Here is a 57,671-nt window from a genome sequence, read left to right on the forward strand (position 1 = left end):
TTTTAATAGACCCAAACAGCAAACATTCTGTGGAGCATTGGGCCAATATTGGGGCAGTCTCATCTCGGACGTTAAGACGATTGATTCGAAGTGAGTTAAACATGAGTTTTAGTGAATGGCGGCAACAAGTACTGCTAATACATTCATTAGAAATGATAGCTCGAGGGGAATCGGTGGGAGATATTGCACATGCTTTAGGTTATTCGACGCCCAGTAACTTTATTGCGATGTTTCGTCGGGTCTATGGCGATTCACCCACGCGTTACTTTTCTAATCGCGGAATATAATTTCCGTGCTCGCATGCTCATGATGTTCCCCTAATTATCTTTAATCAAAAAAGGTAAATATTGAAAAGATTAATTGTTATGTTATAACATTTCCTTGTTTGGGGCTCTACAATTTGTTGTTTAAAGAATTGATCTCACAACCAGTAGTCTCCTATTGAGAGAGAGTAAACGTTGATTTCTTCACAAGCGCTGTCTGACTTGACTCTACATGGGGTGGGACTGTGTCAATATGTCCGTGAACTAGAGCGAAATCGTAACGATTACTAGGTCTCATAGCCCTAGAAAATCAACGTTATTAAAACCTTTACCTGACCTTTTTAACGCTTGGGAGGAAGATATATGAGCATTGATGTAGTTGAGAACCCGCTTCGTGTCCAAACAACATCATCGTTGGCGATATCGACATCAGCGAACATACTTAGCGACATCTACAAACCAGAGCACAATATTGCCATATGGCAGCGAACGCTCTCGAAAGAGTTGACGAAGGACATTAATCTGATGCTGGCTCAGGAGCCTAGATTGGCACTGGTACAAAGTGTCACGCCAGATGATGCTGCACAATGGGTACGAAGCAAGTTAGAGGGCTATGCGTGTGCTGATGCGCTGAGTGAAGATGTTGCTTTAATCGTCGATATGTTCTGCTGTTTGTTTGAGGTTAAAGAAGCAGGTTTGAGACTAACTCGCCTAGACAGCCCGATGTGCCCGAAATTTCACTTTGATCGTGTGCCTTGCAGACTTGTCATAACTTATACCGGCCGAGCGACCGAATGGTTAACCAACGATACCATTGATCGCACTAAACTCGGTGCCGGTAGTCTTGGTCAACCTGATCACCTATCGGGCTTATACGACTCTGAAAGTGCCATACGACGAATGCAGCCTGGCGATGTTGCCCTGCTCAAAGGAAGTGGTTGGGAAGGCAATGAAGCCACTGGACTTATACATCGCTCTCCACATGTTGCAGACAATGAACGTCGCTTACTACTCACATTGGATTTCATCTAGAGATATGAGAAAGCTCAAAACGGTAGATGACGTCATGAAGCAGGTAGAGAAAATCTGCCTGCTGCGAGGTAAACAACTCACTACTAAACGGAAATTGATACTGACTTCGCTGCTATATGCGGAGAAGCCGCTTTCTGCCTACGAACTAGTTGACTACTGCAATCACAACTTTTCTCAAAACATTCAAGCGATGTCGGTTTATCGAATACTCGATTTCCTTGAAGCAGAGCACTTTGTCCATAAGCTCAATACATCTAGTAAATACGTCGTTTGTTCTCAAATCGCGTGCGATCAGGAGCATGGCGTTCCACAGTTTTTGATTTGCTCTCAGTGTGGAAAGGTTAGTGAAATAGCGGTTGAAGCCAATGTTATTTCTAGCGTATGTGCGAAAGCCATACAAGAAGGCTTCACCGTTCTTAGCCCACAATTTGAGATTTCCTGTGTTTGCGATGAATGCGCAAAGCGCCCCCTATGAGGCGGACACACGATCTCCCCTTATAGCTTCACAAGGTGACCGAGTATTGGCCACCTTTTCAAATTATCTAAAAGAATGAATTATATGTCAGCAACATTGATTAAAAACGCTCGGGTGGTCAACGAAAGAGCCATTACCGAAACAGATTTACGTATTGTTGATCAAAGAATTGACAAGATTGCTACTAATATATCCGTACAACACGGAGATATTGTAATTGATGCTAAAGGGGCTTATTTACTGCCAGGCATGATTGACGATCAAGTGCATTTCCGAGAGCCAGGGCTGACACATAAAGGCACAATTGCAAGCGAGTCGCGGGCAGCGGTAGCCGGCGGTATTACAAGCTACATGGAAATGCCCAATGTTAGTCCGGCTACAACGACTATTGACTCGTTAGAGCGCAAGTTCGCTCTCGCTAAAGAAAGCTCGTTTGCGAATTATTCTTTCTACCTCAGTGCAACCGAAGACAATCTTGAACAGATTAAACAACTTAACCCCAAACAACATTGTGGTGTGAAAGTATTTATGGGGGCATCAACGGGAAATTTGTTAGTCGAAGATCCGCAAGCGTTAGAGGCAATTTTTCGTGATTCTCCAGTACTTATTGTTACTCACTGTGAAAGTGGGGCTGTCATTAAACAAAATCAGCAAAAGCAACGACTTAAGAAGTCAGAGTTCACCATCGAAGACCATCCCATTTTGCGTGACGAAGAGGCGTGTTACGCCTCATCTGCTTATGCGGTAGAACTTGCCAAAAAATATCACAGCCAACTGCACGTGCTGCACATCACAACGGCGAAGGAGCTAACGCTGTTTGACGCGAGTGATATTCGAGATAAATCAATCACCGCGGAGGCTTGTGTTCATCACCTTTGGTTCAGTAGCAATGATTATGCAGAGCTCGGTAACCTGATCAAATGCAATCCTTCAATCAAATCCCCTAATGACCGTGACGCACTATTGGCAGCGTTAAATACAGGTCAAATAGATATCATTGCAACAGATCATGCTCCTCATACCTGGCAAGAAAAACAAGTGTCTTACGAGCAGGCGCCAGCGGGGTTGCCGTTAGTTCAGCATGCGTTACTTACACTCTTAGATCATGTCCGTTTGGGCCATATGAGCTTGACTCAAGTAGTCGAAAAAACAGCGCACAATCCAGCCATTCGCTATGGCATTCAAGGCAGAGGCTTTATTCGTGAAGGTTACTACGCTGATTTGGTATTAGTTGATGCTCATACCCCAACACGAGTTAGCCACGAAAACAGTTTATATCACTGTGGTTGGTCGCCTTTTGCTGGACATGAATTTTCAGCTCAAATTCAAAAGACTTGGGTCAATGGCGCGCTAGTTTATGCCAATAACAAAGTCATCGATAAACCAGCTGGAGCGATGCGTTTATCCTTCAATCGTTAAGTCGCTGACCGTAAAAAAAGAGCCATAAACAAACTGGAAGCATTATGTTAAGAAGAAACCCAACGGGCCATATGCCACAGGTGTCCTCAACAGCCTTTATCGATCCAACCGCTATTATCTGTGGCAAAGTCATTATTGAGGATAACGTTTTTATTGGACCCTATGCTGTTATTCGAGCTGACGAAGTTAATAACCATGGAGACATGGAAGCTATCGTCATCAAACGTGACACCAATATCCAAGATGGTGTCGTAATTCACTCTAAGGCAGGGGCTGCGGTGACCATTGGTGAGCGCTCATCCATTGCTCATCGTTCGATTATTCATGGTCTTTGCCAGGTTTGTGATGATGTTTTCATTGGCTTCAACTCCGTCGTGTTCAATAGCGTCATCGGTGAGAGGTGTGTTATTCGTCATAACTGTGTCGTCGATGGCCTCGATTTACCCGCTTATTTCCATGTACCACCGATGACCAATATTGGTGTCGGTTTTGATTTAGAGAGTATCTCTAAAGTGCCGCCAGAATATTCAGCTTTTTCCGAATCCGTCGTTTCTGCCAACCATGAACTAGTCCAAGGCTACCGGAGAATTGCCAATGAACTTTAATAAGCCACTGATTTCGCGAGTGCCGACTAACATCATCACTGGCTTTCTCGGGGTGGGGAAAACATCGGCAATAATGCACTTATTGACCCATAAACCTAGCCATGAACGTTGGGCTGTATTGGTCAATGAATTTGGCGAAGTTGGTATTGATGGCAGCTTGTTACAAGGCCAAAAAAAACAACAAGACCAAGTGTTTATTCGAGAGGTCCCCGGGGGATGTATGTGCTGTGCAGCAGGTCTTCCGATGCAAATCGCTTTAAATCAATTATTGTCTGAAGCAAGGCCAGATCGATTGTTGATTGAGCCTACAGGTCTTGGTCATCCTAAAGAAGTACTGCAAGTGCTATCGACCGAGTATTATCGTCAAATTCTCGCTTTGCAAAAAAACATTACTTTAGTCGATGCACGTAAACTATCGGATCCTAAGTACACTGAGCATGAAACGTTTAACCAGCAAATCACTATCGCAGATACAGTGGTAGGTAATAAGCGCGATCTCTATCAAGATGAAGATGAGCAAAAGCTGACGGCTTATATAGCAAAGCTCGGTCTGCGGGAAACAAAAGTGATTTTCGCTGAACATGGCGCTATCCCTTTTCATGAATGTGAGGGAACGACTCGTATTGACGTGCAAAAAACGCCCTCTGTTCTTTATCGTGAAAGAGAGAAAAAGTCACTTGTTCCTGAGTTGCCTATGCCTGAGAGCGGCATTCTAAAAGCAACCAATCAGGGGGAAGGTTTCTACAGTATCGGTTGGCGTATCTCCGCTGAAAACGTGTTCGATCATCAAAAGCTGAGATTATTGCTGCTCGACCTCAAGGTCGAACGAATGAAAGCGGTTTTTATCACGGGAAGCGGTATTTTTGGTTACAATCTAACATCAGATGGACTCACAGAGTTTGAACTAGACGAGTGTTCAGAAAGCCGCCTAGAACTGATCTCTTCCGGTCTAGATGACCAATTTGAAGATAGATTATTTCGATGTTTGGAGAAGGCATCATGATAGAAAAGAGAAAACTCTCCTTTTAACCATAATGTCTTACCTCCTTAAAATTCTAGTGGGGTTTCTTTTAAAGCTGCGCTTAAGGCACTTATGCTGCCGTATTAGGGTGGAGTTAGTACCCGTATTTTCTGCCTATGCGGCTCAGGCACAGTTTTATTCATGGGGTGAGGTATCCACGTTACACGTGGCCTAATTACTTGCTTTAAGTTACACGGAAGAAACACGTCTTTTTTTAGCGAGGGCCATTGCTATATTTGCGGTACTGTAGGCGCTCTCATTGATAAAGTGCGGGTAAATTTCCCCTTTGCCATTCCAATGGATATCATAACCAGCGAAAGTCGCTAATAAAGGTGCTCCTGGTTTGACCGCCTCAAAATCTCTGCCACAAATAGTAGGGTGTACTAGTGCTTGCCGCATACCCTCTTGATCAAGTGGAACCCTGATTTCTTCGGTGTAAAAAAACGCCTCATAATCGCTCAGTAAGCCTATTTGGTTGAGGTTGTGCTTTTCAACATAGTCCAATACTGCGGTAAGCATCTGTTTCATCAACTCCAACGTACTGTACTCTAGGGCACCATGTGCTTGCGCCCCGACCTCAATCATTATTCCATATTGCCCAGCAGTACAAAGGTAAGGTTGCTCTTGCCATTCTTTTCGCTCTTCGAAAAGGATATGTGCTGATGGCATTCGTTATTTGACGTACGCGCCCAGTTTCCGATAAAAAACATCGTTAGAAAGCAAAATCAACGTCGCTCCCATATTGCTTGTTGTATTGTGCAGGTCAACAATCAACAGTTTTTCTTGGTTTGCATATTTCTCGATAAATTGATGTGTAATCTTGCTTTCATGCAAATCAGGACAATGATTGCTATTCATTGCTGAGAACTCGCGATTTAAGTCTGTATCGATGTATCGGACGTTGTGTTTTACTGCTTCGGAGTTTGCGATGATCGAGCAGGCTGAAAAGGTTGATCTATTGACAGAGTAACGTTTTTCTTTGATTAGTTTATGTAAATAAATACCAGAAAGTTCGTTTCCGTGTGTTCCTGCAACGATAAGTGCTGAATTGAATGTGTTCATTATTGAGCCTTCTCAAAGAGAATGGGTTGAATGACTGGTCTTCTCTTAGCCAATCCAGTGAACTGAATAAACGTTTACTAAACTGAGTAAAAATAATCCTAGATATGTTATAACATAACAATCGTTATTATTGATACTTAGTTTCTCATGAGTCAGTTTAAATTTATTGCTTTAATCGTTGCTGTGTTTTGTTTTTCGGTCGCTTTGCTTCTACCTACAGAGGATGAGCCAAATCAAGATAGTCACAGCGTTCAACTGAATCAAAGCAGTGATTCGTCACCACCTCCATCATCAAAGATAGTGGTTCCCTCAGATGTCAGTTTGACTCCGTTGCCTAAACCTAAACAAATACACTATATAGTTAAAGTGGGAGATACGCTCAGTGGTATCTTCGCTCAATTGGGTCTCCCTTACGGTATTTTGCAGCAAATTCTCTCAGTTGATCTTGATCACCTGCAGCTAGATATGATTAAGCCCGGAGAAGAGCTTGAATTAGTGATGGATGACATGGGGCAATTGAGTCGACTAATTTATCATATGAGCCTTGTAGAGAAGGCTATCTACACTAGAGAAAACGATGGCTCCTTCTCTTACGAATTTCAGGAAATTTCAGGGGAATGGCGTGAAACCTTATTTTCGGGAGAAATCAAAGGGAGTTTTTCAGTCTCGGCACATCGAGTAGGATTGGCATCAGGCCACGTCGCAAATATTACGCAGGTGATGAAAGATAAGATTGATTTTGCGCGATCTCTTAGAGCCGGTGACCGTTTCGATATATTAGTGAAACAGCAATATTTAGGTGAACACAAAACTGGCAATAGTGAGATTAAGGCTATTTCTTTTAACTTAGCGAGGGGCGAAGTCGCTGCATTTCTAGCCGAGGATGGACGGTTCTATGATAGAGCTGGTAACAGTTTGGAGCGAGCGTTTAACCGTTATCCTGTCGATAGGGCATACCGCCGAATCACCTCTGGGTTTAACCCCAAGCGTAAACACCCAGTGACGGGAAGAGTCACCCCGCATAACGGAACGGACTTCGCGACACCAATCGGTGCGCCAGTTTATTCTACTGGGGATGGAAAAGTAATTGCGGTCCGCAAGCACCCTTATGCCGGTAATTATTTAGTGATTGAACATAACAGTGTGTACAAAACTCGTTACCTACACTTGAATAAAATCTTGGTTAAAAAAGGTCAAGTTATAAAGCGTGGGCAAAAAATAGCCCTCTCTGGGAATACTGGTCGTTCAACCGGACCACATTTACATTTTGAAGTTTTAGTTCGTAATCGTCCGGTTGATGCAATGAAAGCCGACTTACCTATCGCGAAGTCGCTTCCTAACATCCAGAAACCTTCATTTTTGGCGCGAGTATCAGAGTTTGATTATCTAGTAGAAACGAAAAACTGAGTCCCGACAATTTGTTAGGGCTCAGTTATGCTATTTTGTGTTGTGAGGTTGGAGCAATAGGTGAGTGTCAATATGTGTTCCTAGAAGAATAATGACTGCGATTTTTTCTTTTACGTGTGCCCACATCCGCAACATCGGACGCTTTGCAACAACCTCCGCCTTTGATCGGCCTACGTGAAAACATCACACCAATTGCGAGCATCGCAATACAACTTAGGAAAATAAGAACGGTAAGAACTAAAGTCATAACACCACCTCCTATAAATCGCTGTATTGTCATCTTTCTCCAATTTTATAAACAAAGCAATGGTCGTTTTGTAACCACTTATTATTTTTATCAATAGTCAGACCTTTGCTTGTGATGAAACGTGATGAGAAACGAAGGAGAGTTCTGAGAAATCAGCCCCTGTGATCTTTACCGATTCTTAAGTTTTGCGTCTAAGACAGCAATTGGATTCCTTCTATAACTCACTAAGTTGTTATGTTATAACATGCGTTCATCCAGAGTTTGTAGGTCAAAAGTATGCCATCAATTCCAGTCACCATTTTGCATGGGTTTCTCGGGTCCGGGAAAACCACGTTTTTACGCAACATTCTTCAACAAGCCGATTCTTCTGGTATTGATCTGTCCGTTATTGTTAATGACATGAGTGAGTTAGACGTCGATGGCGTGCTTATCTTAAATACCGATGCGGTGAGTGAAGAGCAGGGCAACTTTGTTACGATCAGTGGAGACAGCATCAGCAGCCTGAGTGGTGTAAAGCAGCTCGATAAAGCCCTTAAAAAGCTCTGCGCAGAAAAATCGCCAGAATGGGTTGTGATTGAAACGTCGGGCAGTAGTCATCCTTTACCTTTGGTCGAGTACTTCAAAAGTAACGCACAATTCGCACTCAAAGACGTAATTACGTTGGTGGATGCGACTTGGTTGCGAGATGACTATCGACAAGGTTCTGCCTTAATCCCTAAGTGGCAGGAGAACGTGCAGCAGGGTGTTCGCGGCGTTGAAAACTTGTTGGTAGAGCAAATCATGTTCTCAAACCGTATCATGCTCACCAAGACGGACAAAGTGGACGACAATACCGTTCGCAACATCGCACAGGCGATTCACCCGCTTAATGTTTACACCGAGATAATCAAAACGTCATGGGGAAACTTGGATATCCGCATGTCGAAAGGTGAGCAAGACTACAATTTCTTCCTTGTTGAGCAGCTAATCGCAGAACTTCGTGAGACGGTGAATGAGCCGTTGAATCTCTCTGATAAAGACGAACAAAGCCTTGTCGCCAAAGTGATCAAAGACGATCGGCCTTTTCATCCTGCGCGTTTGTGGAATACCTGCCATCAGTATTTAACTAAAGGTGTGTTCCGTAGTAAAGGGTTCTTTTGGTTCCCAACTCGAGACGATGTTTCACTGCTTTGGAGTCAAGCAAACGGCAACGTGGGGCTTGAAATTACAGGCTTTTGGCGTGCTTCGATAATCAATGACGAATCGCAAAACTTCACTGAAGAGCATCGTCAAATCCTGCAAGATAAGATAGACAGTGTTGAAAGCCGCTTTGGTGATCGTCGTTGTCGCTTAACGGTGATTGGGCAAGAAAACGAAATCGATGTGTTTATTGATGCGCTGGAAAACTGCTTTTTAACGGATGCGGAACTGGAGCAATGGCAACAAGGGGCAACATTTGAAGATCCTTGGCCAAAGAAAATAGCTAAGTTGAGTCAGAAGAAGACGCTTTGAATGCACTGGTGAGGATTCCCTCGCTGCATGTTTGCTCGGGTTGTTTCGAGAACGGACTTACTGAATTGGCTCGGTATACCAAAATTGGCTCTGTGTAACGAGAAAGCCTCCCGAATGGTGGGAGGCTTTTTGTATCTCAGTCGTTTACTGTTCCCATTCAGGGAAAGGGTCTTCCAGAGATAACCAATAGTCGAGCCCTTGCTCCATCTCAACTTCTGTTAACAAGCATTCGTTGAGACGAGCAATCAACTTCTCTTGCTCTAATCCCTGACCAATAAACACCAATTCTTGTCGCATATCGCCGTATGGTTCTTGCCAAATGTCGTTTATAGCATCGAGGTAATCTTGATCCGTCGGCCATTCCTCCTTCGGAATCGCTTTCCAAAACATACCCGCAACACCATAACGTGCGATGCCTCCCGCTTGGCTCCATTGACCGACAAACTCTGGTCTGGTTGCTAGCCAAAAATAACCCTTGGAACGAATTAGTTTGCCGTAATCTTTCGCATTGTGGAGGAAGTCGTAAAACTTCTCTGGATGGAAAGGGCGTCTCGCATGATAGGCAAAGCTAGAAATGCCGTATTCTTCGGTTTCCGGTATGTGCTCGCCTCGCATTTCCTTCAACCAACCTGGGGCTTGTTGTGCCTTTTCAAAACTGAAGCTTTGTGTGTCGAGTACCGCATCAAGTTCTACTTCACCATTCGAGATAGGAAGAATAGTGGCCGATGTATTAAGAGTTTTAAGAATCGCAAGAAGCCTTTCGATTTCTGATTTCTCAGCAAGGTCGGTTTTACTTATCAAGATAACGTCAGCGAACTCTACTTGATCAACGAGTAAGTCAGCAACGCTGCGTTCATCGTCTTCACCTAATGATTCGGCTGTCTCTGTTAAGAACTTAGCTTCATCGTAATCACGCAGAAAGTTAATCGCATCAACTACTGTAACCATGGTGTCTAAACGTGCAACGTCTGAAAGTGAGAGCCCGTTTTCATCGGCAAAAGTAAAAGTCTCTGCAACGGGGAGTGGCTCGGCGATGCCAGTGGACTCGATAACTAAGTAATCGAATCTGCCTTCTTGCGCGAGTTTAGTAACTTCTTCAAGTAGATCCTCACGCAGGGTACAACAGATGCAGCCGTTACTCATTTCAACCAACTTTTCTTCACTGTGGTTGAGAGAAACTTCATTCTGAACGGTCGCTGCGTCGATGTTGACTTCGCTCATGTCGTTGACGATGACCGCCACTTTTCTGCCTTGTCTATTGTTAAGAATATGACTTAAAACGGTTGTTTTTCCTGCGCCTAGAAAGCCGGACAAAACCGTAACAGGGAGTTTCTGGGTGTTCATGCTCATGCTCTTTATAGTGTAATGTTATAATATAACAATTAATATAGTCGGTGATCTTAACTCTGGCATCAAGCAGTTTGTGACTGTGTCGAGTACTGCACCTTATTGGCGCATTCATTCGTCGTTAAGTTATACAGATTCAGATGTACGGAATTTAGAGAGCGAACTCTTATCTCGGTGTGGAGGTTCTATGAACGAAGAGAAAAAGCATGTCATGACAGAAGAAGAAATTCTTGCAGCGCCCGAGGCGGATTATATGAATGAAGCTCAGCTCGCATTTTTTGAAAACCGATTATTTGAGCTTTATGAATCGACGTTAGCGCATATTGAACGCGCGAAAGAAGAGATGATTGCGCCAATGGAATTCAGTGACGAAAGCGATAGGGCGTCCAGTGAGGAGCAATCTGCAATCGCATTAAGAATCATAGATAGAGAGCAAAAGCTGTTACCTAAGATTCAACGATCGTTGGCTCGCTTGCGCGCAGGGGAGTATGGCTATTGTTTAGAGTCCGGAGAACCTATCGGCATTCCAAGGTTATTGGCACGACCTACTGCTGAATATAGTGCAGAAGTAAAAGCTCAAATGGAGTCAAAAGAGCACTGGTATAAACACTAAAGCCTCACTATCTTATGACGTCGATATTCTTCTCGTTCACTTGTTTTTTTTGATGTTCTCTGAGAAGTCTAAAGCGATGGCGACTACCGTTAGGTATGGTAGTCATTACCTTTGAGATATTAATAGTTATCGATAGGATAGAAGTAAGTTCTGTATTGTAAATAACGCACCATTTTTGTTTTTCTGAATGAGCTCTCGCTATGTTAGCGTCAAACATTTTCTCTGCTACTTCAAGCTGATCTTCTATCCTTAAAGCTAAATTGGTACTGGAGAAAGTAGCATGATTGACTTTGTGGCAACTTTTATCTTTTTCTTTGCTGTCATCGATCCCATAGGTACTGTGCCCGTTTTTATCGCAGCCACAAAAAGCTATGAAGAAGTGGCAAAGCGTAAGGTCGCTCTGTTTGCGACTCTATTCTCCGCTGCTATCCTACTGTTTTTTGTTGTTGCTGGTGAAATCATACTTACAGCAATGCGTATTCCCTTGTCTGCGTTTCAAATCTCGGGCGGTATCGTATTGTTCTTGTTTGCTTTGACTATGATATTTGGTGAGAGTAAACCAGCAGAAGAAATCAGAACGCTCAATAGTCATCATGATACAGCAGTTTTTCCTCTAGCCATTCCATCAATTGCTAGCCCTGGCGCAATATTAGCCGCCGTTTTACTCACAGAGAACGTGCGGTTTAATATTTGGGAGCAAGTCCAGACCGTGGCTGTGATGCTACTGGTACTATTGGTTGTTTATATCTTGCTATTAATGGCCAGCGGCATACACAGGATTATTGGGAATACAGGAGCTAGCGCTGTAAGTCGGATCATGGGGTTGATATTAGCCGCTGTGGCCACGACCAACACTCTGAATGGGATTGAAAGTTACTTTGACCTTTAAGGCTGTTTCGCAAACTGAGCTGAAGGTATACGTTAAGAGCTAATTTTACGGCGAGATGACCGACCACCTGACAATCACTTTTCTGGCTGTTACTTCTAGCCGGATGTAATCCTTCAGGCTACTCGTGACGACCTTGTTTAAGAGGACCACGGAAAAGTTGAAAGTAAAATGCATAGATGTTGAGGGTATATATCAGATGGGGGAACTGGAGCAACACTTGCCCCCATTGAGCTGTGCCAATACTCAAAGATTAGCTGCTAGAAAACAATATCGATAATTTCTCCGCCTAGGCACTACTCTATAATCTTGTAGTCTCGCAGTATATAGAGCCTAGCATGGAGGAATTTATTAGCTTCAACGTGCCAAGACAAGACTTTTTCATGCCGTGAGAGTATCTGAAAAGTCGGGAGGCTGAGAAGTTTATTCAGTATGGCTCTTATTGGGCAGTTTATGGATCAGCCAGTAACCAAGACTCATACTAAGAACTACAGCCGCAATTCCAATCAGGTACATTGGAGACAAGGTTTCAAAGTCTATAATAATGACCTTTCGGGAGATTGCCATCAGCGCGGTGGCCATGACGATTTTTACATGAATAACATTTTCTCTCAGGTAAATAGTTATATTGATGAAAATTTCAATAGCAATTAAAACGGCCATAAAAGCACCAAAAGTGGCTAGCATATCTGAAATCGTCAGAATGAGTTTAGGTGGCGTGATAAGTTTTTGATATATCGTCCATGCAACATCTATCACACCCATGACGATTACAAACAACATAACTATCGACAATACTCTTACAGACCAATGAATCACTATCTGTAATTTTTTTGTTAACTTATCATTTTTATCGACTTCCATGGCCCTGTTTCCTTCGCTTGTTTATGTTCACTTAACCTTCATATGTTGAAGCTAGACAATTGAATACATGTCGTTTAAAGCATAGTTGCTGTGGTGAGAGATAGAAGCGTCCGAGGGAAGGAAGTTATGAAACTTAGGAGTGGGCACAATGTTGGACACATAATGTAATCTCTGGTGTCATGCGTTATTACCTCATTACCTCATTACCTCATTGCCTCATTTCTGATCGTGACGAGTCGACTGGTGAGGTGGTGATTCATCACCTTCACGGCAAACTGAATGAGCGGATACCACAACGTATTGATACTGGGCAAATCGATGCGCTTGTTGCTGGTTCCTCCGTGCGTTGTTAATAGAAATACAAGCGAATAAGGAGTGGGTAATCGCTCAAAAGTCGGGTGGAAAAGCGGTAAAACGGCGAAAATTATTGGAACTAAGTCAAGGCCCTTTTTTTAAATGAAAAGGCTTATTGATCTGAACACACCACTTCTCCATATAAGTATATCCACAAATACAAACCTCAAATTGGCGATAAAGAGCTTTAATATTGATAAATATATAAACAACTTGGGTGCTGAAGAAATTTCAGTATACTGCGCTTAGGTTACACTGGAGAAAAAATCGCCGTATTCCCTGCGGGGTCCTTTGATAAGAAATAGAAATCGCGTTTGAATATGCAACCAAACGATTTTGCCGCTTGCAGTTTATTCGGTATACAAATAATAAACCTTTGACTAATCCGAAGGTCGGTCAAATGAGAGAAAGTCATGTTTTTTAATAAGTCGCTTCAACAAGAAAATCAACGATTAAAGCAGGAGTTGCAAATCCTGCAGCAAATCCAAACCAGTTTAGATGAAGAGATGATCCGCTTAACATTGGATAGTAAAGGCCTCATTACTTCTGCAAATACTAAGCTACAGCAAGAACTTTTCTTAAATGATGATGAGATCTTAACGAAATCAATTACTGAATTGGTACCGTCAAATTCGCGCAATACAGATCACTTTCATCGAATGAAGAAAGCCGTCCAAGATAAAGTGTTCTGGAATGGGGCATTGCAAGTACAGAAAGGTAATGGTGAGGAAGCCTGGTTAAGAACGATTATCCAGCCTGTTTTAAATGAGCACAGAGAAGTAGAAAGCTTTTTTGTTTTTGCTTCTGAACTTACGCGAACGATCAAATCATCCCGTGAGCAAGAGGACATGCTAAATGCATTAAGTCGTTCTATGGCGGTGATTGAGTTCACATTAGATGGCCATGTTTTAAAAGCCAACGATAATTTCCTAAACACAATGGGTTATACGCTTGATCAGATTCAAGGGAAGCATCATCGCATGTTTTGTGATCAGGAAGAGTCGAGCTCTCAAGCTTACCGTGAGTTTTGGCAACGTTTAGCAAAAGGGCAATTTTCATCAGAGCGATTCAAACGAGTTAACCGTTATGGTGAAGAGGTGTGGCTAGAGGCTTCATATAACCCTATCCATAACGACAGAGGAGAGCTCTACAAGGTCGTTAAGTTCGCGACAGATATTACCCAGCAGGTGATGCAGGAACAGAAAATGGCCCAGGCTGCGCAATTGGCGAACGAAATCTCCCAAGAAACTGGTACACAAACCCTGCAAGGGCAAGAGGTTATAGGCTCAACGTTAGAAAAGATGCAGATACTTTCCGAGCAAATGCAGCAAGCGAACACCGCGATTGACGAGCTTAAAGCGCACTCATCGCGTATTAGCGAGTTGGTAAATAGCATCAGTGGTATCGCTGACCAAACTAACTTATTGGCGTTAAATGCGGCGATAGAAGCGGCTCGTGCGGGTGAGCATGGTAGAGGTTTTGCCGTTGTTGCTGATGAAGTCAGACAGCTTGCTACAAGAACCAATGCAACCACCGATGAAATTGTCACAATGGTCAGTGAAAACCTACAGCGAACAGATAACGCAGTTAAGCTGATCGCTAAATGCCAAAAAGAAGCACTAGATACGCTAGAGCTCTCTGAAAAAGCAGGCAATGTGATGAATGAAATACAAGATGGCGCTAGCCGTGTTGTAGAGGCCGTGGAGCAATTTAACCGCTCGTTGTAGTTAATCAATAGGTTTTCATTGTAGGGGCGATGGGTAAAAAGCAATTCACCTTATTCAACCTGTATTGAGGAGCGTTGAAGTCGCAATACTACTCCTGCCGCAGTCAAGTTAAGCGTTTTGAAGGAGGGGTAGTTCGACACCCGGTACAGGTTTTAGCCAGTTTGCTTGCTGTATAGAATGCTAAAGTAATTTAGTATGCGAAAAGGCTTGCCTTAAGACTTTGCCTGCATTTAATGTATCTAGCAGCAGAACTTCAATCTGCGTGACAACAATACAGGAGAGGATCGGGCTTTCACTTTTTCGCTCGACACAAACCCCTTTCAAATTTACACAATAGCGCAGTAAAACTCTCTTGCTGCGCTATTGTGTGTTCCATATTTTGTGAGTACTTATGTTTAACTCAGAACGTAAAGCGACGGTTATTCTGGTTGCGACGACGATGATCGCGGCACTTGGCTGGATATTCTCTAAGGAAACAATACAGGGTTTACCACCTTTTGGCTTTATTGGGGCGCGATTTACTATCGCTTCGCTCTGCTTACTGCCTCTATGTTACAGACCTTTGCTGAAAGCAAACTTAAAAGATGTGCTTTCTGCTGGTGGTGTCGGGCTCCTGTTAGGCAGTGCCGTTATGACATGGATTTACGCTATTTCTATCAGTGATACTCTCGGGGAGGGCGCATTTATCATGAGCCTTTCCATGCTGTTTGTGCCGATTGTTGCATGGGTTATGTTTCGTCAACGACCACAACGAATTTTCTGGCTTTCTTTGCCTATCGCTGTATTAGGTCTTGCTTGTCTTTCTTTAGTTGGTGGCTGGAAACAATCGGCCAGTCAATTGTGGTTTCTTGGTGCAGCACTGGTTTTGGCGCTTCATTTTAATGTGAACAGCAAATACTCTCAAAAACTACCTGTGCTGCTGCTTACTTGCGTGCAACTTTTTTCAGCAGGTTGCTTAGGTTTGTTGGTTTCATTTTTTATGGAATCTTTCCCGGCAGAGGTTGACTCCTCTATTTGGTGGTGGTTTGCGTTGAGTACCTTATTAGCGACGAGCTTGCGTTACGTAATGCAAACCATGGGGCAAAAATTTGTTCAGGCAGGTAACGCTGCTCTAATTATGATATTAGAACCAGTTTGGACGGTTATTCTGAGCGTGCTGTGGTATGGCGAAGTGCTAACGGCAAATAAACTAGTAGGTTGTGTGCTTATCTTATTTTCTCTAATTATTTATCGTACTGGCGGGCGGTTTCGCTTCCCTACTCGAAAGTAGAGCAAATTAACTTGGGTTGGGAGAATTTGAGGTGCCGGATGGCCTTCTACGAAAGTGATAATACGCGGTTACGCAATGCTAATGACACTTTTGATGTAGGCTGCCGACCCAGCTCTTCGCTGATCATCCAGCCAGCTTTAGCCAGTAGATCTAAGTCGATCCCCGTCTCTATTCCTAATCCTTGGCATAAATATAGTACATCCTCCGTTGCGACATTCCCTGATGCGCCATGAGCGTATGGGCATCCACCCAGCCCAGCTACACTACTGTCGATGGTGTTGATGCCCATACTCAGTGCCTGATAAATGTTGGTGAGAGCTTGTCCCCATGTGTCGTGGAAATGGACAGCAAGCTGGGGAAGAGGTGCAACCAACATGACGGCTTCTAGCATAGCAGCGATACGGTTTGGCGTGCCTGTACCGATTGTGTCGCCTAGAGACACCTCATAACACCCTAAATCGATGAGTGATTTGACCACGCTCGCCACTTGTTTAGGGGCTGTCGGGCCATCGTAAGGGCAGTCGGCAACGCAGGATAGATAGCCACGAACAGGGATGCCGTGTTTGGTGGCTAATCGCATTACAGGTTCGAAGCGAGTTAGGCTTTCTGCAATCGAGCAATTGATATTGTGTTGGCAGAATCCTTCTGAGGATGAAGTGAAAATCGCGACCTGATTGACACCAGCCTCTAACGCTTGTTCTAAGCCTTTTAGGTTTGGTGTCAGGGCAGAATAAGTAACATGATTTCGCATTGTTATTGCTTTCATGACCTCTGTTGAGTCCGCCATTTGTGGCACCCATTTGGGCGAAACAAAAGAGCCCGCCTCAATATGCGTTAGCCCAGTATCAGAGAGTAAGTTGATCAGCCGGATTTTAGTCTGGGTCGTAACAGGAGATTCATTTTGCAACCCATCTCTAGGACCTACTTCGACAATCTTTACTTTGGAAGGTAGCATTACTTGTCCTGTGACTTGTGACCCAACTTGGGCTACGCTTTTCAAGAAACGCTTGCAGCCCATCTTGACCTTGGGGTGATACTCTAATGTCCGCAATGAGCTTGCTAGTATAGTGAATCAGTTGTTGATCGATGGGGTTTTGATGACATTGATGGCAGAGCGTTTTCGCTTTACGCATCGCATCTGGGCTATTAAGTAGCAACGTCTTGATTACGCTATCGACCGCATTTTCAAGCTGTTTGGCTTCTTTCACTTCGTGCACAATACCAAACCGTTCGGCATCTTCGGCTGAAATGACTTCACCACTTAAGATATAGCGTCTAGCTTGTCTATTCCCCATCGCGCGCATGACGTAAGGCGCAATGGTCGCTGGAACTAAACCAAGCTTAACTTCACTTAAGCAAAAGTTGGCACTTTGGCTTGCGATGGCGATATCACTACAACAAATCAACCCTAAAGCACCACCATAAGCGGAACCTTGAACAACTGCGATGGTGGGTTGAGGGAACGAATCTAGTGTTTCCATGAGTCTTGCCAAGTTTTGGGCATCAACGAAGTTATCTTGCCTCGTGCTGTCGGCCATCGACTGCATCCAATTCAAATCGGCCCCGGATGAAAAATGCTTACCGTTACTTCTTAATACCAAGCACCGCACATCCGTTCGTAAAGCGAGATAATCTAGGCGGTGGATCAGCAAGTCGATCGTACAAGCGTCAAAAGCATTGTGTTTGGCTGCTCTGTTTAGGGTAATGGTCGCTACGCCATTATCATCGACATGCCAAAGAACATCATCTTGCCTTTGGGCGTTGGGAATAATGCTTGGTTGCATTTCCTGCATACTTACTTCCTTAATTCATCTTTGGATGTTTACATTCTGAAGACGCCAAACTCGCTATCAGGAATGGGGGCGTTTAATGCTGCCATTAACGCTTGACTCAACACCTGACGCGTTTTTTTAGGGTCAATAATTCCGTCATCCCATAGCCGAGCACTCGCAAAATAGGGATGTCCTTGTGTTTCATACAAGTCTATGATCGATTCTCTAAAAATGTGCTCTTCTTGCTCTGACCACGCTTCCCCCTGACGTTCCTTCGCGTCTTTTCGAACTTGTGTTAAAACGCCTGCTGCTTGTTCTCCGCCCATCACAGAAATACGCGCGTTCGGCCACATCCACATCATGGTTGGATCATACGCTCGGCCGCACATGCCGTAATTACCAGCGCCGTACGATCCACCGATGATCACGGTAAACTTCGGCACGTCAGCACAAGCGACGGCCATCACTAGCTTGGCGCCATGTTTTGCGATGCCTTCTTCTTCAACCTTTTTTCCGACCATAAAGCCGGTAATGTTTTGGAGAAAAAGAAGCGGTGTTTTCCGTTTGGCGCACAGCTCAATAAAGTGCGCGCCTTTTTGTGCCGATTCAGAAAACAAGATACCGTTGTTTGCCACAATACCAATCAAGTGTCCTTGAATACGAGCGAAGCCACACACTAGCGTTCTGCCGTACAAGGCTTTGAATTCGTCGAAATCAGAATCATCGACGATGCGGGCAATAATTTCTCGAACGTCGAATGACAGTCGTAAGTTTGCATTCACGATTCCGTAGATTTCTTCTGCGTCGTAGCGGGGAGGAAGTACGGTGTTTTCTGGCTTAACAGGTCTTGTTCTATTGGCATTGGCAATGGCTTCTCTCGCAAGCATTAGGGCATGTTCATCATTTTCAGCGTAATAATCTGCGACACCAGATTTCCGACAATGCACGTCTGCACCGCCGAGCTCTTCACCCGTCACGACTTCGCCAGTGGCCGCTTTCACCAAAGGTGGCCCCGCCAAAAAAATGGTGCCTTGCTCTTTAACCATAATGGAGACATCCGCCATGGCAGGAACGTACGCGCCCCCAGCAGTGCAAAGCCCCATCACAACAGCAACTTGGGGAATGCCTTTCGCTGACATTCTCGCTTGGTTAAAGAAAATGCGACCAAAGTGTTCTTTGTCGGGGAAGACGTCGGACTGATGAGGGAGATTTGCGCCACCGGAGTCCACCAAGTACACGCAGGGGAGTTGGCAACGTTGGGCAATCTCTTGCGCTCTTAGGTGTTTTTTTACCGAGAGTGGGTAGTAGGTTCCACCTTTTACCGAAGCATCGTTGGCGATAACCATGCATTGAATTCCCTCTATGATACCAATGCCGGCGATAACGCCAGCGCATGGGATCGCTTCGTCATACACCTGCCAGGCGGCAAACTGGCTGATTTCAAGAAAGTCAGTGTTGTCATCAAGCAAGCGCGCGATGCGTTCTCGGGCTGGGAGTTTTCCTTTTTGCCTCTGGTGCTGAATGGCTTTTTCACCGCCTCCCTGTTTGATGGTATCGATGTGTTGATTCAGTTGAGTGACCAACGTTTCCATCGCAGCTTTATTGGAAAGAAATAACTCGTCAGTTGGCTTAGTTTTACTTTTGATAATGGCCATAATGACTTCCTTGTCGTATGTTCCGTTAGCGAGATTCTTCGAACAGTTCTCGGCCTATTAACATGCGGCGAATCTCTGAGGTACCCGCGCCGATTTCATAAAGCTTTGCATCACGTAGCAAACGACCAGCAGGGTATTCATTGATGTAGCCATTCCCACCGAGCAGTTGTATTGCATCGAGTGCCATTTGTGTGGCGAGTTCTGCACTGTACAAAATCGCGCCAGCGGCGTCTTTGCGTGTTGCGTTACCTCGATCACAAGCCGCTGCGACGGTATATACATACGCTTTTGCTGCACTCATTCGAGAGTACATATCGGCGATCTTGCCCTGAACTAACTGAAACTCGCCAATGGATTTTCCAAACTGCTCTCGTTCATGTACGTACGGGACCACAATGTCCATGCAAGCTTGCATTATCCCGAGTGGTCCGGCAGCGAGGACGACGCGCTCGTAATCCAGCCCACTCATTAACACCTCGACGCCTTGATTCAACTCGCCAAGAATATTCTCTTTTGGCACTACGCAATGGTTAAATATAAGTTCGCAAGTATTCGAGCCTCTCATGCCTAGTTTGTCCAGCTTTTGAGCATGAGTGAAACCTGCGAAGTTACGTTCAATAATGAATGCGGTAATGCCACGTGAACCTGCGCTGACATCCGTTTTAGCGTAAAGCACCACTACGTCAGCATCGGGCCCGTTTGTTATCCACATTTTGTTGCCATTCAGTACAAAATGGTCGCCCTTGTTTTCCGCTTTCAGTTGCATGCTTATCACGTCTGAACCGGCATTGGGCTCACTCATCGCTAGGGCGCCAACGTGCGTACCATCAATGAGTTTTGGAAGGTACTTTTCGCGTTGAGAAGGTGTGCCGTTACGAAAGATTTGGTTGACGCACAGGTTAGAATGAGCTCCGTAGCTTAAAGCGACAGACGCAGAGGCACGGCTGATTTCTTCCATGGCAACAACGTGAGCGAGGTATCCCATGCCTGCACCACCAAGCTCTTCATCGACGGTCACACCAAGCAACCCCATTTCTCCCAACAAAGGCCATAAATGATTCGGGAACTGGTTATCGCGGTCTATCTCAGCGGCGATGGGCGCAATATGTTCCGTAGCAAAGGCATTAACGTGTTCTCGGAGCATATCGATGGTATCACCAAGTCCGAAATTGAGTGGGGTATAGGTGCTTTTCATAACGTCTCCCGGTATCAGAGGTAAGGTGGAAAAGCCTGTAGCGGTGTTGCTAATTGAGTATAGCGTTTATGTCTGCTTGCTTTTGAGTGTTTGAATACAACGCTCCTTAGCGGCATTCAACTCTGCCATAACGACGCTGATGTCGTTGAGTTGTTGCTGTAGGACGGCTTGTTTCTCTTCAATGATATTGAGCATTTTCAATAACTGTCCTTCGGTTTGTTGCATGTCGTAGAGCTCGAAAAGTTCTCGAATTTCTGCCAACGAAAAACCGAGTCGTTTCCCTCTTAAAATCAGTTTGAGGCGAATTCTATCCCTGCGTTGATAAACGCGCATATTGCCCTTTCGCTCTGGTTCAATCAGACCCACGTCTTCATAAAACCGGATACTGCGAGTAGTAATATCAAACTCCTTGGCGAGGTCACTGATCTTGTATTTTTCCATAACATACTTACCTCGAATAAAAATCCAGTTTCTGGAAATCGAACCTTAAATGGGAAGGCCGAACATCAACTTTGAAATATAAACGTCTGCTTGGTGTGTTTTTTCATCTCATTGTAAAGGCTAGTGCTATGCTTACGTAAACGTCAAGAAATCGCGGAATGAAAGTTTGTTAGTGAAAAAGGCGATAAAGGCTGGTGTGGCGCTTGGTGAGTAATTCTATGTAGGGTGTCATCAGTCTGCCAAGTGTTCACATATACCTTAAGGGAATGCGAATCATGGGAAAAGACATCTGGATTGTCAGCGCGAAAAGAACGCCAATTGGGCGCTTTCAAGGCAAGTTGCAAACTTACTCTGCTCCTCAATTAGGCGCACTGGCGATCAAGGCGGCAATGCACGAAGTGAATGTGACTTCGGTGGATGAAGTGTTCATGGGATGTGTGCTTCCAGCAGGGTGTGGACAAGCTCCTGCGAGGCAAGCATCTATGGGGGCAGATCTTCCTTTGGGTGTAGGGTGCACCACCATTAACAAAGTGTGTGGCTCTGGCATGAAGAGCGTCATGTTAGCGCACGATCTCATTAAAGCTGGAACGATTCGCTCTGCCATTGCTGGTGGTATGGAAAGTATGACCAATGCGCCGTATTTGCTGAGGGAGGCGAGAAAGGGAATGCGTATGGGGCACCAGTCTGCGTATGACCACATGTTTCTCGATGGGCTACAAGATGCTTACGAAGGGCACTTAATGGGTGTTTATGCTCAGCAAGTCGCTGACAGGCTTAAGTTCACCAGAGAGCAAATGGATGAATGGGCCGTGATGTCGGCAAAACGTGCGTTGGAAGCTCAAGAGCGAGGCTTGTTTGCCGATGAACTTTCGCCGGTTTCACTCAATACCAAGTCAGAACAAGCGGAGCTGGACTACGATGAGCCCCCACGCTCGATTGACCTTGGTAAAATTCCTCAACTCAAACCTGCATTCGATGAAAAAGGTACGGTGACCGCTGCTAATTCGAGTGCCATTTCAGATGGCGCGGCGGCTCTTGTGCTTATGGATGAAGACACTGCGCGTCATCAGGGGCTTAAACCACTTGCGATCATCAAGGCGCACTCTACACATGCCAGAAAACCTGCAGAATTTACTTTGGCACCCATCTACGCAATTGAGCAACTGCTGTTCCAGCTAGATTGGTCCATTTATGAAGTGGACCTGTGGGAAATCAATGAAGCCTTTGCCGTCGTGACACAAATAGCGGTGGCGGAACTTGGGCTTGATACGAGCAAAGTAAATATTAAAGGTGGAGCCTGTGCACTTGGGCATCCGATAGGGGCTAGTGGCGCACGAATTCTGGTGACATTGATTCACAGTTTGCGTCAGCTACAAGCGCTAGGCACCAATGGTGATCTCGAAGCCAAAAAAGTGATGCGGGGTGTTGCGTCACTTTGTATCGGTGGTGGAGAAGCCACGGCGATAGGCATTGAAATACCGCTTTAATTGAAATCAGAAAGGAGTAAATGATGACTCGTTTGGTTCCCTTGTTTATTGGTGGCGAGTTTCGTGAATCTCAAACATCGGATTGGGTTGAGGTAACCAATCCCGCCACTAATGATGTCATTGCGTACGTTCCATGTTCCACAGAGCACGAGATGGAAGCCGCCATTGATAATGCGAAAGAGACATTCCAATCTTGGAAGGAAGTGGCAATATCCGAGCGTGCCCGAGTTATGCTGCGTTATCAGCACTTGCTCAAAGATCATCATGATGAGCTTGCCACACTGCTTTCTCATGAAACGGGTAAGATTTTAGCGGATGCCAAAGGCGATGTGTGGCGTGGTATCGAGGTTGTTGAGCAGGCTGCAAACATTGCTAGCAACATGATGGGAGAAACCGTCGAAAACGTTGCCACGGATATTGATAGTTACTCAATGATTCAGCCCTTAGGTGTGTGTTGTGGGATCACGCCGTTTAACTTTCCAGCCATGATTCCGTTGTGGATGTTCCCAATCGCTATCGCTGCGGGCAATACGTTTGTGCTCAAACCCTCCGAACAAGTGCCATTGACCTCTATTCGTTTAGCTGAACTATTTGAGCAAGCTGGCGCGCCGAAAGGAGTGTTGCAGATCGTTCATGGCCGCAAAGAGCAAGTCGACTTTCTTCTGGCTCATCCTGATATTCGAGCGGTGTCATTTGTTGGCTCGGTTCCCGTTGCCCGTTATATCTACACCACAGGGACTAAACATTTTAAACGGGTTCAAGCTTTTGCTGGTGCAAAGAATCACATGGTGATCATGCCTGATGCAAACAAAGATCAAGTGGTGAATAACCTAATCGGAGCCTCCGTAGGGGCTGCGGGGCAACGCTGTATGGCGATTTCTGTTGCGGTATTTGTCGGCGATTCAAAACAATGGATTGCAGACCTGAAACTGGCGATGGCGAAAGTACACCCAGGGCCTTGGGATGATGAACAGGCTGCTTATGGCCCACTGATCAGTGAGCAAGCCAAACAACGCGTATTGGACCTAATCGAAGATGGCAAACAACAAGGCGCAGTGTGTGAACTGGATGGCAGTCAGTGTGAAGTGGAAGGCTTTCCCGATGGAAACTGGATTGGCCCAACCTTGTTTAGCGGTGTAACAGCGAATATGTCGATTTACACGCAAGAGATATTTGGCCCTGTTTTAGTTTGTATGGAAGTCGAAACGTTGCAAGAGGCCATTGAGTTGGTGAATCGCAACCCATACGGGAACGGCACTTCCATTTTTACGGCTAATGGCGCTGCTGCGAGAAAATATCAGCATGACATTCAAGTCGGTCAGGTTGGGATCAATGTGCCTATTCCAGTCCCTTTACCATTTTTCTCCTTTACTGGTTGGAGAGGCAGTTTCTATGGTGATTTACATGCGTATGGTAAACAAGCGGTACGTTTTTATACCGAGACTAAAACGGTGACGGCACGTTGGTTTGATGACGATATTCCAACGGGGCCCAATCTGACCATCCAACTGCGCTGAGTGAATAAAAGGAGCTTTTATGGACTTTGAACTTAATGAAGATCAACGTGCATTTGCCGATACCGCTCAACAATTTGTCGATGAGCGTTTAGCACCGATGGCGGCGGAGTGGGATGAAAAGCAGATCTTCCCCAAAGACGTATTGAGAGAAGCGGGGGAACTGGGGTTTCTCAGTCTCTACACACCAGAAGAACATGGCGGCTTAGGGTTAAGCCGTTTGGATGCGTCAATTATCTTTGAACAACTCTCAATGGGCTGTACGTCGACGACCGCTTTCATGACTATCCACAATATGGTGAGTTGGATGATCGCGAGTTTCTCGAACGAAGAAGTGAGAGCCAAATATTGCTCTAAGCTGGTCTCTGGCGAGTGGTTGGGTTCATATTGCTTAACCGAGCCTAATGCGGGATCGGATGCCGCTTCGTTGGCCACAACTGCGAGCAAAAAAGGTGATACTTACGTGCTGAATGGCGGCAAAACCTTTATCTCTGGCGCAGGAGAGACAGATGTTTTGGTCGTGATGGCGCGAACCGGAGAAGCGGGTGCCAAAGGCGTGTCCGCATTTGTTGTCCCTGCTCACGCAGATGGCATCAGCTATGGGCGCAAAGAACCCAAAATGGGTTGGAACAGCCAGCCAACACGAGCGGTTACTTTTGAAAATGTCGTTATTCCAGCTAGCCATTTACTGGGCGAAGAAGGGCAAGGTTTTGTTTTTGCGATGAAAGGGCTTGATGGAGGGCGTATAAATATTGCGACCTGTTCCGTCGGTACGGCTCAACAGGCCCTTGAACAGGCGACACAATATATTCAGGAGCGTAAGCAGTTCGGCAAACCGCTTGCGCAGTTTCAAGCCTTACAATTCAAATTGGCAGACATGGCAACAGAGCTAGTGGCTGCGCGGCAGTTAGTGCGCTATGCCGCCAGCAAGCTCGACCGAAATGATCCGGATGCCACGGCTTATTGCGCTATGGCAAAACGGTTTGCAACCGATGTGGGCTTTCAGGTTTGCGACCACGCGCTGCAGCTTTATGGCGGCTATGGTTACATCAAAGAGTATCCAATGGAGCGTCATTTCAGAGATGTACGTGTGCATCAAATTCTGGAGGGAACGAACGAAATTATGCGTTTGATCATCGCACGTCGTTTGCTCTCTGAGGATTCGGCTTTGCTTTAGCAAAGTATTGTATTTGCTCATTGATAAAGGATTCAGATATGCCATTAACCCAAGCAGCCATTCAACATACGATCGCTAATCATGTTGCGGTGGTGACGATGAACAACCCGCCAGCCAATACGTGGACAGCAGAGAGTCTCAAGGCACTGAAATCGCTGATACTCACACTTAACGATGATAAGCAGGTCTATTCATTGGTTTTAACCGGCAGTGGAGAAAAGTTTTTCTCTGCTGGTGCGGATCTCAAGCTATTTTCTGATGGTGACAAAGTGGTTGCGTTAGACATGGCTCGATGCTTTGGTGAAGCTTTTGAAACGCTCTCTGAATTCCGTGGTGTTTCCATTGCCGCCATTAATGGTTACGCCATGGGCGGAGGGTTAGAAGTGGCATTAGCTTGTGACATTCGAGTCGTTGAAGAGCAAGCGGTACTTGCTTTACCAGAAGCCAAAGTCGGACTTTTGCCCTGTGCTGGTGGTACCCAAAACCTCACAGCGTTAGTGGGGGAAGGTTGGGCAAAGCGCATCATTTTATGTGGAGAGCAAGTCAGCGCTGACAAAGCAAAAGAACTAGGCCTAGTTGAGGAGTTGGTTCCCAAAGGCGAAGCTTTAAGTAAAGCGATGGAGCTTGCTGAATCTGTTGCGAACCAGTCGCCATCTTCTGTCGCCGCATGTAAGGCGCTCATTCAAAATATGCGCTCTGCGCCACTTCAGCACGGCTTAATGAAAGAGCGAGAGTTGTTTCTGAATCTTTTTGATACGGAAGATCAAGTTGAGGGTGTTCGCGCCTTTTTAGAAAAACGCCCACCGCAATGGAAAAACCGATAGGAGGCCACATGGCAGGGATGGTAACCATTAGTGAAATAGAGTGCTTAGATGGCGTGCACCGCATTGGTATCGCAACGTTAGACAACACCGCTTCATTGAATGCATTGACGTATGACATGTTGGTCCAACTCAACGATCAGCTTATCAAGTGGCAAGATGATCCACATATGGCTTGTGTGGTACTGACTGGCGCTGGAGAAAAAGCATTCTGTGCTGGTGGTGATGTTCGAGCTATGTATCACGTCATGCATAACGAGAGTAAAGAAAAAATCGTAGAGTTCTGTACGAACTATTTCTCGTTGGAGTATGAGTGTGACTATCTCATCCACACTTACAACAAACCCATTATCGGTTGGGGAGAAGGTATTGTCATGGGCGGTGGGATGGGGCTTTTTATGGGAACCAGCCATAAAGTTGTGACAACAACATCACGCCTTGCTATGCCAGAAATCAATATCGGACTGTATCCTGATGTGGGAGGTACGTGGTTTTTAAGCCAGATAGATCCGCAAGTGGGCTTATTCCTCGGATTGACAGGTTCAATGGTAAATTCAAGTGACGCTGTCACTATTGGTTTGGCCGATTGGTTACTGTTGGAAGAGCAGTATCCCACCTTACTGGATGAGCTAAAGCGGCTCCAGTGGGGCAAAGAAGATGCGAAAGAGTTGGTAACTGCGCGACTACAATTAATGGAAGAACAGGTTATTGATAGCAAACCAACCACGCAAATTTGTCCATACTTAGATCAGATAGAGGAAGCGTGCAAAGGCTTTGATCTTAATGCGATAGCACAGCGAATCATGACTATCGAAGGGAATAGCCAGTGGATAGAAAACGCGAAACAAACGTTCGCATCGGGCAGCCCGATCACCGCGCATATTTGCTTTAGACAAGTGAAAGAGTACCACAGCTTACCGCTTGCAGATTGCTTCCGTTTAGAGTTGAGTTTGTCGGTTCGCAGTGCCTTATTAGGTGAGTTTAAAGAGGGCGTCCGTTCTCGGCTCATTGACCGGGATGGCGAGCCGATCTGGATATTTAACAGTGTCAGTGAAGTCGATGAAGATGTTATCGATACTTTGTTTACCTCTCTTTGGTCAGATAACGAGCATCCGCTTGCTAATTTGGGTGAACAAACACTAGGTCAATAAGGAGAATGATCATGAGTACCATCGCATTTATCGGTTTAGGAAGAATGGGGCATCCTATGGCGCAAAACTTACTCGCGTCTGGATTTAACGTGCAAGTATTCGATGTCGATAGCGAAGCCGCAAAGCAACTAGTACCTTTTGGTGCGGTGGTGGCGAGCTCTATCGAAGAGGTAGTAGATGGTGCTAGCACAGTCATCACGATGCTACCAGCAGGGTCTCACGTTCGTTCCGTGTATCTTGGTGACTTACACGGTGGCGTAGGTGTCCTCAATCTTGTCTCGCCAAGTACCTTGATGATTGATTGTTCAACCATTGATCCGGACTCCGCGCGATTAGTCGCCAATGAAGCGGCAAATAAACGCGTGTTGTTTGTCGACGCACCCGTTTCGGGGGGCGTTGCTGGCGCTAAAGCGGCGACATTAACCTTTATTGTTGGTGGTTCGGATCAAGCGTTTTCTAAAGCCAATGCGATTTTGCAGTATATGGGAAAAAATGTTTTCCATGCTGGCAAAGCAGGCGATGGTCAAATGGCGAAAATCTGTAACAACCTTATGCTCGGCATTTTAATGTCTGGTACGTGCGAGGCATTAAACCTAGGTATCGATCATGGACTCGATCCAAAAGTGCTATCAAACATCATGCTGCAAAGCTCTGGCCGAAATTGGGCATTGGAGCTTTACAATCCTTGCCCAGGCGTGATGGACAGTGCGCCAGCCAGTCACGATTACCAACCGGGCTTTATGAGCAAACTCATGCTAAAAGATCTCGGCTTGGGGTTAGATGCGGCGTTACAAACACATTCTTCGGTTCCGATGGGGTCGTTAGCGCGCAACTTATATTCTTTCCACAACGCGAGCGGCCACGGCGAGCTCGATTTCTCAAGCTTATTTGAGTTATACAAGAGTAAGAAAGGCTAGACTGAGTTTTGTGACAAACCAGCCCGAGATGGTGACCTAAAACGCGCATCATTTCGGCCAACTTAGACTGGTTGAGATAGAGAACATTACGAGCTATGGAGTGCACCAATATGGATATAAAAAGTAGTGTTATTGCCATTACAGGAGCAGGGCAGGGGCTTGGGCAAATGATGGCCATTACCCTTGCTCAAGCTGGCGCTGATTTAGCGTTATTGGATGTAAACGCCAGTGGCTTAATGGAAACACAAGAGCAGTGTCGAATGCTGAGTGCGAAAGCGTTGACATATCAAGTGGATGTCACCAACGAAATCGATGTTGAAACCACGTTTGAAGCGATTATCCAAGATTTTGGTCAACTCAATGGGTTAGTCAATAACGCTGGCGTGTTAAGAGATGGGTTACTTGTAAAAGCAAAAGATGGCGTGATCAGTAAGATGTCTTTGGATCAATTCAATTTGGTCATGAACGTTAACGTGACAGGAACATTTTTGTGTGGGCGTGAAGCTGCCGTCAAGATGATTGAGAGTGGCTCCCAAGGCGTTATCATCAATATTTCTAGTGTTGCGAGAGCAGGGAATATCGGACAAACCAATTATTCTGCATCTAAAGCGGCGGTCGCGACCATGGCGACAACATGGGCCCGTGAGCTCGCAAGATACGGTATTCGCGCGGCGGCGGTTGCACCAGGTGTAGTACACACCGCGATGGCAGAGCAAATGAAACCCGAAGCCATAGAGCGATTAGAAAAGATGATCCCAGTTGGCAGGATGGGCGAAACAAGCGAAATCGCGCATGCAGTAAAATACATTATTGAGAGTGATTACTTTACTGGCAGGGTTTTAGAAGTGGATGGAGGCATTCGTATGTAAAGCCCCAGGGTTAGGCCCCACAGACCGGAATGACAAGCTTCTTTCCCTTTCAACATTTTCTATGTTGTGGAGTGCTAATTCTGCGCAACCCAAATGTATTTACAACTTATGTTTGGATTTACCTTGAGAATGATTTCTCACAATCCAATAAAGAGATGTAAATACCACTCAAATATTAAGTGAAATCATTAATTTGATGTTGATCACACTTTTGTTTTTTTAGTTTCCGCTTCTCATTAAGGCTATCTGCGTAAATGAAGTTGATAGTCAGTCTCATCAATTTTAAGTTTCAACTATTTGTTTTTAAATAATTAATTGTTGAAGCACGAGAAATTCGTGTTGAGGTTAATATTCGATTTAAAGTGTGTAACTTCCATTAATGGAAGGTTAGTTTCCAGTTGTGGCTAATGAGCTTTAACTTTTTACTCCTCATAATGCGCCAAATGTAACATAGTGTTTCAAAGTGTAACAATAAACTCACACTAAGAGTGTGGTTTTGATCTCCACTCAATTCCGTTTTGTTTCGCTCTGAGCCCGACGTTACTCATGCTCAACACATAAACATTCTAATGACTATAACAACTGGTTCTTGGCTTGATACCAATCGTATCGTAGTAAATAACGGTTCATTCTAGCTGGTTAAATGCTTGATGACGAAGTTGAAAAATTGTAAGTAGAATAACTACTTATCGAAGTTTTTTCTTGTTCTCATACATTACCTCTGCGCTATTTGTGAGCTCTTATTTACTTTGATTGGCATCTGCTTTGAAACCAGACAACCATCGAGAAAGTTAATGGAAGCCTCAAGATATAAACGCATCTTGTCGAGGGGAAGTTTGGCGTCCGTCATACTTATGCTCTCAGGATGTAATTCAGCTTTACTTGACCCCAAAGGTGCCATTGGTGTGCAAGAAAAAGAGTTAATTATTACTGCTCTTTTGCTGATGTTGATCGTTGTAATCCCTGTGATTTTAATGACGATTTACTTCGCTTACCGATACCGCGCCTCTAACACTGAAGAAGAGTACGCACCCGAGTGGTCACACTCGACCAAAATCGAAGTGGTGGTATGGACAATTCCAATCATCATCATTGCGATTCTTGCGACGATCACATGGCGTTCGACTCATGAACTAGAGCCATCCAAACCTTTGGAAAGTGATGTTAAACCAATGACCATCGAAGTGGTGTCACTCGATTGGAAATGGTTGTTCATCTATCCAGAAGAAAACATTGCGACGGTGAACTATGTGGCGTTCCCGAAAGACGTGCCAGTGCAGTTCAAACTGACTTCGGACAACATCATGAACGCGTTTTTCATCCCTCGCTTAGGTACACAGATCTACGCGATGCCAGGCATGGTAACCAAGCTCAACCTCATAGCGAACCACGAAGGTGACTACAAGGGTTTTGCATCGAACTACAGCGGCGAAGGCTTTTCGCAAATGAAGTTCACAGCTTCAGCAATGTCTGATCGTGCTGCGTTCCTAAATTGGGTGCAGAAAGTGAAGGCGAGCCCTGATCGTATTGAAGATTGGGAGCAATACAGCTCACTGGCAGCGCCAAGTATCGCAGAGCCAGTCACTTTGTTCTCTAGCGTTCCTCCGTTCTTGTTCACCGACGTTGTGACTCAGCATCCTGGTTCAATGAACTGTTTGCCTGAAAACCAAGGATAATCGTAATGTTTGGAAGATTAACTCTTGATTCAGTTCCATTCCACGAACCTATTATTGTCATCACCCTAGCGGTTGTGGCGCTGGTTGGTTTAGCCGTAGTTTACGCGGTGACCAAAGCCGGAAAGTGGCAATATTTGTGGAATGAATGGTTTACTTCAGTAGACCATAAAAAACTTGGCTTCATGTACATCGCAGTAGCGATGGTGATGCTTGTTCGTGGTTTTGCTGACGCAGTCATGATGCGTAGTCAGCAACTCCTTTCTTCTGCGGGTGAAGCAGGTTACTTGCCACCGCATCACTACGATCAAATTTTTACTGCCCATGGCGTGATCATGATCTTTTTCGTAGCGATGCCATTGGTTATTGGTCTGATGAACATCATCGTGCCATTACAGATTGGTGCGCGTGACGTAGCTTTCCCGTATCTGAATAACTTGAGCTTCTGGCTGTTTGTTGTTGGTGTCATCCTAACAAACATGTCTCTCGGCTTAGGTGAATTTGGTCGCACCGGTTGGTTGGCGTATCCGCCGCTTTCAGGTATTGAGGCTAGCCCAGGAGTCGGGGTCGACTATTGGATTTGGGCGCTGCAGATATCAGGTGTTGGTACGACGTTAACAGGCGTGAACTTCTTCGCGACCATTTTGCGTATGCGTACACCGTCTATGCCAATGATGAAGATGCCAGTTTTCACTTGGGCGTCTCTGTGTGCAAACATTTTGATCATCATTTCATTCCCAATCCTAACGGTGACTATCGCTCTGCTAACGCTGGATAGATACCTAGGCATGCACTTCTTTACCAATGATCTTGGCGGCAACGTAATGATGTACGTCAACCTTATTTGGGCTTGGGGTCACCCAGAAGTGTACATCTTGATCTTGCCAATTTTTGGTGTGTTCTCAGAAGTCACCGCAACCTTCTCACGTAAAAAGTTGTTCGGTTACACATCGCTAGTTTGGGCTACCGTAGTTATCACGATTCTTGCCTTTGTCGTTTGGCTACACCACTTCTTTACGATGGGGTCTGGCGCGAACGTAAATGCCTTCTTCGGTATTGCCACGATGATCATTTCTATCCCAACAGGGGTGAAGATCTTCAACTGGCTATTCACCATGTACAAAGGCCGCATCCGCTTTACGACGCCAATGATGTGGACGGTGGGCTTCCTGATCACCTTTACTGTTGGTGGTATGACGGGCGTACTAATGGCTGTTCCGGGTGCAGATTTCGTTCTGCATAACTCAGTATTCCTAATTGCTCACTTCCACAACGTTATCATCGGTGGTGTGGTGTTTGGATGTTTCGCTGCGATCACTTACTGGTTCCCGAAAGCGACCGGTTTCACCATGAATGAAACTTGGGGCAAACGCGCGTTCTATCTTTGGATTATTGGTTTCTTAATGGCGTTCTTACCGCTTTACGCGCTGGGCTTCATGGGGATGACTCGTCGTTTAAGCCAAGACATCAACCCAGAATACTTCCCACTGTTGTCGATTGCCGCAGCAGGTACGGTTGTGATTGCGCTGGGCGTATTGTCTCAGTTCATCCAAATTTACGTGAGTATCCGTGACCGCGAGCAAAACCGTGATCTAACTGGTGACCCGTGGGGTGGTCGTACTCTTGAGTGGGCAACATCGTCTCCACCGCCGTTCTACAACTTTGCGCACCTACCAAAAGGTGATGTGCTGGATGCCTTCTGGTACCAGAAACAAAGTGGCGAGTTCGATCCAAATAAAGAAGTGGAATACGAACGTATTCATATGCCAAAAAACACGGCAACAGGCATCTACGTGTCGGCTTGGTCGCTCCTATTTGGCTTCGGCATGATTTGGTACATCTGGTGGCTAGCGGCGGCAAGTTTGGTCGGTATTATCGTGACGTGTATTCAGCACAGCTATAACGATGATGTGGATTACTACGTGGAAGTTGAAGAGATCAAAGCAATTGAGGCCGAACGTCGAGCTCAGCTTGAAGAAGCGAAGAAAAACTCAGTGAAAGACAGCGAAAGTAAAGATGATCTGGAGGTGACGTATGCAAACTAATATCGCAGCACATCACGACCATGATCACCACCATGACACGAATGGCAACAAGCTATTTGGCTTCTGGGTTTACCTGATGAGTGACTGTGTACTGTTTGCGACCTTGTTCGCGACATACGCTGTGTTGTCGAGCAATTCAATTGCGGGCCCAACAGGTAAAGACATTTTCGAACTCCCATTTGTGTTTGTCGAAACCATGCTGCTTCTGTTTAGCAGTATCACATTTGGTTTTGGCATTATCGCGATGAAGCGCAACAACGTTGCTGGTCTCAAACGTTGGATGTTAGTCACGTTCGCGCTTGGTCTTGGCTTTATCTGTATGGAGGTCTATGAGTTCCATCACCTGATTGAAGAAGGCTATGGGCCACAAACAAGTGCATTCCTATCGGCATTCTTTACGTTGGTTGGTACGCACGGCCTGCACGTAACCTTTGGTCTGATTTGGTTAGCGGTAACGTATCATCAACTGTCGACGAAAGGTCTGAACGACAATATGGCAATGCGCTTTAACTGCTTAAGCCTATTCTGGCACTTTCTAGATATCGTTTGGATTTGTGTCTTTACCATCGTTTACTTACTGGGGGTAATGTAATGGATCAACATGTAGAAACCAGTTCGTCAGATTACGTGAAAGGCTTTATTGCCTCACTGATTCTGACGGTAATTCCGTTCTACTTTGTTTGGACGAAATCATTACCAGATACAACGGCCTATGCGATTCTATTTGGATGTGCATTAGTGCAGATATTTGTTCACTTTAAATACTTCTTGCACATGGAAACAAAAACATCCGACGGACGTTGGAACCTTGTATCACTGATGTTTACCGCCATTGTTGTACTTATCCTTATCGCTGGCTCGGTATGGATCATCTACAACATGAACGTCAACATGAAGTTGTAGGCCAAGGTATGCTGAAAAGTTATTTGTCTATCACTAAACCGGGCATTATTTTCGGCAACCTGATTTCTGTTGCGGCGGGGTTCTTCCTCGCCGCAAAAACAGAACCAGCCAGTCTAATGTTGTTCGTTACGACGTTAGTTGGTGTTGGGTTAGTCATCGCTTCAGGTTGTGTGGTGAATAATATTTTCGATCGTGATATCGACCAAAAGATGGCACGTACACGAAATCGTGAAACAGTGAAAGGCAACATCAATATCGATATTGCGTTTGTTTATGCACTTGCATTATTGCTGGTAGGAACCGCACTGTTATTTATCCGAGTAAACCCACTATCCGCTGTCGTCGTGTTGCTTGGCTACGTGTATTACGTGTTCTTTTACACGATGTGGTACAAACGTAACTCGGTGTATGGAACCTTAGTGGGAAGTATCTCAGGCGCAGTTCCGCCATTGGTGGGTTACTTGGCGGTAACAAACTTCATTAGCTTGGAAGCGATTTTACTCTTTACCATGTTCTGTCTCTGGCAAATGCCGCACTCGTATGCCATTGCCATGTTCCGCATGCAAGACTACCGAGAAGCCGGGATTCCCGTATTGCCAGTTAAAGAAGGCATTCATAAAGCGCATCGACACATGAAAGCGTATGTCGTGGCGTTTGGAGCAGCATCATTGGGGTTATTTTTACTAGGTGAAGCCGGGTATGAATACTTAGCGGTTGCAGCGGTTGTTTGCTTTATGTGGACGAAAGTGACCTTTCGCAGCATTGATGACAACAACTACATCGCTTGGTCAAAGTCGGTGTTTAAAGTCTCACTGCTAGTGGTGATGGGGATTAGTGGTGTGCTTGGTGTCGAGTTGATTCCTCTAGCTCTGTAACAACCAAACCTAAGCGTTTGCTAAGCGCCAATATCTTTTGCTGCTGAATGCATGAATGACCTTACCTAGAAGTAAGGTCATTTAACTTTCTATTGTCCTTTGTTTTTCCTGTTCCTCCTCTAGCTTCACTATCACGTATTCATATCTAAAAGCAAAAACAACCAGTGTGTAAAACATAGTGGGTCGCGTGTTTCCGCTGACGCGTAATAATGCCAAGAGATAGCGACGATTAAGCCAAAAAGTATAAACAGCGCAATAACTCTATTTGCCATATGAGAATTCAATATCGATAGTTTGTAATGTAAACATTTGGGGTAGTGCTAGTTCCGATAGCAGCATACAAACTAACAATGTGAATGTTTGAGTTGAATCACCAGCTAGCGAAATACAAAAGCTTTACGACTGAAAGTGGGTGACGAAGCATCTTAACTCCAGTGAAATGAACACGATTAAGAATCATCCATTTACATAATCTAAAAACTCACTAAACCTTAACCCAGATTAAAGTTTTGTCGTCTCCGAGGCATTAAGGTGCGCCTGTAGTTTGCAGGTCTCAAGGATTCAGAGAAGGAACAGCCATACATCGTGTATCGCTGTTCCTTTTTCGTTCTTGTTTACTTGCGAAAAGATAAAACATAAAGACAACTTTAAGAGGACTGGTTTTGAGCATTTTGTTTTCCGAAGCCCGCATTGGCAACATGACCCTAAAGAACCGTTTTGTGAGAAGCGCAACGTGGGAGAACATGGCGACCGAAGATGGTCACATGACGGCAAAGCTTTACGATATTTACGAAACGCTTGCGAAAGGGGAGGTTGGGCTTATTGTCACGGGTTATGCCAATATCGTTGAAGAAGAGAAACCCAACGCAGGTATGATGGGGATCTACAACGACTCTTTTATTGAAGAATACAAAAAGCTAACAGAGCTAGTACATCAACAAGATTCTAAAATCGTGATGCAAATTGCTTACGGTGGCACCAAAACCACCCATAACGTCGGTGAGCGTGTCATCTTCGCTCCGAGTGACGTGCCTGAGCGTGGTACAAATACGCAAGGCAAAGCGATGACAAAGGACGAAATCGACTACATCGTAAAGGCATTCGCATTGGCGAGTAAACGTGCTCAAGACGCTGGTTTTGACGGCGTAGAGATTCATGCGGCGCACACTTATTTAATTAACCAGTTTTTAAGCCCGTACTATAATCGTCGCGAAGACGAATATGGTGGTGACTTAGAAAATCGCATGCGCTTTCTTTTAGAAATTTACTCTGAAACCAGAAAGCTGGTTGGAAGCGAATTTCCGATCCTCGTTAAACTGACGGCAACAGAGTTCTTTGACGGCGGTTTAACGTTCGATGAAACTCGCGTCGTCTGTAAGAAACTTGAAGAAGTAGGCGTTGATGCGATCATCGTATCTGGCAATGTTCACGGCAAAGCAAACGAACTTGTTGGTCAAACGTTCGATGGTTACAGACTACAAGAAGAAGGTTACTTTCACGAATATGGTCACGTGATCAGTCAGGACGTTAGCATACCGGTGATTACTGTCGGCGGGCTGAGCGACATTGATGCGATTGAGAAAATTGCAGAAAACACAGATATCCAATTTTTTGCTGTGTCACGCCCTTTATTGGCTGAGCCACAGTTGATCAAACGTTGGAAAGAAGGCAATCGCGCACCAGTAGATTGTGAACGTTGCTCAAAGTGTCGTACCAAGCGTGGTAACTTTTGCGTGGTGTATAAGAACCGAAATCGTCGCAAAAAATAGAACGAAGCGAATACACAAATACAAATTAGCCTCCACTCTGAATATGGAGGCTTTTAATTATCCGCATGTTAATCGAACCATTATTTATCTTCTTTTTGATAGTTTAAATAATGCACACAAAGATCGTGAAATGCTTTAGCTTGAGGCGAGATCGTGCGATCGGTTAACGTAAATATACCAATTTGCCTTTCAAGTGGTGGATCGATAAGCGGGATCCAAACCAAGCGTGTTTCATTGGTTGGGAAAGCAAGCTTCGGTAGGGTCGTGACACCAATCCCAAGTTCTAAGACAGAAAACAGCGAAGTAATATTTTCGACCGAATAGAGCGCTTGCTGACTCAGAGCTCTTGCTGGGGTTGGATCGAGAAGTGTACAAGTGCCGTTACGGATAAAGGGTTGTTCCAACAAAGTTTGCCACTCGATTCCTTCTGGATGACTTGCAATAGGGTTGTCCTTTAAACACACCACGCCTATTGGATCGGCTAACAGCGGCGTAAAGTCAATGCCGCCCTCATCGAGGTGAGAGGGGTTACCGAGCGCTAAGTCGACCTCACCGGAGAGTAGGCGAGCCTCGACGCCCGCCGCGTTATCATCGATCAAGCTTACTTCTACATTTGGATACTGCTCGCAAAAGGCACCCAATACGCTAGGGATGAGTTTCGCTGCAACAGAAGGAACGCTCGCAATTCGCACTCTCCCTTGCTGTCCGGCCGCGGCAGCTTTGAGATCGTTGTCCAGCGCACTGTAGATATTGAGAAACTGAACCACTTTGGGAAGACAAATTTCACCAAACGGGGTCAATTTGGTTTTGTTTCCGGGTTCAAACAGCGTTTGCCCTAGAATTTTTTCAAGCTCTTTTATCGATGTTGACAGTGCCGCCTGAGAACGATTTGCACGATGTGAAGCGGCTCGAAAGCCTCCTTCCTCGACTACCATCACAAAATGCATTAATTGTTGAAGCTTAATACTCATCCCTAATGCCTCTTAATCCCTTTATTTACGTTATTTTAAATAGAGTGATAAGTTTAATTTATCAAATGTCAAAAATTTACCGTTAGATTTATCGCCTGTCAATGTGCATCATTTAACCATATTGAAACAAAGCTGTTACAAAGGTTGAAAGGCACGTGAATACTCCTACTAAAAAACACCCAGTTAAAACCAGTCTATTTGCTTCTAAAGCGCCGCTTGAATGGGCGATAGTCAACAACGGAACTCTGTATACGGCTCAAATTCCTATTGATGACACAGGCGCGGTTGTGGAAGGCGGTATCGAAGCACAAACACGTCAAACCTTTAACAATCTCATTCACACCCTGGAGTGTGCCGGGGAGTCTTTGGACTCGGTGTTGCAGGTCCTGATTTATGTGACTGACAGAGAATACTTAAAGACCGTTAACCAAGTGTACGCGGAATATTTTGAAGCGCCGTACCCAAATCGCGCCGCCATGGTGGTTGCAGGGTTAGCACGAGAAGAGATGTTGGTGGAGTTTGTCGTCTACGCGTCGGCAAGCCAACCAGAATAAATCCAATAAGAACAATTAGAGATCAGTGAGTGGGTGGCTTGCCATCACAAATCGGAAGAACAAGGAAAGAACCATGACTTTTATTAACAATGTTCAAGCAGAAAAATCCCTCTATATAGCGGGTGAGTGGCAATCGGGCATGGACACCATCGCCAATATTAACCCTTCTGATATCAGCGAAAACATTGGCGATTTCTCACAAGCGAGTGTGTCGCAAGTAGAGCAAGCGATTCAAGCGGCTAAATCAGCGCAGCCAGAGTGGGAAAAAACACCAATCGAGCGCAAACAAGCAGTGCTGCAAGCGATTGGTGATGAGCTCATTGCACGATGTGACGAATTGGGAACCTTGCTTTCGCGTGAAGAAGGTAAGCCATTTGCTGAAGGTCGAGGTGAGATTTACCGTGCTGGCCAATTCTTCCAATACTTTGCTGCTGAGGTTCTGCGTCAAATTGGCGATAACGCTGCTTCCGTCCGTCCAGGTGTCTCCGTTGAAGTTACTCGTGAAGCCGTCGGCGTTATCGCCATTATCTCTCCTTGGAACTTTCCAACAGCAACAGCTGCTTGGAAAATCGCGCCAGCACTTGCGTTTGGCAACAGCGTCGTCTGGAAGCCTGCCAACCTAACCCCAGCAAGTGCCGTCGCGCTGACAGAGATTATCCATCGCCAAGGTTTACCTGCTGGCACGTTTAACCTCGTTTTGGGTAGCGGTTCGCAAGTAGGTAATACCCTTATCAATTCGAAGGATGTGAACGGCGTGAGCTTCACTGGTTCTGTGGACACAGGCCGTAAAGTTGCAGCGGCTACGGCACCAAACTTTGTACGTTGTCAGCTAGAGATGGGCAGCAAAAACGCGCTCGTAGTGGCAGATGATGCAGACATTCAAATTGCTGTCGAAGCGACAATCGCAGGCTCATTCTCGGGTGCAGGTCAAAAATGTACCGCGTCTTCTCGTCTTGTGGTTATGGACGGAATTCACGACGCGTATGTTGAAGCGCTAATCAAACGCATGAGCGAACTTAAAGTGGGTCACGCACTGGAAGAGGGCGTGTTCATGGGCCCTGTGGTTGATGGTAACCAGCTGAATGCGAACTTTGAGTGGATCGAAAACGCACGCCAAGCAGGCGCGGAGTTGGCTTTCGGTGGTGAGCGTCTGAGCCTAGAGCATGACGGTTACTACATGTCACCAACCCTGTTCTTGAACACACAAAACAGCTGGGAAGTGAACCAAGAAGAAGTCTTTGCACCAATGGCAAACGTGATTCGCGTTTCTGATCTGGATGAGGCAATTGCAGTCGCGAACGATACGCGCTTTGGCCTGACAGGCGGCATTATCACGCAAAGCTTGCGTAATAGCGCGATCTTCAAACAGCAAGTCCAAACGGGCTGCGTCATGGTTAACTTGCCAACTGCGGGTACAGATTATCACGTCCCATTTGGTGGCCGTAAAGAATCTAGCTTTGGTCCTCGTGAGCAAGGTCAGTACGCCAAAGAGTTCTACACCGTAGTGAAAACCGCTTATCAGCGTCCTTACTAAGATCGGCAGGGTAACTGATGGTGTCAGTTGCCCGCACGAAAAGGCTAAGAAATTGTTTAAGGAGTGGTTATGTACCAACAACGGATTGTGATTGACGGATTGCAGTACTGCAATTGGGATCGAGAGTATTTCCAAACGCTTAAGGCGAGTGGCATTACCGCCGTTCATGCCACCATCGTCTACCACGAAACTGCGCGCGAAACCTTAACGCGTTTTGCTGAGTGGAACTTGCGCTTCGCGCAAAATGCGGACCTCATCATGCCTATTTATTCAATGGCAGATGTAGAAAAAGCCAAAGCAGAAGGCAAAGTCGGCATCTTCTTCGGCGCGCAAAATTGCTCACCTATCGATGATGAAATTGGTCTGATTGAAGTGATGCGCCGCCAAGGTCTGCTGATCATGCAACTGACCTACAACAACCAAAGCTTACTGGCGACAGGTTGTTACGAACAAAACGATTCCGGCGTAACTCGCTTTGGTAAGCAAGCGATTGAAGAGATGAACCGAGTCGGGATGATCATTGATATGTCCCACAGCGCGGAGCGTTCGACGTTGGAAGCTATCGAGCTCTCTTCGCGTCCAATTTGTATCAGCCATGCTAACCCGACATTTGCGCATGACGCACTGCGCAACAAGTCCAACACCGTGATCAAAGCACTGACGGAGCGCGGTGGTTTGATTGGATTCAGTTTATATCCATTCCATTTGCCAAATGGCAGCCAGTGCACTCTGGATGATTTCTGCCAGATGGTAGCGAAAACCGCAGACATGTTTGGCGTCGACCATTTAGGCATCGGTAGTGATCTGTGCTTAAACCAGCCGCAACAAGTGTTGGAGTGGATGCGCAACGGTCGTTGGTCAAAAGCGATGGATTACGGCGAAGGTTCGGCAAGTAACTCGGGATGGCCAGATGCGCTGCCATGGTTCTGCGGCAGTGCAGGGATGGAGAACATCTACAACGGATTAATGCGTCACGGATTCAGTGAATCTGAGGCAGGAAAAATATTGGGTGAAAACTGGTTTAACTTCCTCAAAGAAGGATTAGAGCCTATTTCATAGTACACCCAAAATTAGGAACCGCCTGCCTACATAACAACAATACGGCAGGCGTAAAACTCACATTTGTAGCCAGTCTTTGGCAGCTGCAAAGAACCTCTGGAGCCAGAGTATGTCTGATTTAACCAATAGCATGAAAGCTTCCACGATGAGCGTGTCATCGGGCAAGTCAAAAGCAACACACAACACATCAACAACAGAAAACACGACGGACAAATTAGGACTGAATAACCCGGCCTTTTGGTATAGCGGTGGTTTTATCGCGTTGTTCGTTGCTATTGCACTTTATGACGGCGAGTTGTTATCTACGATCGTTAACGCCGGCTTTGGCTGGGCAGTTCAGGTGTTTGGTCCTTACTGGCAGTTACTGCTGCTTCTCACTTTTCTTATTGGTCTTGGCTTGGCTGCAGGGCGAACAGGCAAGGTGATGTTGGGCGGGATTGCAAAACCAGAAATGGATTCTTTCCGCTGGATGGCGATTATTTTCTGTACCTTATTGGCTGGTGGTGGTGTTTTTTGGGCCGCGGCTGAGCCTATCGCGCATTACGTTAGCCCACCCCCTTTGTACGGCGCGCAAGATAACCCGCAGCAAGGTGCGGTGAATGCGTTGTCGCAATCCTTTATGCACTGGGGCTTTCTGGCTTGGGCGATTGTAGGTAGCTTAACTTCCATCGTGGTGATGCACCTGCATTACGACAAAGGTTTACCACTAAAACCCCGTATTTTGCTTTACCCAGTCTTGGGCGAACGAGCACTTAAAGGCCAACTCGGTGCATTGATTGACGCGTGCTGCATTATCGCGGTAGCCGCGGGCACCATCGGGCCAATTGGGTTTTTAGGCTTGCAGGTTAGCTACGCGTTAAATGCGCTGTTTGATATTCCTGATGGCTTTACCACTCAGCTTATCATCATCTTGTTTGCGATTGCTCTTTACACCTTGTCAGCACTCAGTGGATTAAGCCGAGGCATGCAACTGCTTAGTCGTTACAACGTGATTCTGGCAATGGCATTGATGGTTTACATCCTGTTTTTTGGCCCTACGAATTTTATCTTTAACGGATACATTCAAGGTGTAGGGAGCATGCTGGATAACTTTATCCCAATGGCGACCTACCGTGGTGATGAAGGTTGGCTAAGCTGGTGGACAGTATTTTTCTGGGGCTGGTTCCTGGGTTATGGTCCGATGATGGCAATTTTTATTGCGCGTATTTCCCGTGGTCGAACTATCCGCCAAGTCATTTCCACCATCAGTATTGTGGCTCCGTTAACCACCTGTTTTTGGTTCACGATTGTGGGCGGCTCTGGCCTAGCGTTTGAAATTGCTGAACCGGGCAGTGTGAGTGCGGCGTTCGAAGGCTTTAACCTGCCAGGTGCTTTGCTTGCGGTGACTCAGCAACTACCAATGCCAATGCTGACTTCAATTCTATTTCTGATTTTAACCACGATCTTCATCGTCACGACGGGCGACTCAATGACCTACACAATCAGTGTCGTGATCAGTGGTGAAACGGAGCCGAATGCGATCATCCGTACCTTCTGGGGCGTAATGATGGGTGTGACGGCACTAATCCTGATTTCTCTTGGCTCTGGTGGCATCTCTGCACTGCAATCTTTCATTGTGATTACCGCGGTTCCGGTTTCGCTGATTCTGTTACCGTCACTTTGGAATGCGCCGCAAATCGCAATCAAAATGGCGAAAGAGCAAGGGCTATAACAATTATCTAATTCAAACAACGTGGAGCTTGTGCGGGTGTTTTCCTCCTGCATCCGCACAAACCCTAGTATTCTTACAATAACAAATAGGTGGTGAGCAAAATGGATGCACATCGTTCTACTTATACGGAAGCAACTATGCGCGATGCAGCGATTGTCATGGCAGCCGAAAGGCTTGGCGCAATGCACCAAAACCGAATCAGCTTTGTTCGCAGTCTGATTCGTAATATGGCAAGCCAAAACTGGCAAGTAACCAAGCATGAGTGGCAGCTTTGTCCTCGTGGTTATGGTCATGTGATTTACAAATTGACCACGCCAGAGCACGTTTATCATTTGGTGGTATTCTGTGAAGAAATTGCCGACGACGAGCGTAATGATCGCGTAATTGCTGAAAAGTGGGACGTCACATTTGCACTGGTTCAAGGCGATGTTGATGTTACTTTGTTGGAAAGATTGCGAGAAAATGTACCGCTGCAAGAAGCGGGACGTAATCCAAACAACGTACTTGTTCTTGCTCGCGCAAACAAAAGTGTGCGCGTGTTTGAGCACATTGTTAGCGCTCTTTCTCAAGGCGAGCAGCCTGAGCCGAAAGAGTTAGCGGAAGTGGGTTATATCCTGCGTACCACAGCTGTTTATGGTAACGGAAAGTTTGGTATCGCCGATTTCAAACTGTTAGAGAACAACTCAGATTTCAGCCAGTCTTTTAGTGCGCAAATGTGTGCAGTATATATGTTGCGTGAATTCAGCCTAGATTGGGTGCACTATCTGGCACTTCAACAAGGTGGCGACAACGCGGTGGCTTTGCATCGTGGCTTGCAGCGCTACCTTGGTGTCGGCAATGCTACTGGCTTAGGCATGGCTCCATACTTGATTAATCATCCGTGTATTGTTGACCAATGGATGACCTCTCGTGAACGTGCGGTAGCGCGAGTCTTTGCGATGCCATGTGAAGCGTCGTTCCATGCTCCTTTGCAAGGATTGCTGCAAAAAGCACAGCGTCATTTAGAGCAAGTCATCACCATCAATGAACATCAAGACAGGCTCAATCATCAAGCGATAGCAGACATCAAACAACTGCTATCGGAGCTAACAACGTTAATGGCATTACATCCGAACTGGGCGAGTTTGGTCGAGCATAAGAAAACAATGAGTGTGGAAGCCCAAGAAATCCTCACCTCTTGCTTGATCGAACTCTACCCATCTTTAGTGGATGAATTTGCTAGCCAAATGAATACGGATGAAACGTTATCTATTCCGGGCGGGAAAAAGATCCAAGATTTACTGGAAGTGTTGCAAAGCAAGTACCGCTGGGCGATTGATGCGGATTACTCACTAGCCGAGAACAACTACTGGTTCTGGTATCGCTCACAAGATAAAGAAGAGCCAAGGCTTGGTGTTCGCGGGGAAGAGGCTGGAGAAGAAAAAGAACTGCCGCTTGATATCGGCAGACAAGTGAATCGCTTGTACCAGGCCTTGCTTGACTGTGATGTAGAAATGTCCGTAGCAGAGTTTCTATTGCAAAAACCGGCTTATCGTTCGATCACACGTCGCGTATGGACGCTAGGCAACCGTGCGATGGGGGATATTCAAATGAATGTGCTGCGTAAAGATGCGTTACCAATGCACTTACTGCGCTGTAAATTGGCGATCTTTGGCGCGACTAAGTTTGATCCGCGCTCGGATCGTTGGGTTCGAGTAACCTTCTTCCAGGGCGCGCCGCTGTTAGATGAAATTCACGATCCTAAACTGGCAGACACATGGATTTTCCCTAGCATGCCGCCGCGTGACGAAATTGTGCAAAGTGACAATCAAAAAATCAACGGAGGATTTGCATTATGATCGTCTCTCACAACGAATTGGTGGCCGCGGTTAATAAGGCATTTCTTGGCATGCGCCGTCACTGTGGTGAGGCGGATGTCATTGCGAACATGGTGGCGGACTTGCAAATGGTTGGCTTACATGGAGTTCGTCATTTTAATAACGCCAGTCTGTTTCTTGGGTTAGATTCAGACTGCGCCGTATCGGTGACCAACAGTACGCCGTCAAGCATAGAGGTAGAACTGCACAACGGGAGTGTAGCGTGTCATTTACCCGCGGTGTTGGATTTCGCGCTCGAGAAAATGATCAACCGTAAGTCGATTACCATTACGTTGAAACAGTGTCATAACCGTTGGCTAGGTTTTAGTGAGTTGTTGAAGCTCTCTGCAAAAGGCATTGCGTGCCGTGCACAATGGGTCAATGGCTCTAGTCCCAAGCGAACGCTTTATGTGTTAAACCGTGGACGAATCGCGCCAGAAGTCTTTTTCTCGGATCAGTTTGATGGGCATGATACGGATTTGCATAGTATGGTTATCGAGCTCTCCGTGAACGATTTCGATATCGAGAAAAGTGCACAAGGGTATACCACCCACATTGAAGGTGATGAGTTAAGCCGCACGCAACAAGCTTCTTGGCAAAATGGTATCTTTGTCGAAGACCAAGAATGGGAAACACTGAAACAAACCGCAACCGCGTTGCTGGTGGAGAACAGTGAGCGTTCTATGCTCGGTGCTGGCGGTGTGGTTTAAGCGATGAAAGGCGATGATTCCAAGTAGAAGTGATGAAGGCTGCTCTTTAGCGGCCTTTTTTGTGCGCGAAGTTTGGTCACTTCTGAAGTTCAAAGACTATGATTACCGTTATCCGCAAGATGGAGCAACACAGGTAAGAAAAATGGATCTGCAAGAGAATAAAAGAAATGCCATTGCGTTTTACGAAACCGCCTATCGAGGTAATCCAAGAAAAGCGGTTGAAGACTATGTTGGCGATGAGTACATTCAGCACAATCCATTAGTTGGAAATGGCCCCGAGGCTTTTATCGAGTATTTTGAGCGGATACAAAATGAGTATCCCAATAAAGACATTACGTTTGTGCGAGCCATTGCTGAAGGGAACTTGGTGGCACTACACACTCACCAAACATGGCCTAATGATATTGAATACGTGACAATGGATTTCTTTCGTTTTGATCACAATGGGAAGATCGTCGAACATTGGGACGCTCTGCAAGAGATTCCTAAAGAAACATTGAATGGTCACACCATGTATTAACGAGTCGTTGACGAGTCTCCCATGCCGTTTATTCAAACGGTATGGGAGGTTAAATGATTTGTGGCACTTTAAGTATTAATCATCAAAGCGCTTTTTCGATTCTCACCGCGACGTCTTCAGATACCCAGCCTTTCCACAAGTCAGGGTAGGTATTAAAGAAGTAAAACATCGCTTCTTCACCGTCCGCGTAGTTATCTTCCATCCAGGCCAGCATTTCACTCATTTGCTCGTTGGTAAATCCGCGTTTCTGCAAGTACGCGAATGCTTGGGGTTCTTTGCTCGCAAACGCCTCAGTTGTTACTGTGCGAACTGGAGAAGGTGGGTACATTGTTACTTTTGGTGAAGCGCAATCAGGCTGAGTGGTACAGTTGCGATACTCTTCTAAATCTGTTCCGCTACCAAAATCCACTTTGACCATATCATACTTGCCCAATACGGGGGTCGGTGACCAGTAGTAACCAAACCAAGGCATTTTGCGATCATAGGCTTTGGCGATGGTGCCAGCTAATGCTGCGCCAGATCCTGGGTCAACCATCTCAAAGCCGTGCTCACTTAACCCTAATGCATTAAACAAGTGACCGGAGGTGATTTGGCATGTCCAACCAGCAGGGCAGCTATAGAACGCGAACTTGTCATCATCTTCTGGGTGTTCAAATAGTTTGGCGTGCTTGATGACGCCTTCTATCGTCGCGAGTTCTGGATACTGTTTTACCAGATAGGCGGGAACCCAAAACCCTTCTTCACCACCATTGACAAGCGATTCACTAGCGATGCGCAAGCGTTTATCCGCAATCCCTTTATCAAGTGCTTCTTTAATACCGTTTGTCCATAACTCTGGCGCAACGTCAGGCTGTCCCTTTTCAATCATAGAGGTGCCTGTAGGAACGCTATCACCAGGAATCAATTCCGCATCGCACTGGTAGCCTTCATTTAAGACAAATTGGTCGATGTGCGCCATTAAGCTGGCCGAATTCCAATTCATGTCTGCGATGGTTATTTTTCCGCATTCGTCCGCATTTGCATGAGTAGATAATGCTGATAGCAGCAGAACAGAGAGCATTGAAGGTGTCGTCTTCATGTGACTGAATTTCCTTGTCGTTGTCATTTACTTCAGTATATACATCGGTTTATAAAGATTCAGTGAACAAGTTTTTTTCAGTGACGTTAAGCATAAAAACGGTGATTTATGAAGCGTTTGGTGAGGCGTGTTGAAAGGGAGTTAATACAGCAAGAACACTCCTTCGTAGCCGCCAATCTCAATATGAGAAACATAGTCGCCGATGTTACCGTCTTGATCTACAGGTCGCATAGGCTCTGGAAGCACGATTGTCATCTTCGGTGAGGTGAAATAATCGATATTCTTGCCAAAGAAATCAGTTCGATACAGCACTCGGCCTTTAGTGAATTCGCGGGCTAACACCATCTCTGTAGGGCCATGCATCACTACCATATCGTCTGAGTGATACGCAAAGTACGTATGGGTTGGTAACAAATCGATAGCGCCATTGGGCAAGTCAGGATGAGCCACTTTGCTCATAGAAGCATCTCCAATCACCGTGTAATCGGCAGGATAGGGCGTGCTGGTGGACATCATTACCGGAGTCGCCTGATACCCCTCTGGTATTTGATTGGCAGGCTCTCCCAAATCAACGGCAAGCAAGGTGCTAGGTTGATAAGCAATATTCATTGGTACGCCTGCCTTCCAGAAGTTGTCACTTGTTGTGTTATTACTTCCATATAAGTAGCCATTGTTCCACTGATTAAAGTAAATGCGCTCAGGGTGATAGTTTAAGTAGAACACCGCTAGTGCAGAGTATTGGTCCTGTTTCCAATTGTTTTCTGTGTTACCAAAGTATTGAACGCGACCATAACGCGTGGTCGCTTGATAAATCACTTTCTGGCCAGCTTTGGCGAGTGCAGAGTTATCCCAAAATTTAGCCAAGCCAGCATAGCCACTAAAGCCGGTAGCAGGGAAAAGGTAGTGCTCGCGCAAGTACAAGGAGCCAGCGTTAACCAAGTGGTTTTGCCCATTACGACCGAATAAGTTTGCCGTACCTATGTTGAGGCCAATTAACGCATCTTCATCCAGCGTTGCCAGTTTATTCAAGAACGCCGAGAATTGCGCTTTGTAAGCATCGTCAGCAGCTTGGCTACCCGCCACCAAACCAAGTTCATCCACTGTGCCTCCGGAATATATGTAGAACTGATTTGCACCGAGTAACTTATTCGTATCGTCGTTGTACGCACCATTTAAACCTTGTTTCGCCCATTCAGCTTGGTAAGAGTGGCGCATTGTATTGGCAAAAAAGGGATTGCCGAGATTGGTCAATGCCCAAGAAGAGGTTTGATTCCACATACGACCAAATGGAATAACCCGTGACTCCCAACGAAATCGTGCGGTTGCATTCTTATTTGAACGGTTTTTGTATTCATTCCAAGAAAGATAATTGTCTTGGTTTCGATCTGCAGATTTGTCGAAGCCACGAATTTTACGCCAGCGTTGAATGGTTTGACCTTCAGGTGTCTCCGTTGGTGCTCCTGAGATATTGACGGCAGGGAAGCTATTTTTGAGTTGAATGTTTTCGAGACGTGGGCGGTTTTCTATGTTGCCGTCATGCCAAGTAATTTTCGCAAAGTAAAGGCGGCCGCCGTCGCGTAAAAAGGTGGAGCCAAAGTACTGACCGCCACCATAAGTTTTTCCGCTACCATCATGCGTTGTAGCGCGAACCCAATCCGAAGGAACAGACCAGTTTACTGTTTGGTTTTTAGTCATGTTCTCAGTTTTGTCTTTTTTAATCGCGAAGCGTTTCCATTCTGTTACCCGACCAAACGAGTCGATAGCAGAAGGGTATTCAATCGTGAAGCTGCCGCCTTGAGCAAACTGAGAAAACGTAAAGGTTAAGCGGTCGAACTTCTCTGAGTGATAAACATAGAGCGCACCATCATTATTCGCCTGACCAAATACGTCAGCATCCCATGGCGGTGTTTGATATAGCCAAAAGCCGGCGTGGTCAGCGCTGGCGGTATAGCCAACGATCATCGGTTTTCGATTGAGTAATGTATTTTCACCATGGCTTGAGTCGACTTCAGCTAGGATAGTGTCTTCAGAAAAGTGGAGAAAGAAATCTTCGTAGTCAATTCCATTCAGTTCTGCTTGGTTACGTATATCGTTTTCCAGCCAACCTGAGTTAAGTTCCAGCTTTTGGTTGTACATGTAACCAAGTGCTTGTACACGCTCATTATGACTTTTACTTTCGTAAGCGCCGAATACGATATCAGCATAATCCAGTTCCCATTCACGTGTAGCCGCAGCAGAGATAGGCTTATCTTGAAGATCAATACCCTGTTCATGCAATCCAGGTAACACGATTGCTGTTCTACTCCAAACGCTGGGTATAGAAAGTAAGCTCAGAGAAGCAAGTGCAATGAGAGAAAAACAATGCGACTTCAACATGGAGTTATCCCATTAATACTTAGATGACTCAAATTAAGAGTCAGATACAAAAAGAAATTATAGTCCATTCACAAAGTCCTAATCAGGAACTCGCCGATAGAAGGCTTTACCGGAAATCGAGGGGGGAAGCCCGGCAAAAATGAGAAGGTCTGCGTCGGGTGTAGTACGTTCAAAGACTCAAAATTCCGTCTACACAAGCACAAAAGTAACCAGAATTTTAACCTTGTTTCGATTGCCATCATATTGTTGGATTTTCATCAACAATTTCAGTTAAAACCAACTGATTAAACCAGTCATATTCTCTGTTGTATTGATTGCTTATCATACAAAAATTTAACAAAATTAATTTTTATACATTTTTATTGCATAAAAAATCCTTTTGAGTAATATAAATGCCAAGTGACAATTAATGCGGTATGTCAGCATGACTATTCAGGTAAGCGGAATCAATAAATCCTACGGTGAGACACAAGTGCTTCACGATGTCAGCTTTAAGTGTGAAAGCGGCGAAACACTGGTGTTACTCGGTCCGAGTGGTGCAGGGAAGAGCTCTCTACTACGTGTTCTTAACCTTCTTGAAGGTGCGGATAACGGCAAGCTAAACATCGCAAATGATGTTTTTGATTTCTCTACTGAAATCAAAGAGAAACAAGGTTTAGCACTTCGTCGTAAAGTAGGCATGGTGTTCCAGCAGTACAACCTATGGCCACACATGACAGTGATGGAGAACCTGATTGAGGCTCCGGTAAAAGTCGCTGGCATGGATAAAGAAGAAGCGAAGAAGCAGGCAATGCAAATTCTTGCGACGCTGCATTTGGCAGACAAAGCGGATGCATGGCCGATGCAACTTTCTGGTGGTCAGCAACAACGTGTGGCGATTGCTCGTGCATTGATGATGAAACCGGAAGTCTTGCTTTTTGATGAACCGACCGCTGCGCTTGATCCGGAAATTACTAACCAAGTCGTTAAGATTATTAAAAATTTAAGCGAAACCGGAATTACACAAGTAGTTGTGACGCACGAAGTGGATTTCGCCAAGAAAATCGCTAGTCACGTACTGTATTTAGAAAAAGGACACATCGTTGAGCACGGCACAAATGATTCGTTTTCTAACCCGCAAACCGCCCAGTTTGCTGACTACTTAAATCACTAAATTACGTTTTTAAAGTTCAGTCTATTTAACAGATAAGCTCGGCTGTCATTGCGAGTGTCAGCCCACTAAGTACACACGGAGTATTGCAATGAAAAAGATTCTACTAGCTTCACTAATCGGCCTTTCTTCTGCAACTATGGCAGCAAACGCAGCAGCACAAGAAGAGATCAAATTCGCGATGGAAGCGACGTACGCACCGTTCGAATACATGGATGAAAACAACCAAATCCAAGGTTTTGATGTGGATCTGGCGAATGCACTATGTAAAGAAATCGAAGCAAAATGCACCTTCCACAACCAATCGTTTGACAGCCTGATCCCAGCATTAAAATTCAAGCGCTACGATGCGGCAATCTCTGCAATGGACATTACTGAGGCGCGTTTGGAGCAAGTGAATTTCACGAATGCATACTATGACAACTCAGCAGCGTTTGTTTCTATCAAAGAAAAAGTGGCTGTTCAAAAAGCACTAGAAGGTAAGCGTGTTGGTGTTCAAAACGGTTCAACACACCAAAGCTACCTGATTGAGCAAATGCCGGGCGTAACCGCGGTTCCTTACTCAAGCTACCAAGACGCGTTCATCGATATGAAAAATGGCCGTATTGATTCTGTATTCGGTGACACAGCAGTAGTAGCAGAATGGTTCAAGAAAGAAGACAATCTAGCTTACGTGGGTGAGCACGTCACTAACCCTAAATACTTCGGTAACGGTTTCGGTATCGCAGTAAACAAAGGTAACGACGAGCTAGTGAACAAGCTGAACACGGCACTGAAAACAGTGAAAGCGAACGGCGAATACGACGTAATCTACAACAAGTACTTCGGTAAGTAATATGGCACTAACGGGTTACTCTTTATCGCTTGTTCAAGCTAGTTGGATGACTGTCCAGCTAGCCTTCACAAGCCTTTTAGTCGGTTTGATTCTGGCAGTGGTATTCGCCAGTGGTGAAATGTCTCGCCGCGTTTTCGTTAAATGGCCAATGACGGCGTTTGTGACGATTGTACGTGGCTTGCCAGAAATCCTTGTCGTGTTGTTCATCTATTTTGGTTCGACGCAGGTTCTGTTTTTAATCACCGGCGACTTTATTGAAGTTAGCCCGTTCTTGTCTGGCGTGGTGGCGTTGTCATTGATCTTCGCTTCCTACGCTTCTCAAACTCTACGTGGCGCATTAAAAGCCGTTGGAAGAGGGCAGAGAGAAGCAGCAAGTGCACTCGGCATCAGTCAAGCACACGCTTTCGTTCGCATTGTTTTACCACAAGCAGTAAGACATGCACTACCAGGTTTAACTAACCAATGGTTGGTTCTGCTGAAAGACACCGCGCTTGTATCACTGATTGGCGTAACGGATTTGTTGAAGCAAGCGCAGCTAACATCTGCAGCGACGCATGAAGCGTTTACATGGTACGCAACCGCTGCGGCGATTTACTTAGGCATTACTTTGATTACGCAACGTGCCGTAAAACTGATTGATAAGAAATTCTCAATTCAAGGTATGAGCATGGGACAGGAGGCGACCGCATGAACGAACAACACGTTTGGCAAATGCTGGATGGCTTAGGCACTAGCCTCCAATTGACCGCTGCTTCCTTGGTTGTGGGCTGCCTCTTAGCTTTGATGATGACGCTGACTCTGATCCTACGTACTCCGGGTTTGCATTGGTTAAGTCGTGGCATCATCACCTTGTTTACTGGTACGCCTTTATTGGTGCAGATCTTCTTGGTGTACTACGGTCCGGGTCAGTTTGATGCTGTAAGAGAAAGTGTATTTTGGACATGGTTAAGCCAACCTTGGTTCTGTGCGATGTTAGCACTAGCACTAAATACCGCTGCATACAGCACTCAGTTGTTCAAAGGAGCGTTTAACGCGATTCCTTCCGGTCAATGGCAAGCGTGTCGTGCATTAGGCATGAACAAAACCGCAACACTGAAAGTGCTTCTGCCATACGCTATTCGCCGTGCTGTTCCGGCTTACTCGAACGAAGTGATTTTGGTCTTCAAAGGCACGTCACTAGCAAGCACGATTACGATCATGGATCTGATGGGTTACGCGCAGCGCATTAACGCACAAACCTACGATACGTTGACGGTATTTGGTATTGCAGGCGCATTTTATTTAACGGTAAATGGTGTGCTAACTCTCATTTTCCGTCAGGTAGAGAAGAAAGCATTGGCGTTCGAAGCCGCATAATCCTTCAATCAACACTCATCATTTAGTTCCACAGTGCCTCTGCGAATGGCTCTCTTGCAGGGGCATTTTTTATATTCGTCATGGCAAATTCCTCAAGTTCTCCCAAACTTAATTCAACGCAATTGTATTGGTGGCACCATGGAAAGAAGACACTTTTTAGCGCTGTGGACATTGTTGTTCGCACCCTCATTAAAAGCGAAAACACCAATGCGGCCAACGCCAGCACAAACTGAAGGGCCATTTTATCCAGTAGTGGACATTCCTCTTCGTCAAAACTTGATTCTGCAATCAGAAGGTTTGGTCGGTGAAGCTATCGTGTTGCAAGGTAAAGTCGTAGATACATCGGGAAACCCTGTCTCAGGCATCAAAGTAGAAATCTGGCAATGCGATGGGCAGGGGATTTACGATCATCCTAAGCAACCAAATAACGATAAGTTTGATGCTCACTTTGCAGGTTTTGGCGCGGTAGAAACTCAATCGGATGGTCGCTACTTATTCCAGACTTTGTACCCCGTGCCTTATGCCTCTCGTCCACCGCACATTCACGTTAAGTTGTGGCGGGATAACCAAGAGCTTCTGACCACTCAGTTGTACTTAAAAGGCAATACTGGTGATGAGTGGTGGGGTGGCAAAGCCCGTAATTATCTGCAGTTTGAAACCATGCGAATCGACGGGCGGTTAATGGGCGAATTTAACTTTGTGATTGGCTAGCTAATCCGGTTAGGCCATTAACTCAACCAATTGCGCCAAGCATTCTTTATCCAGTATCGGATGAGGCTCGACGCTCGTGACCAAAACGATATCCACGGAAGGTAGCGATGGCATATCGTCTAAGATCTTAAGATCCTCGCTAACGCTAATACTGCCCATCGCACCGATAGCCATACCTGAACGTACAATTGCTCGTTGTGCAGAAGCCGTATTGCAACATGCCAATAGTTGATAAGGAGTGCCACGTTTGGTTAATCCGTCTACTGCTGCCGCATGGTATTTACAGTCGGTTTGGAATAGGGCGAGAGGGAGAGGTTGGGCGTTCTCAATGTCAAAATCAGGATGAGCAATCCACACGCCTTTGTCGCTCGCTAGCCAATAACCTTCTTCACTATCCGGTGCTCTTGTCACAATAGCGGCGTCTAGCTTTCCTTCATCGAGTTTCTCTCTCAAGGTGATGCTTGGCTCACTGAAGACTTGAATTGAACACGTGGGCTCAGATTGCTGTAATACGCGGATGACTTTAGGCAAGATATTGTCGTTGTAATCCTCTGGGCAACCTAAGCGAAGAGGGCGCTTGTTTTCATAGCGCCTCACTTGTTTCAGTGCTTGATTGTGCAAGCTAACCAATTGCTCTGCGTGAGAGCGTAGTGCTAATCCCGCTTCACTTAAGACAAGATTGCGACCTTCTTTTTCAAACAAACTGACGCTGAGTTCGTCTTCTAGCTTACGCATTTGCGCACTGAATGCGGATTGGGTGCGATTGATCTGCTTGGCTGCACGAGTGAAACTTCCCGTTTCGACAAAAGCCAGAAAGCTGCGTAACGCATCGATATCCATATCTAAAACTCATCCATCGTTTTTGTTGAAGTGTTCCATCAAAACTATCCGTTAGTCCCCTTAAATACAATCAGATATTGTGAATGGGTACTCAAAACACAAACCGCATGGAGGCGTCATGAAACTGTTTATTGCTAACCAAAACTACTCAAGCTGGTCACTGCGCGCATGGCTGATCTTTTCTCAATTCAAACTAGATGTCGAAGTCACCAAGCTCAAATTATTCACGGAAGATTTTTATAAGACCTTGGAAGGTATTACACCAACCGCGAAAGTCCCTACCTTAGTGGATGATGACGCAACCGTGTGGGATTCATTAGCGATTTTGGAATACGTTAACGAGCAATACTTACAAGGCAAAGCATGGCCAAGTAAGTCTGCGGAACGGGCTAAAGCACGCGCCATCGCATCAGAAATGCATTCGGGTTTCTTTAACTTAAGAAGCGAACTCCCAATGAACATCCGCGCACGCAGAAAAGTCGATCTAACGGAGGGAGCACGTAAAGATATTGCTCGCATTGACGCTATTTGGGCAGAGCAAGCAGAACTGCATCCAAACGGTTGGCTATTTGGAGAATGGTCGATAGCGGATGCTATGTATGCACCTGTGGCATTGCGTTTCCAAACTTACGGCATCGAGTTATCGGAAGGTGCCAAAGCTTACCAACAAAAGGTGCTAGCAAGTGAATCTTTACAGCAATGGTTGGAAGAGGCGAACCAAGAAACAGATATCGTAGAAGAAGATGAAGCAGGGGTAGAAGTATAAGCGCATCTTGCGATCGCCTGTAGCAAGGGAAAGCATGACAAAGCACGCTTTCCTCTTCTAGGATGGTTGTAGTTTCCGGCGCGTTTAAGCTAGGTGTTCAACAATCGCTCTGCCTACGCCGTGTGCGCTCGTTGGGTTTTGACCTGTGATGACACGATCATCCACAATTACAAACTCTTGCCATGGTTGCACTTTAGAGTAGCGCGCTGCGTTGCGTGCAAGAGATTCTTCCAATAGGAATGGGATATCGTTGATGGTGCCGAAGTCGATCTCTTCTTCACGAGTGAAGCCTGTTACTGATTTAGACGAAAGTAGCTTTTCGCCATTGCTAAGCGTGATAGGTAGAAGAGCGCCCGGACCATGACAAACTGCAGCCACAATACCGCCATCTTCATAGTGTTTTGCAGAAATCTTGGCAAAATCTTCGTTGCTCGCTAGGTCTGAAAGAAGACCAAAACCACCCGGATAGAAGATCGCATTGTAGTTGTCACCGTTGATTTGTGACACTGGAATCGTGTTGTTGATGCGGTTCTGGAAATCATCATCCGCCAAAATTTTCTCGTTCACTGCGTCGCCTTCGATGTCGGTTCCGTACAGTGGTGCTTGTCCACCTTTGATAGAGGCAATGTCGTAATCGAAGCCTGCACCTAGTAGCTCGCTAAGGGCATGAGTGAGCTCTGGCGCGTAAGTTCCGTTTGCTTGGTCAGTTTCACCAAGAGTCGCATGGTTCGTCACAATGATGAGTACTTTCTTCATGATGGTTTCCTTTTTGGCTTACGTGTATTTGTTGAACACCTTCATACTAATTGCTAAACAAATAAGTGATAATACGATTAATTGGCAAAACATTATTGCTATATAGCAAAGGTAAGTATGGACAGTTTTGAAGGCATCAATGAGTTTGTTACGGTTGCTGAGAGCTTAGGGTTTTCTGCAGCGGCAAAACAGTTAGGTTGCAGTACCAGTCATGTCAGTCGCCAAGTCACAAGATTAGAAGAGCGATTAGGTGTCGCTTTGTTAGCACGTTCGACAAGAATGGTGAGTCTAACGGAAGCGGGGCAAGCGTATTATCAACAGTGTAAAGAGTTGGTGATTGGGCTTCAGCAAGCCAATGAGCAACTCACCACGCAGCAAACTCAATTGAGTGGTACGTTACGTGTGAGTGCCGCTGGTGCGTTTTCTGAAAACCATGTAGCGCCTGCCTTGATGGCGTTTGCCAAGCAACATCCTAATCTCACGGTAGAAATCAACTTCAACACCAGCATGGTCAACTTTATTGAAGATGGTTTCGATTTTGCCATTCGTTACGGTAGGTTGAGTGATTCAGGCTTGGTTGCGAGAAAGCTGGTGGATCGTCCCATGGCAGCGGCAGCCAGTCAGCGTTATCTCGATGAACATGGTTTGCCAACGCACCCCGAGCAACTCAAGCGTCATAGCTGCATTATTGCCAACAAAGACGTTTGGTTGTTTGAAAAAGACGGCAAGCCTTTAGATGGCGTAAAAGTGCAGGGCAGATGGAAGAGCAATAACGCACACACGGTCTTGCAAGCCTGTGCAGAAGGATTAGGTGTGGCGTACTTACCGAAGAGCAGTTTCAACGATGCTATTTCGTCTGGTCGTTTGGTGCCAATCCTAGAGCCCTATTGGGGAAGTGGCAACAGCAGCTGGATTGTTTATCAGAATCGTCACTTTCTACCTCTACGAGCGCGATTGGCTATCGACTTCTTGCTTGATCATTTTGCCGATTGGCAGGAGTAATGAGGCTCTGCCAATCGGTTTGTTTATCCATTTGTTAGATCGTCAACATACTAACGTATCTACATGTTTTGATAGCTCGGTCCACCGCCACCTTCTGGTGCTTTCCACGTGATGTTTTGCGAAGGATCTTTGATGTCACAGGTTTTGCAATGCACGCAGTTGGCGGCATTTATCTGAAACTTCAACTTATTATCCACTTCCACCACTTCGTAAACCCCAGCGGGGCAATAGCGCTGACTCGGTTCGTCATACATACCTAAATTAACATCAATTGGAATGTGAGGGTAAGTCAGAACAAGGTGACAAGGTTGATTCTCTTCGTGCTGTGTTCCCGACAAAAATACCGACGAAAGCTTATCAAAACTGATTTCACCATCTGGTTTTGGGTATGCAATTGGGTGGCACTCTTGTTTAGGTTTTAACTGCTCATGATCGTGCGAATAGTCCTTGATAGACCAAGGTAACGGCTTCTTAACCAGTGGTTGCCACAGGTTGTGTTCAAAAGTCGAAAGAGCACCGCCCAGTATGCTGCCAAACTTATGAATGTTCGCACCAAAGTTACGCGTTTCAGCGAGTTCGTCATACAACCATGATGATTCAAACAACGACTGGTAGTCTGGCTCAGAAGCTCCAGTTTGTCGGGCCGTATGTACCGCTTCTGCTGCAATGATTCCGGATTTCATTGCTGTGTGGCTGCCTTTAATTTTAGCAACGTTCAAAGTCCCCGCATCACAACCAATCAATAAACCGCCAGGGAATTGTTGTCTCGGCAGAGAGGAAAGCCCACCTTTCGCAATGGCTCTTGCGCCGTAAGCGATGCGCTGAGCACCTTTCAAATGTGGTTCAATAGCAGGATGGTGTTTAAAGCGTTGAAATTCGTCAAACGGACTCAAGTAAGGATTGCTGTAATTCAAGTCGACAATAAGCCCCACGGCGATTTGGTTGTTCTCCATGTGATAGAGAAAACCGCCGCCTGTGGTATTTGTTTCACTCAAGGGCCAGCCAGCGGAGTGGATAACACTGCCAGATACATCCTTACTGTCAGTGGGTAACTCCCATATCTCTTTTAGGCCAAGCGCGTAGTGCTGTGGTTGCTTTCCTGCGTCTAGGTCGAACCTTTGAATAAGTTCTTTACCCAGATGTCCGCGACAACCTTCAGCAAAAAGGGTGTATTTTGCCCTTAGCTCGATACCTGGTTCAAAGTTAGGTTTGGCCTGGCCGTTCTTATCTAGTCCCATATCGCTCGTGTTAATGCCTGTCACGGCGCCAGTCTGATCATAATTGATGCTTGCAGCGGCAAAGCCCGGAAAAACTTCCACCCCAAGATTTTCTGCTTGGTTAGCGAGCCAACGGCAAAGGTTGGCAATGCTAATTACGTAATTATTCTCGCCATTTATCATTGGACGCGGTGTAAGGAAGTGGGGAACGCGAATATGGTTTTGTTCAGTAGTAAGATAAAAGAAATCATCTCGTTGAACTGAGGCTGCTAGCGGGGCGTCCATTTCTTTCCAATTGGGGAAAAGCTCATCTAAGGCACTA

At 45.7% G+C, this 57,671-nt stretch carries 53 protein-coding genes and 2 pseudogenes (1 of these 55 running past the window's edge); 41 read left to right on the top strand and 14 right to left on the bottom strand.

From position 1 onward, the window contains the following. The 6 genes from IJ23_RS24310 to IJ23_RS17680 all read left to right on the top strand — a co-directional run. The coding region (locus IJ23_RS24310) for a helix-turn-helix domain-containing protein (RefSeq protein ID WP_152560952.1) at positions 1 to 287 on the top strand (287 nt) is incomplete at its 5' end. A 339-nt stretch (positions 288 to 626) separates the two neighbouring features. Continuing rightward, a complete protein-coding gene (locus tag IJ23_RS17660) occupies positions 627 to 1,295 on the top strand; it encodes a DUF1826 domain-containing protein (RefSeq protein ID WP_025767648.1) in 669 nt (222 codons plus the stop codon). 4 nt (positions 1,296 to 1,299) lie between these two features. Then, positions 1,300 to 1,770: a Fur family transcriptional regulator gene (locus IJ23_RS17665; RefSeq protein ID WP_025767649.1), complete on the top strand. Its 471-nt coding sequence runs from the start codon at positions 1,300 to 1,302 to the stop codon at positions 1,768 to 1,770. 84 nt (positions 1,771 to 1,854) lie between these two features. Continuing rightward, positions 1,855 to 3,189 carry a dihydroorotase gene (locus tag IJ23_RS17670; protein ID WP_033906941.1) on the top strand — a complete coding sequence of 445 codons (1,335 nt, stop codon included), beginning with the start codon at positions 1,855 to 1,857 and terminating at the stop codon, positions 3,187 to 3,189. Positions 3,190 to 3,233: 44 nt separating this feature from the next. Beyond that, on the top strand, positions 3,234 to 3,794 hold the full coding sequence (locus IJ23_RS17675) for a carbonate dehydratase (protein WP_017635738.1): 561 nt from the start codon (positions 3,234 to 3,236) through the stop codon (positions 3,792 to 3,794). Beyond that, positions 3,784 to 4,797 carry a CobW family GTP-binding protein gene (locus IJ23_RS17680; protein ID WP_025767652.1) on the top strand — a complete coding sequence of 338 codons (1,014 nt, stop codon included), beginning with the start codon at positions 3,784 to 3,786 and terminating at the stop codon, positions 4,795 to 4,797. The genes IJ23_RS17675 and IJ23_RS17680 overlap by 11 nt, the downstream gene beginning before the upstream one ends. A gap of 207 nt (positions 4,798 to 5,004) precedes the next feature. On the opposite strand, the pseudogene IJ23_RS17685 reads toward IJ23_RS17680, so the two are convergent. After that, positions 5,005 to 5,877: pseudogene (locus IJ23_RS17685) on the bottom strand (aspartoacylase). Positions 5,878 to 6,024: 147 nt separating this feature from the next. On the opposite strand from IJ23_RS17685, the gene IJ23_RS17690 reads away from it, so the two are divergent. Both IJ23_RS17690 and IJ23_RS17695 read left to right on the top strand, forming a co-directional pair. Continuing rightward, positions 6,025 to 7,284, top strand: coding sequence for a peptidoglycan DD-metalloendopeptidase family protein (locus IJ23_RS17690; RefSeq protein WP_033906942.1), 1,260 nt, complete (start codon positions 6,025 to 6,027; stop codon positions 7,282 to 7,284). 523 nt (positions 7,285 to 7,807) lie between these two features. After that, on the top strand, positions 7,808 to 9,022 hold the full coding sequence (locus IJ23_RS17695; RefSeq protein ID WP_025767655.1) for a CobW family GTP-binding protein: 1,215 nt from the start codon (positions 7,808 to 7,810) through the stop codon (positions 9,020 to 9,022). A 144-nt stretch (positions 9,023 to 9,166) separates the two neighbouring features. On the opposite strand, the gene zigA is transcribed toward IJ23_RS17695, so the two are convergent. Next, a complete protein-coding gene (gene zigA, locus IJ23_RS17700; RefSeq protein ID WP_033906943.1) occupies positions 9,167 to 10,366 on the bottom strand; it encodes a zinc metallochaperone GTPase ZigA in 1,200 nt (399 codons plus the stop codon). A gap of 190 nt (positions 10,367 to 10,556) precedes the next feature. Between zigA and IJ23_RS17705 the strand changes: the two genes are divergently transcribed. After that, positions 10,557 to 10,982, top strand: coding sequence for a TraR/DksA C4-type zinc finger protein (locus IJ23_RS17705; RefSeq protein WP_025767657.1), 426 nt, complete (start codon positions 10,557 to 10,559; stop codon positions 10,980 to 10,982). Positions 10,983 to 11,262: 280 nt separating this feature from the next. After that, the gene (locus IJ23_RS17715) at positions 11,263 to 11,871 is read left to right on the top strand and encodes a MarC family protein (protein WP_005375727.1); all 609 of its coding nucleotides are present in this window, start codon (positions 11,263 to 11,265) and stop codon (positions 11,869 to 11,871) included. Positions 11,872 to 12,291: 420 nt separating this feature from the next. On the opposite strand, the gene IJ23_RS17720 is transcribed toward IJ23_RS17715, so the two are convergent. Then, positions 12,292 to 12,732 (bottom strand): phosphate-starvation-inducible PsiE family protein, encoded by a 441-nt coding sequence (locus IJ23_RS17720; RefSeq protein WP_005375731.1) that lies wholly within the window; start codon positions 12,730 to 12,732, stop codon positions 12,292 to 12,294. A 179-nt stretch (positions 12,733 to 12,911) separates the two neighbouring features. On the opposite strand from IJ23_RS17720, the gene IJ23_RS25300 reads away from it, so the two are divergent. The 4 genes and pseudogenes from IJ23_RS25300 to IJ23_RS17730 all read left to right on the top strand — a co-directional run bounded on the left by IJ23_RS25300 (position 12,912) and on the right by IJ23_RS17730 (position 16,083). Further along, entirely contained in the window at positions 12,912 to 13,085 is a 174-nt protein-coding gene (locus tag IJ23_RS25300; protein WP_153294768.1) for a hypothetical protein, read from the top strand. A gap of 507 nt (positions 13,086 to 13,592) precedes the next feature. Then, positions 13,593 to 14,279 (top strand): annotated as a pseudogene (locus tag IJ23_RS25830) (PAS domain-containing protein); the annotation flags it as partial. A gap of 129 nt (positions 14,280 to 14,408) precedes the next feature. Then, complete coding sequence (locus tag IJ23_RS25835; protein WP_372082083.1) at positions 14,409 to 14,813, top strand: methyl-accepting chemotaxis protein; 405 nt, start codon at positions 14,409 to 14,411, stop codon at positions 14,811 to 14,813. Between the two features lie 391 nt (positions 14,814 to 15,204). Then, positions 15,205 to 16,083 (top strand): DMT family transporter, encoded by an 879-nt coding sequence (locus IJ23_RS17730; protein ID WP_005375761.1) that lies wholly within the window; start codon positions 15,205 to 15,207, stop codon positions 16,081 to 16,083. A gap of 46 nt (positions 16,084 to 16,129) precedes the next feature. On the opposite strand, the gene IJ23_RS17735 is transcribed toward IJ23_RS17730, so the two are convergent. The 5 genes from IJ23_RS17735 to IJ23_RS17755 all read right to left on the bottom strand — a co-directional run bounded on the left by IJ23_RS17735 (position 16,130) and on the right by IJ23_RS17755 (position 21,146). Further along, complete coding sequence (locus IJ23_RS17735; protein WP_033906944.1) at positions 16,130 to 17,038, bottom strand: hydroxymethylglutaryl-CoA lyase; 909 nt, start codon at positions 17,036 to 17,038, stop codon at positions 16,130 to 16,132. Next, positions 16,998 to 17,876 carry an enoyl-CoA hydratase-related protein gene (locus IJ23_RS17740; RefSeq protein WP_050550109.1) on the bottom strand — a complete coding sequence of 293 codons (879 nt, stop codon included), beginning with the start codon at positions 17,874 to 17,876 and terminating at the stop codon, positions 16,998 to 17,000. The genes IJ23_RS17735 and IJ23_RS17740 overlap by 41 nt, the downstream gene beginning before the upstream one ends. A 29-nt stretch (positions 17,877 to 17,905) precedes the next feature. Next, the gene (locus IJ23_RS17745) at positions 17,906 to 19,510 is read right to left on the bottom strand and encodes a carboxyl transferase domain-containing protein (protein WP_033906945.1); all 1,605 of its coding nucleotides are present in this window, start codon (positions 19,508 to 19,510) and stop codon (positions 17,906 to 17,908) included. A gap of 25 nt (positions 19,511 to 19,535) precedes the next feature. Further along, on the bottom strand, positions 19,536 to 20,705 hold the full coding sequence (locus IJ23_RS17750) for an isovaleryl-CoA dehydrogenase (RefSeq protein ID WP_033906946.1): 1,170 nt from the start codon (positions 20,703 to 20,705) through the stop codon (positions 19,536 to 19,538). Positions 20,706 to 20,771: 66 nt separating this feature from the next. Beyond that, positions 20,772 to 21,146 carry a MerR family transcriptional regulator gene (locus IJ23_RS17755; protein ID WP_017821195.1) on the bottom strand — a complete coding sequence of 125 codons (375 nt, stop codon included), beginning with the start codon at positions 21,144 to 21,146 and terminating at the stop codon, positions 20,772 to 20,774. Positions 21,147 to 21,421: 275 nt separating this feature from the next. Here IJ23_RS17755 and IJ23_RS17760 point away from each other — a divergent pair, with 275 nt between their 5' ends. The 13 genes from IJ23_RS17760 to IJ23_RS17820 all read left to right on the top strand — a co-directional run bounded on the left by IJ23_RS17760 (position 21,422) and on the right by IJ23_RS17820 (position 36,347). Then, entirely contained in the window at positions 21,422 to 22,633 is a 1,212-nt protein-coding gene (locus IJ23_RS17760) for an acetyl-CoA C-acyltransferase (protein ID WP_033906947.1), read from the top strand. 23 nt (positions 22,634 to 22,656) lie between these two features. Beyond that, positions 22,657 to 24,150: a CoA-acylating methylmalonate-semialdehyde dehydrogenase gene (locus tag IJ23_RS17765; RefSeq protein WP_033906948.1), complete on the top strand. Its 1,494-nt coding sequence runs from the start codon at positions 22,657 to 22,659 to the stop codon at positions 24,148 to 24,150. A 19-nt stretch (positions 24,151 to 24,169) separates the two neighbouring features. Beyond that, positions 24,170 to 25,324, top strand: coding sequence for an acyl-CoA dehydrogenase family protein (locus tag IJ23_RS17770; protein WP_033906949.1), 1,155 nt, complete (start codon positions 24,170 to 24,172; stop codon positions 25,322 to 25,324). Positions 25,325 to 25,362: 38 nt separating this feature from the next. Further along, on the top strand, positions 25,363 to 26,148 hold the full coding sequence (locus IJ23_RS17775) for an enoyl-CoA hydratase (protein ID WP_033906950.1): 786 nt from the start codon (positions 25,363 to 25,365) through the stop codon (positions 26,146 to 26,148). Positions 26,149 to 26,156: 8 nt separating this feature from the next. Beyond that, entirely contained in the window at positions 26,157 to 27,296 is a 1,140-nt protein-coding gene (locus IJ23_RS17780) for an enoyl-CoA hydratase/isomerase family protein (protein ID WP_033906951.1), read from the top strand. Positions 27,297 to 27,307: 11 nt separating this feature from the next. Then, positions 27,308 to 28,213 (top strand): 3-hydroxyisobutyrate dehydrogenase, encoded by a 906-nt coding sequence (gene mmsB, locus IJ23_RS17785; RefSeq protein ID WP_005375775.1) that lies wholly within the window; start codon positions 27,308 to 27,310, stop codon positions 28,211 to 28,213. A 110-nt stretch (positions 28,214 to 28,323) separates the two neighbouring features. Next, on the top strand, positions 28,324 to 29,082 hold the full coding sequence (locus IJ23_RS17790) for an SDR family oxidoreductase (protein ID WP_005375778.1): 759 nt from the start codon (positions 28,324 to 28,326) through the stop codon (positions 29,080 to 29,082). Positions 29,083 to 29,876: 794 nt separating this feature from the next. Then, complete coding sequence (gene cyoA, locus IJ23_RS17795) at positions 29,877 to 30,758, top strand: ubiquinol oxidase subunit II (RefSeq protein ID WP_005388604.1); 882 nt, start codon at positions 29,877 to 29,879, stop codon at positions 30,756 to 30,758. A gap of 5 nt (positions 30,759 to 30,763) precedes the next feature. Continuing rightward, complete coding sequence (gene cyoB / locus IJ23_RS17800; protein ID WP_033906952.1) at positions 30,764 to 32,800, top strand: cytochrome o ubiquinol oxidase subunit I; 2,037 nt, start codon at positions 30,764 to 30,766, stop codon at positions 32,798 to 32,800. Then, a complete protein-coding gene (gene cyoC / locus IJ23_RS17805; RefSeq protein ID WP_033906953.1) occupies positions 32,790 to 33,392 on the top strand; it encodes a cytochrome o ubiquinol oxidase subunit III in 603 nt (200 codons plus the stop codon). The genes cyoB and cyoC overlap by 11 nt, the downstream gene beginning before the upstream one ends. Next, entirely contained in the window at positions 33,392 to 33,703 is a 312-nt protein-coding gene (gene cyoD, locus IJ23_RS17810; RefSeq protein WP_033906954.1) for a cytochrome o ubiquinol oxidase subunit IV, read from the top strand. The genes cyoC and cyoD overlap by 1 nt, the downstream gene beginning before the upstream one ends. Beyond that, complete coding sequence (cyoE, locus tag IJ23_RS17815; RefSeq protein WP_033906955.1) at positions 33,664 to 34,578, top strand: heme o synthase; 915 nt, start codon at positions 33,664 to 33,666, stop codon at positions 34,576 to 34,578. Before cyoD ends, cyoE begins: the two co-directional genes overlap by 40 nt. Positions 34,579 to 35,240: 662 nt before the next feature. Then, on the top strand, positions 35,241 to 36,347 hold the full coding sequence (locus IJ23_RS17820) for an NADH:flavin oxidoreductase (protein ID WP_033906956.1): 1,107 nt from the start codon (positions 35,241 to 35,243) through the stop codon (positions 36,345 to 36,347). A gap of 80 nt (positions 36,348 to 36,427) precedes the next feature. On the opposite strand, the gene IJ23_RS17825 is transcribed toward IJ23_RS17820, so the two are convergent. Then, a complete protein-coding gene (locus IJ23_RS17825; RefSeq protein ID WP_005375788.1) occupies positions 36,428 to 37,318 on the bottom strand; it encodes a LysR family transcriptional regulator in 891 nt (296 codons plus the stop codon). A gap of 155 nt (positions 37,319 to 37,473) precedes the next feature. Between IJ23_RS17825 and IJ23_RS17830 the strand changes: the two genes are divergently transcribed. The 7 genes from IJ23_RS17830 (at position 37,474) to IJ23_RS17860 (ending at position 45,262) form a co-directional block, all read left to right on the top strand. Next, positions 37,474 to 37,872, top strand: a complete 399-nt coding sequence (locus IJ23_RS17830) for a RidA family protein (RefSeq protein ID WP_005375789.1) — start codon at positions 37,474 to 37,476, stop codon at positions 37,870 to 37,872. A gap of 73 nt (positions 37,873 to 37,945) precedes the next feature. Continuing rightward, positions 37,946 to 39,406, top strand: a complete 1,461-nt coding sequence (locus IJ23_RS17835) for an aldehyde dehydrogenase family protein (RefSeq protein ID WP_033906957.1) — start codon at positions 37,946 to 37,948, stop codon at positions 39,404 to 39,406. A gap of 69 nt (positions 39,407 to 39,475) precedes the next feature. Continuing rightward, positions 39,476 to 40,465, top strand: a complete 990-nt coding sequence (locus IJ23_RS17840) for a membrane dipeptidase (protein ID WP_033906958.1) — start codon at positions 39,476 to 39,478, stop codon at positions 40,463 to 40,465. Between the two features lie 109 nt (positions 40,466 to 40,574). Further along, positions 40,575 to 42,176 (top strand): BCCT family transporter, encoded by a 1,602-nt coding sequence (locus IJ23_RS17845; RefSeq protein ID WP_005390956.1) that lies wholly within the window; start codon positions 40,575 to 40,577, stop codon positions 42,174 to 42,176. Positions 42,177 to 42,277: 101 nt separating this feature from the next. Then, positions 42,278 to 44,014: a hypothetical protein gene (locus IJ23_RS17850; RefSeq protein WP_033906959.1), complete on the top strand. Its 1,737-nt coding sequence runs from the start codon at positions 42,278 to 42,280 to the stop codon at positions 44,012 to 44,014. After that, positions 44,011 to 44,742: a DUF3726 domain-containing protein gene (locus IJ23_RS17855; protein ID WP_025767672.1), complete on the top strand. Its 732-nt coding sequence runs from the start codon at positions 44,011 to 44,013 to the stop codon at positions 44,740 to 44,742. Before IJ23_RS17850 ends, IJ23_RS17855 begins: the two co-directional genes overlap by 4 nt. A 142-nt stretch (positions 44,743 to 44,884) precedes the next feature. Beyond that, positions 44,885 to 45,262, top strand: coding sequence for a nuclear transport factor 2 family protein (locus IJ23_RS17860; protein WP_025767673.1), 378 nt, complete (start codon positions 44,885 to 44,887; stop codon positions 45,260 to 45,262). Positions 45,263 to 45,344: 82 nt separating this feature from the next. On the opposite strand, the gene IJ23_RS17865 is transcribed toward IJ23_RS17860, so the two are convergent. Together IJ23_RS17865 and IJ23_RS17870 are read right to left on the bottom strand one after the other, a co-directional pair. Next, on the bottom strand, positions 45,345 to 46,340 hold the full coding sequence (locus IJ23_RS17865; protein ID WP_005375798.1) for an ABC transporter substrate-binding protein: 996 nt from the start codon (positions 46,338 to 46,340) through the stop codon (positions 45,345 to 45,347). A gap of 141 nt (positions 46,341 to 46,481) precedes the next feature. Then, entirely contained in the window at positions 46,482 to 48,716 is a 2,235-nt protein-coding gene (locus IJ23_RS17870) for a hypothetical protein (protein WP_033906960.1), read from the bottom strand. A gap of 424 nt (positions 48,717 to 49,140) precedes the next feature. Between IJ23_RS17870 and artP the strand changes: the two genes are divergently transcribed. The 5 genes from artP (at position 49,141) to IJ23_RS17895 (ending at position 52,768) form a co-directional block, all read left to right on the top strand. Then, the gene (gene artP / locus IJ23_RS17875) at positions 49,141 to 49,869 is read left to right on the top strand and encodes an arginine ABC transporter ATP-binding protein ArtP (protein WP_086013014.1); all 729 of its coding nucleotides are present in this window, start codon (positions 49,141 to 49,143) and stop codon (positions 49,867 to 49,869) included. A gap of 88 nt (positions 49,870 to 49,957) precedes the next feature. After that, positions 49,958 to 50,701, top strand: a complete 744-nt coding sequence (locus IJ23_RS17880; protein ID WP_033906961.1) for an arginine ABC transporter substrate-binding protein — start codon at positions 49,958 to 49,960, stop codon at positions 50,699 to 50,701. A gap of 1 nt (position 50,702) precedes the next feature. Further along, positions 50,703 to 51,392, top strand: coding sequence for an arginine ABC transporter permease ArtQ (gene artQ, locus IJ23_RS17885; RefSeq protein ID WP_005388570.1), 690 nt, complete (start codon positions 50,703 to 50,705; stop codon positions 51,390 to 51,392). Beyond that, positions 51,389 to 52,057 carry an arginine ABC transporter permease ArtM gene (gene artM, locus IJ23_RS17890; protein ID WP_033906962.1) on the top strand — a complete coding sequence of 223 codons (669 nt, stop codon included), beginning with the start codon at positions 51,389 to 51,391 and terminating at the stop codon, positions 52,055 to 52,057. Before artQ ends, artM begins: the two co-directional genes overlap by 4 nt. Positions 52,058 to 52,195: 138 nt before the next feature. Beyond that, entirely contained in the window at positions 52,196 to 52,768 is a 573-nt protein-coding gene (locus IJ23_RS17895) for a dioxygenase family protein (RefSeq protein ID WP_033906963.1), read from the top strand. A 9-nt stretch (positions 52,769 to 52,777) separates the two neighbouring features. Here the strand turns inward: IJ23_RS17895 and IJ23_RS17900 are convergent, their stop codons facing one another. Continuing rightward, the gene (locus IJ23_RS17900) at positions 52,778 to 53,608 is read right to left on the bottom strand and encodes a LysR family transcriptional regulator (protein ID WP_033906964.1); all 831 of its coding nucleotides are present in this window, start codon (positions 53,606 to 53,608) and stop codon (positions 52,778 to 52,780) included. Between the two features lie 118 nt (positions 53,609 to 53,726). Between IJ23_RS17900 and IJ23_RS17905 the strand changes: the two genes are divergently transcribed. Continuing rightward, complete coding sequence (locus tag IJ23_RS17905) at positions 53,727 to 54,374, top strand: glutathione S-transferase family protein (RefSeq protein WP_033906965.1); 648 nt, start codon at positions 53,727 to 53,729, stop codon at positions 54,372 to 54,374. An 84-nt stretch (positions 54,375 to 54,458) separates the two neighbouring features. On the opposite strand, the gene IJ23_RS17910 is transcribed toward IJ23_RS17905, so the two are convergent. Continuing rightward, positions 54,459 to 55,130 carry a type 1 glutamine amidotransferase domain-containing protein gene (locus IJ23_RS17910; protein ID WP_033906966.1) on the bottom strand — a complete coding sequence of 224 codons (672 nt, stop codon included), beginning with the start codon at positions 55,128 to 55,130 and terminating at the stop codon, positions 54,459 to 54,461. A gap of 117 nt (positions 55,131 to 55,247) precedes the next feature. Here IJ23_RS17910 and IJ23_RS17915 point away from each other — a divergent pair, with 117 nt between their 5' ends. Next, the gene (locus IJ23_RS17915) at positions 55,248 to 56,132 is read left to right on the top strand and encodes a LysR family transcriptional regulator (protein WP_005388553.1); all 885 of its coding nucleotides are present in this window, start codon (positions 55,248 to 55,250) and stop codon (positions 56,130 to 56,132) included. 59 nt (positions 56,133 to 56,191) lie between these two features. On the opposite strand, the gene IJ23_RS17920 is transcribed toward IJ23_RS17915, so the two are convergent. Beyond that, positions 56,192 to 57,671: the 3' portion of an electron transfer flavoprotein-ubiquinone oxidoreductase gene (locus tag IJ23_RS17920; protein ID WP_033906967.1), read on the bottom strand. Its footprint extends 182 nt past the window's final position; only the last 1,480 of its 1,662 coding nucleotides appear in the window; its start codon lies beyond the right edge, outside the window; its stop codon occupies positions 56,192 to 56,194.

The sequence above is a fragment of the Vibrio sp. OY15 genome (assembly GCF_000742455.1).
GTDB classification, from domain to species: Bacteria; Pseudomonadota; Gammaproteobacteria; order Enterobacterales; family Vibrionaceae; genus Vibrio; species Vibrio alginolyticus.

Excerpts from the sequence above, each read along its gene's own strand:
- IJ23_RS17660 (WP_025767648.1), top strand. The coding sequence starts at position 627 with ATGAGCATTGATGTAGTTGAGAACCCGCTTCGTGTCCAAACAACATCA.
- IJ23_RS17665 (WP_025767649.1), top strand. The coding sequence starts at position 1,300 with ATGAGAAAGCTCAAAACGGTAGATGACGTCATGAAGCAGGTAGAGAAA.
- IJ23_RS17670 (WP_033906941.1), top strand. The coding sequence starts at position 1,855 with ATGTCAGCAACATTGATTAAAAACGCTCGGGTGGTCAACGAAAGAGCC.
- IJ23_RS17675 (WP_017635738.1), top strand. The coding sequence starts at position 3,234 with ATGTTAAGAAGAAACCCAACGGGCCATATGCCACAGGTGTCCTCAACA.
- IJ23_RS17680 (WP_025767652.1), top strand. The coding sequence starts at position 3,784 with ATGAACTTTAATAAGCCACTGATTTCGCGAGTGCCGACTAACATCATC.
- IJ23_RS17690 (WP_033906942.1), top strand. The coding sequence starts at position 6,025 with ATGAGTCAGTTTAAATTTATTGCTTTAATCGTTGCTGTGTTTTGTTTT.
- IJ23_RS17695 (WP_025767655.1), top strand. The coding sequence starts at position 7,808 with ATGCCATCAATTCCAGTCACCATTTTGCATGGGTTTCTCGGGTCCGGG.
- zigA (WP_033906943.1), bottom strand. The coding sequence starts at position 10,366 with ATGAACACCCAGAAACTCCCTGTTACGGTTTTGTCCGGCTTTCTAGGC.
- IJ23_RS17705 (WP_025767657.1), top strand. The coding sequence starts at position 10,557 with ATGAACGAAGAGAAAAAGCATGTCATGACAGAAGAAGAAATTCTTGCA.
- IJ23_RS17715 (WP_005375727.1), top strand. The coding sequence starts at position 11,263 with ATGATTGACTTTGTGGCAACTTTTATCTTTTTCTTTGCTGTCATCGAT.
- IJ23_RS17720 (WP_005375731.1), bottom strand. The coding sequence starts at position 12,732 with ATGGAAGTCGATAAAAATGATAAGTTAACAAAAAAATTACAGATAGTG.
- IJ23_RS25300 (WP_153294768.1), top strand. The coding sequence starts at position 12,912 with ATGCGTTATTACCTCATTACCTCATTACCTCATTGCCTCATTTCTGAT.
- IJ23_RS25835 (WP_372082083.1), top strand. The coding sequence starts at position 14,409 with ATGCAGCAAGCGAACACCGCGATTGACGAGCTTAAAGCGCACTCATCG.
- IJ23_RS17730 (WP_005375761.1), top strand. The coding sequence starts at position 15,205 with ATGTTTAACTCAGAACGTAAAGCGACGGTTATTCTGGTTGCGACGACG.
- IJ23_RS17735 (WP_033906944.1), bottom strand. The coding sequence starts at position 17,038 with ATGCTACCTTCCAAAGTAAAGATTGTCGAAGTAGGTCCTAGAGATGGG.
- IJ23_RS17740 (WP_050550109.1), bottom strand. The coding sequence starts at position 17,876 with ATGCAGGAAATGCAACCAAGCATTATTCCCAACGCCCAAAGGCAAGAT.
- IJ23_RS17745 (WP_033906945.1), bottom strand. The coding sequence starts at position 19,510 with ATGGCCATTATCAAAAGTAAAACTAAGCCAACTGACGAGTTATTTCTT.
- IJ23_RS17750 (WP_033906946.1), bottom strand. The coding sequence starts at position 20,705 with ATGAAAAGCACCTATACCCCACTCAATTTCGGACTTGGTGATACCATC.
- IJ23_RS17755 (WP_017821195.1), bottom strand. The coding sequence starts at position 21,146 with ATGGAAAAATACAAGATCAGTGACCTCGCCAAGGAGTTTGATATTACT.
- IJ23_RS17760 (WP_033906947.1), top strand. The coding sequence starts at position 21,422 with ATGGGAAAAGACATCTGGATTGTCAGCGCGAAAAGAACGCCAATTGGG.
- IJ23_RS17765 (WP_033906948.1), top strand. The coding sequence starts at position 22,657 with ATGACTCGTTTGGTTCCCTTGTTTATTGGTGGCGAGTTTCGTGAATCT.
- IJ23_RS17770 (WP_033906949.1), top strand. The coding sequence starts at position 24,170 with ATGGACTTTGAACTTAATGAAGATCAACGTGCATTTGCCGATACCGCT.
- IJ23_RS17775 (WP_033906950.1), top strand. The coding sequence starts at position 25,363 with ATGCCATTAACCCAAGCAGCCATTCAACATACGATCGCTAATCATGTT.
- IJ23_RS17780 (WP_033906951.1), top strand. The coding sequence starts at position 26,157 with ATGGCAGGGATGGTAACCATTAGTGAAATAGAGTGCTTAGATGGCGTG.
- mmsB (WP_005375775.1), top strand. The coding sequence starts at position 27,308 with ATGAGTACCATCGCATTTATCGGTTTAGGAAGAATGGGGCATCCTATG.
- IJ23_RS17790 (WP_005375778.1), top strand. The coding sequence starts at position 28,324 with ATGGATATAAAAAGTAGTGTTATTGCCATTACAGGAGCAGGGCAGGGG.
- cyoA (WP_005388604.1), top strand. The coding sequence starts at position 29,877 with ATGGAAGCCTCAAGATATAAACGCATCTTGTCGAGGGGAAGTTTGGCG.
- cyoB (WP_033906952.1), top strand. The coding sequence starts at position 30,764 with ATGTTTGGAAGATTAACTCTTGATTCAGTTCCATTCCACGAACCTATT.
- cyoC (WP_033906953.1), top strand. The coding sequence starts at position 32,790 with ATGCAAACTAATATCGCAGCACATCACGACCATGATCACCACCATGAC.
- cyoD (WP_033906954.1), top strand. The coding sequence starts at position 33,392 with ATGGATCAACATGTAGAAACCAGTTCGTCAGATTACGTGAAAGGCTTT.
- cyoE (WP_033906955.1), top strand. The coding sequence starts at position 33,664 with ATGGATCATCTACAACATGAACGTCAACATGAAGTTGTAGGCCAAGGT.
- IJ23_RS17825 (WP_005375788.1), bottom strand. The coding sequence starts at position 37,318 with ATGAGTATTAAGCTTCAACAATTAATGCATTTTGTGATGGTAGTCGAG.
- IJ23_RS17835 (WP_033906957.1), top strand. The coding sequence starts at position 37,946 with ATGACTTTTATTAACAATGTTCAAGCAGAAAAATCCCTCTATATAGCG.
- IJ23_RS17840 (WP_033906958.1), top strand. The coding sequence starts at position 39,476 with ATGTACCAACAACGGATTGTGATTGACGGATTGCAGTACTGCAATTGG.
- IJ23_RS17845 (WP_005390956.1), top strand. The coding sequence starts at position 40,575 with ATGTCTGATTTAACCAATAGCATGAAAGCTTCCACGATGAGCGTGTCA.
- IJ23_RS17850 (WP_033906959.1), top strand. The coding sequence starts at position 42,278 with ATGGATGCACATCGTTCTACTTATACGGAAGCAACTATGCGCGATGCA.
- IJ23_RS17855 (WP_025767672.1), top strand. The coding sequence starts at position 44,011 with ATGATCGTCTCTCACAACGAATTGGTGGCCGCGGTTAATAAGGCATTT.
- IJ23_RS17860 (WP_025767673.1), top strand. The coding sequence starts at position 44,885 with ATGGATCTGCAAGAGAATAAAAGAAATGCCATTGCGTTTTACGAAACC.
- IJ23_RS17865 (WP_005375798.1), bottom strand. The coding sequence starts at position 46,340 with ATGAAGACGACACCTTCAATGCTCTCTGTTCTGCTGCTATCAGCATTA.
- IJ23_RS17870 (WP_033906960.1), bottom strand. The coding sequence starts at position 48,716 with ATGTTGAAGTCGCATTGTTTTTCTCTCATTGCACTTGCTTCTCTGAGC.
- artP (WP_086013014.1), top strand. The coding sequence starts at position 49,141 with ATGACTATTCAGGTAAGCGGAATCAATAAATCCTACGGTGAGACACAA.
- IJ23_RS17880 (WP_033906961.1), top strand. The coding sequence starts at position 49,958 with ATGAAAAAGATTCTACTAGCTTCACTAATCGGCCTTTCTTCTGCAACT.
- artQ (WP_005388570.1), top strand. The coding sequence starts at position 50,703 with ATGGCACTAACGGGTTACTCTTTATCGCTTGTTCAAGCTAGTTGGATG.
- artM (WP_033906962.1), top strand. The coding sequence starts at position 51,389 with ATGAACGAACAACACGTTTGGCAAATGCTGGATGGCTTAGGCACTAGC.
- IJ23_RS17895 (WP_033906963.1), top strand. The coding sequence starts at position 52,196 with ATGGAAAGAAGACACTTTTTAGCGCTGTGGACATTGTTGTTCGCACCC.
- IJ23_RS17900 (WP_033906964.1), bottom strand. The coding sequence starts at position 53,608 with ATGGATATCGATGCGTTACGCAGCTTTCTGGCTTTTGTCGAAACGGGA.
- IJ23_RS17905 (WP_033906965.1), top strand. The coding sequence starts at position 53,727 with ATGAAACTGTTTATTGCTAACCAAAACTACTCAAGCTGGTCACTGCGC.
- IJ23_RS17910 (WP_033906966.1), bottom strand. The coding sequence starts at position 55,130 with ATGAAGAAAGTACTCATCATTGTGACGAACCATGCGACTCTTGGTGAA.
- IJ23_RS17915 (WP_005388553.1), top strand. The coding sequence starts at position 55,248 with ATGGACAGTTTTGAAGGCATCAATGAGTTTGTTACGGTTGCTGAGAGC.